The sequence below is a fragment of the Candidatus Leptovillus gracilis genome, assembly GCA_016716065.1.
In the GTDB taxonomy this organism is placed as follows: domain Bacteria; phylum Chloroflexota; class Anaerolineae; order Promineifilales; family Promineifilaceae; genus Leptovillus; species Leptovillus gracilis.
Genome location: JADJXA010000001.1, coordinates 634,385 through 692,055 on the forward strand (window position 1 = coordinate 634,385; position 57,671 = coordinate 692,055).

Below are 57,671 nucleotides of genomic sequence, written 5' to 3' on the forward strand. Positions count from 1 at the left end.
GGTTTTGCGCCAACCCCGGCACACCAGGGCTGACGACGGTTTGCGTGTCCAGCGGCAGATCGGCTCTGGCCTGCCAGATGGTGGTATAGGGAATAGGCTGCTCTTCGACGCGAAAATCTTCGGTGACGCGAATGACCTGGATGACGCCATTGGGCTGCACGGCCGTTTCCGGTCCCGGCTTTGTATAATCCATCCCCACCAGCGTGACGCCGGCAGCGGCGATGATGTCCAGCGCATTGGTGTGGCGCGCGCGTGTCTGAATCAGGCTGCCATCGGCCTGAATGGTCACGGGGAAAGAAGTGTGTACCTGGATGGTCATGCCCGGCGTCACCGGGCTGTTGGGCGGCGGTTCTACGGTGTCGGCGGCGTAAAGGGTGATGCCCGCTTCAGCCAGGGCTGCGCCAACGGTTGGCGCGGTTGTGTGCAAGGTCTGGTGGCTGCTGCCGTTGCGGATGGTGATGGTGTGCCCGGCGGTACGGCCGCTGCCCCATCTGGCCGGTATTGTAGCCAGACCAGGGGAATTGCCCGTCCCGCGCCCTAGTGTTTCCTCTCCCGGCGCTGCGACGCAGCCAGACATCAGCAGGAACAGACCCAGAACGGCCGTAAAGCCCCACATCAACCAGGTGTACCGTAGTTGGAAAAAACGACTCGTCATACAAAAAAGAGATTGGAGATTAAGCAATAATCTCCAATCTCCAAAGTCAGGATGTGCGCGTAAAACCGATGACTACCAGGTTTTCCTGGGCACCCGAAAGGTTCGCCTTAGTGCTGCTTCCTTCCAGACCTGACACGGTTCGACGGCTTTCGCCGCCAGGGACCCAGTCGTCACCGGTCTTACGGGCACATCCAACCCGATTGCCGCCTGATCCTAACAAAAACGACCTGATTGGTCAATGCGCTGTGCGGAAGAGTCAGTTCCACACCCCCAACACTTCTGGGCCGCGATCAAGCTCCCAGGGGTAAATAATATAGGCGTCGGTGACGGCCGCGTAGTAAGTGGGCGTCAGGCCAGGATAGAGGGAGGTGGTAGGCTTGTAGTGTAAGACACAGGTGTCGGGGATGCCCCCGGCGGCGTCTATGCGGTTGGCGACGGTAGTGATATTGCGCCCTTTGGTCCAGACATCGTCTACCACCAGGATGCGCCGTCCTTCTAGCAGTTCGCTGTCGGGAAACTGGATAAATTCGGGGATGGCGTATTTGCTTTGTATGTGCGATTGCAGGCCGGGGAAATCGGCCGGGAAGCGCACGGAGGCGGTTAGAATGTAGGTGATGTTCAGCGCCTCGGCCAACATGCCGCCGGGGATAATGCCGCCGCGAGTCACAATCATCATCGAATCGTAACGGCCGTGTATCTGCGGCGCTAAATAATCAATCAGTTTGTCTATGTCAGACCAGGTTAATACTTCACGACGCATGAAGAAGCTCCTCTACCTTCCTTCCAGAAGAAATCAAGACAATCGTACTGCCAATTTCGTGTCCGCAATCCTACACGTTCCCAAAGAGGGTGTCAACTGCAACGTGTTCAGTGTTTGGACTGAACACTGAACACTGGTTACTGATTACTGGCTACTTCCTCCTAACCGGAAACCGCGTCAACACTGTCGCCGCGTCGGGTATGGGCAGGCGCGCGCCCAGGCCCACTTCCGGCACGCGGATGGGGCGCTGGCCGCCGCCAAGTTGATAGATGTAGACGGCCGTTCCCACCTCGCTCATCATCACCGGCAGCACCGCCTGACCCAGCAAGTAGCCCTCGCCGTCAATGGCGCAGCTTGTCACCCGGCCAATCACCTTGCCGCGCCGGTCCAACACCGGGTCGCCGCTTTCCGGGCGGCGCACACCCTTCTCATTCATGCGGAAGCGGGTAATCACCCGGTCCCGTTTCGCCTCGTAGGCAATAAAAGCGCTGCGGCCGACAAAAAATGGCTTCCACAACTTCACGTAGCTGCCAAATCCGGCATCGGCCGGGTTCAGGCCCAGGTCGCCGGCCAGTTCGTGGCCGTAGAGCGGCAGCCCGGCCTCGGTGCGCGTGCTGTCGCGCGCCGCCAATCCACACGGTCTGATGCCAAATGGCTCACCGGCGGCGATGAGTTTCTGCCACAATTCGGGCGATTTGTCGGGATGGACAAAAATCTCGTAGGCGATACGCTCGCCGGTGTAGCCGGTGCGTGAGACCACCACATCCAGCCCGGCCAGTTGGCCGCTGGTGACGCCGGCCCAGGGCAGCGCCTTCAGCCGCCGGGCGAAAGCCGGGTCGTCAATGAGCGTCAGCAAAATATCACGCGATTGGGGGCCTTGCAGCGGCACATCCACGCGGCAGTCGGCTCCGTGCGCCGGGTCGCGCAGGTCGCGCAGGGTGATGGGATGTTGGATGCGAGCAAACGGCCGTGTCTCGTCAATGCACACCCGCCCCTCATTCACCGCGTTCAGCCACGCCCAATCCTTGTCGTTGTTGGAAGCGTTCACCACAATCATGAAACGTTCGGCGGCCACGCGGTAAATCATCAGATCGTCTACCACCGAGCCATCGGGCAGCAGGAAATAGGTGTAATGCGATTGGCCCACCGCCAGGGAGCTGGCGTCGTTGGTGGTGACGGCGTTCAGAAACTCCACCACCTGCGGCCCACTGGCGTCCAACACACCCATGTGGGTGGCGTCGAACAGCCCGGCCGCCTCGCGCACCGCCTGATGTTCCTCGCTGACCGAACTGTACCAGACCGGCATCTCATAGCCGCCAAACGGGATCATGCGCCCGCCCATCGCCACGTGGGTGTCATAGAGGTTGGTGCGTTTCATCGGCGGGTCGGCCGGTTCTTCCCAGGTGAAGGCGGGCAGCGCATCGCCGTCCGTGTGGTTTTCGCAGCCGATGAAATAGGGTTTGCTGGCAGCAACGGCCGTTGGGTCCGTTTGACCGCTGACCGCCTGGGCCAGTTCCATGATGCCGCCCATAATGGCCGACGCCCCTTTTTCCAACAGGTTTTCTGGTTCCAGCGTGCGGATGGCTACCGGACCGGGCAGTTTGGCGTACACATCCTGGAACAACACGTAACCATCAGACAAGGCAGAAAGCCAGACGGCCGTATCCTGCGCCTCTTGCTTGTTGGCAAAAATCAGGTGGTACAAATCCGCCCCATGCCGATACAACACCCCTTCCGCCGACAGGCCCGGCGCATACACATGCGTCACCTGCGATTCATTATCTTGCAGCGCCAATACGTCGCTGGAAAGGGCGTTATTCAGCAGCTCGCGCGCCGCCGCGCCGCGCACTTCCACCAGACGGCTGTTGGCCGCCGGTTTCACCGTGCCGCGAAGCTGACGCACAATCTCACGCGCCCGCTGCAAGGCGGCATAATCCACCTTCGCCCGCGCCTTCTCTTTGCCGCCCAACGCCAGATAGGTGAACGGCGTGCAGCCATTTAGCGTCGTGGTGATGGCTTCAGCCAGCAAATCCACCTCCGCGTCACCAAAACCTAGCTGGCTGATCCACACCGTACCCAGCCGCAGGCCGGTGGGATTCAGCGCCCCTTTGTCACCGGGGATGGTGTTGCGGTTGACGACAATCCCGGCCACGTCCAAAATCCGCGCCGCCATGTCACCGGAGAGATGCTCGCCGTTGGCCTGCACGCTCTTGGTGTCTACCAGCAGCAAATGGTTTTCCGATTGGCCGCCCACCAGCCGCAGGCCGTGTTCCTGCAATTTGGCCCCCAACCGCTGCGCGTTGTGGACGATGCGTTCCTGAAGTTCGTGGAATTGATCTGTTTTTGCCAGTTTCAGGGCCACGGCCAGGGCGGCCATTGTGTTCAGGTGTGGGCCGCCCTGCTCGCCGGGGAAGACGGCGCGGTCCAGCTTGCGCGCCAGGTCAACTTTGTGGGTCATCACCATCGCGCCGCGCGGCCCGCACAGGCTCTTGTGGGTCGTCGTCGTCACCACGTCGGCGATGCCGATGGGGCTGGGATGCACTCCGGCAGCCACCAGCCCGGAGATGTGGGCGATGTCGGCCATGAAGATGGCCCCGCACTGGTCGGCGATGGCCCGGAAGCGCTGCCAATCCACAATTTTGGGGTAGGCGGAATAGCCGGCGACGATGATGTGCGGCCGGCTCTCCAGCGCCAGCTTTTCGATGGCCTCGTAGTCCAGCACTTCGCTGTGTGGGTCCACGAAGTAGGGCACGCTGTTATAGATTTTGCCGGAGCGATTGACGCGGGCGCCGTGCGACAAATGGCCGCCGTCGTTCAAATTCAGCCCCATGATGGTGTCGCCAGGCTGTAACAAGGCGGTGTAGACGGCGCTGTTGGCTGGCGCGCCGCTGAGCGGCTGCACATTGACGTAAAGCTGGTCGGCGGTAATCCCGTTGGCGGCAAAGAGTTCGGCGGCACGGCGGCGGGTAAGCGCTTCCAGCATGTCGGCGTATTCGACGCCTTTGTAATAGCGGGGGTCGCTGTAGCGGCGGTAATGGGCCAGTTCCAGGTCCAGGTCCATGATGTCCGCCTGGCTTTGGCGGCGGCTCTCTTCACGCGGGTAACCTTCGGCGTAAATGTTGCCAAAATTGCTGCGCATGGCCTCGCGCACAGCCTCCGGCGAAGCGCTTTCGGAGGCGATGAGGATGATGGTGTTGTCCTGGCGTTCATCCTCGCGTTGTAACAACTGCGACAAATCGGGGTCTAAATCGGCCACCGAACCGTGAAAAAGATAGTTCTTAGACATGATGTTCTCCTGGGAATGCGGTTTCTTGGGTGGGAAACGAGGATAGCCCAAACACGGCCGTCGGGCGTGGTCAGGCGGCTTCTAATTCCCTATATTTTGCTGTATTGCTTTGTAAAGGAAGTGGGAAAACTCAACCTCTCGTCGCCTGAATTGTAACAGGAAATGGACAATTGTGGCACTGTTTGACGCCCATGTGTGTATAATCGGCGCACGATGTTGAACGCAAGGGTGACGATTGTTGGCCTGGGGTTGATGGGGGGATCGCTGGCGTTGGCGCTGCGATTGGCGCAGCGATTGGCGACGGAGCCGACCGCCACCCATCTAACGGTAGTGGACGCCAATCCGGCGACGCGGCAGGCGGCGGCGCGGCTGGCGGATGTGGTAACGGCCGATTTTGCCGCCGGTGTAGGCGACGCCGATTTGGTGATTCTGGCGACGCCGGTGCGCAGCATCATCGGGCTGCTGGCAGAGTTGGCGCGGCTGCGGCCAGAGGGCTGCATGGTGCTGGACCTGGGCAGCACGAAGGGCGATATTTGCCGGGCGATGGCGGCGCTGCCACTGGGCTTTCAGGCGATTGGCGGGCATCCGATGTGTGGTAAGGAGACGGCCGGGTTTAGCGCGGCGACACCGGATTTGTACCGGGACAAGACGTTTGTTTTGTGCCAGAATGAGCGGACGACGACGGCCGTTGAAGGGTTGGTCTTGGAGCTGTTGGCAATTGTGGGGGCACGGCCGTTATTCCTGCCGCCCGATGTGCATGATACGATTGTCGCCGGGGTGAGCCATCTGCCTTACGTGGTGGCCGCGGCGCTGATGCGCACGGCCGCTGCCCTGCGCGACGATCGGGCCTGGGCAGTCAGCGCCTCCGGCTTCCGCGACACATCGCGGGTGGCGGGCACGGACCCCAGGATGATGTTGGATATTTTGTTGACGAATAGGACGGCCGTTTTAGCCCAATTGCAGGGGTATCAGGACGAATTAAACCGGGTCGTCACCCTGCTGCAAACTGGCGATGAAGCGGCCCTGACCGCCTGGCTGACCGAAACACAACGCCAATACCGGGAATATCGAACGATGAACGAGGAGGGAAGATGAACGCCTCCATTCCTCGTTCCTTGTTATCAGGAGGATGTGATGTACATGCTGATGATGGTGCTGGACGACAGCACCCGGTTGAATGAGGTGCTGCAAGCGTGGACCAACGCCGGGGTCAAGGGGGTGACAATCATCGAAAGCACCGGCCTGAACCGCATTTTGCCGCGTGAAACGCCGCAAAAGATGTACGCCGGTTTTAGCCAGCTTTTTGGCAGCGGCCGGGTGGGGCACAATACCTTGTTTGCCGTCATTGAGGATGTGGCCCAGGCGGAAACGGCCGTTGCCGCCACCGAAACCGTCCTCGGCGACCTGCGCCAACCGCACACCGGCATCGTCTTTATGGTCCCGGTGATAAAAACCTGGGGTCTACCTGATCCGTATGCTGGAGAGCAGTAGTCAATTGACAATTGACAATTGACAATTGACAATTATCAATTGACAACAATTAGCAACTATGGTCTGGATACAATTTCTCATTACGTCGGCGATTGTGGTGTGGGCGGCGATTAAGCTGGCCGAGTATGGCGATGTGATCGCTGTGCGGACGAAGCTGGGCGGCCTGTTTGTGGGCACAATTTTTCTGGCCGGGGCAACATCACTGCCAGAAATGATTGCCTCTATCAGCTCTTTTCGTCTGGGGCAGCCGGATTTGGCCGCCGGTAATTTTTTCGGCAGCAATATGGTCAATATGGTGCTGTTGGCAATTGTGGACCTGGTGAATTACCAGGTCCCGCTGCTGCGGCGCGTTGCCGTGAGCCATGCCCTGACAGCGGCTCTGACCACGATATTGATGCTGGTGGCCGTCATTTTTATGCTGGCGAACATCAGTGTGATGATTGGCTGGGTGGGCATCGAGAGCATTTTACTTATCTTGCTGTACTTTGGCGGTATCTGGATGATTCAGCGCGAGAACCGGGGGGCGGCGGTGGTGGCAACGGCCGTTGCCCCTGAACCTGCCCCTGGTTTTCCCAGCCTGCGCCGCGGCGCTTTGGGGTTTGCGGCGGCGGCGGTGGTGTTGATGGCGGCCGTGCCATTGTTGGTTAGCAGCACCGCCGCCATCGCTGTACTCACCGGGCTGAGCGGCGGTTTTGTGGGTACGGCGCTGTTGAGCGTGGTCACGTCGCTGCCGGAACTGCTGGCGGCGCTGGCGGCTGTGCGTATCGGCGCGTTCGACATGGCGGTGGGCAACCTGATTGGTTCCAGTGTGTTTAACATGCTGGCGTTGGGATTTGCCGATTTCTTTTACGTCAACGGCCGTTTCCTGGGCGACATTGACGACAGCTTCGTTCTGGTAGCTGTCCTGGGCATCCTGCTAACCAATATGGCGCTCGTTGGCAACCTGGCCCGGGTGGAACGCAAATTCCTGTTCATCGAACTGGACGCCGTCGCCATTATCGTTGTTTATTTGTTGGCTATGTATCTCCTTTTCCTTAACGGCATTGGCATATAAGGCCACTGTTTTACCTGATTTGATGGCGCAAAACGGCCGTTTACCATGTACAAGCGCACAGAAATCGAGGAACGAGTTACACATTTAGATTGGACAAATCTCAGAAGGTTTGTCCAATCTTGCGTATAAAAGGATTGTAACCTGTGCGATGGTGGGAATGGGTTTTGTTGGGCCTGGGGCTGCTGGCCTTTGCCGCGCAGGCGGCGCTGGCTTCGCCGCTGAAGTCGGCGGCGTTTGATGAGGAGTACCATATCGCCGCCGGGTACGCCTACCTGAAAACCGGCGATTTTCGCCTGTCCACCAGCCACCCGCCGCTGGTGGACGTGTTCGGCGCGCTGCCCCTGCTGTTCTTGGAGGGCATCGTGCTGCCCACCGACCACCCTTCTTGGGCGCAAAGCGACTACTTTATCTTCTCCGACGTGTTTTTGTGGCAGGCCAATGAGAATCCACAGCAGATGTTGGTGTACGGCCGTCTCGCCATCATCAGCCTTGCCACCCTCCTGGCCGCCGTCCTGTTTGTGTGGGCGCGGCAAATGGCCGGGCCGGCCGCCGGTTGGATCGCCCTCGTCCTGGCCGCCTTCGAGCCGAACCTTATCGCCAGCGGCCGTTTGTTAACCACCGATTTGGGTCTGGCGCTGCTGCTGACGATGACCATGTGGCGGCTGTGGTTGTGGTTGGAACGGCCGTCGCGCCTCAATTTGCTGTGGGTGGGCATCCTGGCCGGTGGCGCGATGGCTGCCAAATTCACCGGGCTGATGGTCTGGCCGATGATTGTGGGCGTGGCGCTGGCGTGGCGCGTGGCGGCTGGCGAGCAGCCAATGACGGCCGGCGGCTGGTCGGCGCTTATTCGCTCGCTTTTGTCCCTGGCGGTTGTCGCTTATGCCACCCTGTGGGCCATCTACCGCTTTGACGTGGGTCTCATTCCCGGCAGCCGCTTCCCCTGGCCCATTCCCGCGCCCTTTTACCCGTACAGCCTGTGGGACACGTTTATGGTCATTGAAGAGCAGCCCAAAGCGGCCTACCTGCTGGGGGAAGTGTCCGACCGGGGTTGGTGGAGTTATTTCCCGGTGGCCCTGGCGCTGAAAACGTCGCTGCCACTGTTGGGTTTAACGGCCGTTGGCCTGTTCATCGCCGTCAAAAAAAAGGGATGGGGCAAAACGGCCGTTCTCTGGCTGCCCCCCTTGCTCTTTATGCTCCTGGCAATGACCGGTCGCATCACCATTGGCTACCGCCACATTTTGCCTGTTGTGCCCTTCCTCATCATGCTGGCGGCGCAAATTGGACAAAAACTGTCGGCAGATAACATCACCGAGGCACGGAGGCAAAAAATCAAAAAACTTCCGTGCCCTCCGTGCCTCCGTGGTGCAAACTTCTCCTTCTTCTCTCTTCTGATTGCCTTGCTGCTGGTGTGGCATATGGTCGGGTCGCTGCGTTTGTGGCCGCATCAGGAGGCGTATTTTAATGAACTGGCCGGCGGGCCGGAAAACGGCCGTACCCTGCTGGTAGATTCCAACGTGGATTGGGGCCAGGACCTCATCCTGCTGCGCCAGCTGTTGCTTGAGCAGGGCATAAACCAGGTGTACCTGGGCTATTTTGGCACGGCGCTGCCAGAGAAATACGGCATTGCCTACCAGCCCATTCCCGGCTTTATCCGTTTCACCGCCGGGGCGGAGATAGACGCCTACAACCCGTATACACCGCCGCCTGGCTGGTACGCCATCAGCGAAACGAGCAAACGCCTGGGGCTGATGCTGCAAAACACAGACATCTACGCCTATTTTCAGGGCAAAGAGCCGGTGGCCTGCGCCGGGTATTCCATTTGCCTTTACCGGGTAGATTATCCGGCGGCGACGCCATTAGACCGGCTGGTGGTGAATGACGGCCGTTCCATCGCCGACATTGCGCCAGAGGAACTGGGTGTGTCTGACGGCCGTCGTCTCATCGCCAAATGGGTGCAGGCGCCGGGGGCGATTTACCCTCTGGGCGAAGGCTTCACGCCGCCGGAAGGCTTTCAGGCATTGGGCGTTGACTTTGGCGGAGCGTTGACGTTGTTGGGCTATGTGGCGGCTGGGAAACGGCCGTTGCCCCCGGTCAACCCCTCGCTCTCACCCTCTATTGGCAGGTCGCCTCCGGGCAAGTGGCTGCGCCGCGCCCCAGCCAGGCCGCGCCGCTGGCCGCCTTCATCCACCTCTCGGCGGCCGCCAAACCCGCGCAGATTGTGGCCCAGTTTGACGGCTGGCCCACTGCCCTGACCGGCCTGGAGAGCGGCGACATCATTGCGCAGCCGGTGACGTTGATTCCCGCTTTAGACACGCCGCCGGGTGATTATGTGGTGCGTCTGGGCCTTTACTCGCCCCAATCCGGCCAGCGCCTGCCCCTGGCAGCCGCACCCGGCGACGCCGCGGACACAGCCAGCCAATCTCTGCGTATCTTCGCTGTCGCCATATCGGACTCCGTCAGGGATTAAGCTTCTGCACGGCCGCTGCCTGGAACCAGGCCGTACCCCATTCGTCGTGGCGGTAACGGCCGTCTAGCACCACCGCCACACCGACCGGCAAATCACCTCTTTCTACCCCCTGCACAACGACAAAATCGTCGCCATCATCCAGGAAGTAGCCTTTGCCGCCGGTCCAGCCCGGCAAGCGCGCCCCGGCGATGCGCACAAGCTGCCCCCGGCTCTGCGGCAGGCGGCGAATGGGCAGCGCCCGCTCGATTTGCCCGGCAAACAAATCCAACGGATGCACGCTGATGGGCAGGCCCAGCAAATGGGTCTCCCATTCTAGCCGCTGCGCCGCGCTTTCCGGCGCCGGCGTGGCGCGGGCAAAGGCAAAGGCCATCTGCCGGGCGCTGCCCGCCCACCCAATCGCCTCCGCTTCGGCCAGCAGCGCCGCCCGGCTCTCGCCCAATCCATCCAGCGCCCCGCACTGAATAAGATGGCTGACTTCTTTGGCGTGCAGCGATACCCGCTCCAACAAATCGGCCAAAGAACTGAACGGCCGTGCCGCCACAATCCCCTTCACCGACTCCCGCCGCACATCGCGCACCTGGCCCAAGCCAAGCCAGAGGATGGGGGATGGGGGATGGACGATTGAGGATTGGGGGTTAAGGATTGGCAGTTCTGTCAACGTCACCTTACGCCCACTCATGTTCACGTGCGGCGGGCGCACCGGGATGCCCAAGCGGCGCGCTTCGGCCATGTAGACGGCCGGGTGGTGGAAACCGCCATGGTCGGCCAAACGGGCGCAAAGAAATTCGGCCGGGAAATGGGTTTTCAGGTAAGCGGAGCGGTAACTGACGTCGGCGTAGGCGGTGGCATGTCCCTGGTTAAAGCCGTACCCGGCAAAGGCGGCCACCTGTTCCCAGAGCGTATTGGCCTGTTCCGGCGTAAAGTCTGGGCCATCCGGCGCTTTGCGTTGGCAGCCATGCACAAACGCCAACCGCAGCGCGGCCATTTCGCGCGCCTGGAATTTGCTCATGCCCTGGCGCAGCCGGTCGGCCTGCGCCCAACTTAGCCCGGCGATTTCCGTGGCGACGCGCAGCACCTGTTCCTGAAACAGCAGCACGCCCTGCGTTGGCCCTAAAATGGGTTCCAGCGCCGGATGCAGGTACGTGATGGCTTCCTCGCCCCGGTAACGGCGCACAAACGATTTTGCCATGCCGCCGGTGGCCGGGCCGGGTTTAAAGAAGGCATTGGCGACGGCCAAATCCCACACGGAGCGCGCCTGAAGTTGGCGCAAGGTGCGCTGCGCCCCGGTGGATTCACACTGAAAGACGCCGATGGTCGTCCCGCGAGCCAATACGTCGCCGGTGGCCTGATCGTTCAGGGAGATGGCTTCCAGGTGGAAGTTAGCGTCGTGGCGGGTGCAGACCATTTCGGCGGCGTCGGCCAGCACGGTGAGGGCGCGGATGCCCAGTAAATCTAGCTTGGGCAGGCCGATGGCTTCCACATCGTGGTGGTCGTATTGGGTGGTGAGGAAGCCTTTGGGCGCAAACTGCACCGGCACAGTGTCCGTCAGTGGACCGGGGGTGATAATGAGACCGCCAGGATGGATGCTGAGGTGATGGGGCTGCCCCACCAGTCGGAAGGCCAGGCGGAACACATTTTTGCTTTTGTCGTCGTCGAGTTGGGCGACGATGGCCTCCAGGTCTATCGGTTCGCGGCGGCGCGGGTCGGGATGCCAGCCGCGTGGGACCAGGGCGGTGAGTTTCTTGATGCCGCTTTCATCGAAGCCAAACGCTTTGGCCGTCTCGCGCACGGCCGATTTGGGCTGCATGGTGCTGATGGTGGCGACGAGGGCGACGCGGTCGGGGCCGTAGGTGCGGCGCACGTAGTGCAGCACTTCGTCGCGGCGGCGGCTGCAAAAATCGAGGTCAATGTCTGGCAGACCCTGGCGCGCCGGGTTGAGGAAGCGTTCAAACAACAGGCCGTTGGCGACCGGGTCTACGGTGGTGATGCCCAGGACGTAGGCGACCAACGAATCGGCCACGCTGCCGCGGGTGCTGACGGGCACGGCCGTTGCCCGCGCAAAGCGCACAATGTCGGCCACTACCAGGAAGAGCGGCGCAAAGCCGCAGCGGTTGATGGCGGCAAGTTCGTGGGTCAGGCGGGATGCGTAATTGTCAATTGTCAATTGCCAATTGTCAATTGTCAATTCGTGTTGGTGAATGACCAGCTTCTCTTTCAGTCCGGTGGACGCTTGCTCTTGCAACACTGCTTCGGCAGTCTGGCCTTGGGGCAGGGCGAGGGTGGGCCAGAGGGTACGGCCATCTGGCAGGCTGGGTTGGCATTGGCTGATGATGTCGTGGACGGCCGTCAGCGCTTCGGGGAAGGCGGCGAAGCGTGCGGCGATGTTGGCCGGCGAGAGCCAGTGGACGGTGCGGGCCGGGTCGAAGGGGATGGCGTCTACGTGACAGTTGGCGGCGATGGCTGCCAGCACGGGCAGCAGCGGTGCATCGTCCGGCGCCAGGCAGTAGACAGGTTGGGCGACGGCCGGCCGCAGGCCGAAACGCTGGCTGATGGCGCTGATTTCCTGGAGAACGGCCGTATCTTCCGCCCGCTGCCACTCTAACCCCACGAACCCGTTCTCTTCAAACAGGCTGCCCAACCGGCCGGCGTAGCGGGCGGCGGCCCGGGCGCTGCCCGCTTGCGCGTAGCGGTACAACCAGCCTTGCTGGCCGCCGTCCAGGCAAATCAGACCGGCGCGGTGGGCTTTAAGTTCGTCCCATTGCAGCAGAGGCTGCGCCTGCCGTTCCAGGCTGCCTTGCAGCAGCGAGGTGAGACGGCAGAGGGAGCGGTAGCCTTCTGGTCCATCGGCCAGCAGCACAATCTGGCCGGTAAGCGTTGAGAGGGAGTCTAACCCGGTGGGGTGAGGCTCGGGTGGGGGGAGAACGGCCGTCAGGCCAAGAATCGGTTGGATTCCGGCGGCATGGCAGGCGCGGTTAAAGGCGACAGCACCGTAGAGGGCATGGTTGTCCGTCAGGGCCAGGGCCTTCAGGCCGTCTTGGGCGGCGCGGGCGGCCAACTGGGCCACCGACGCCGTGCCGCCGAGCAGGGAGTAGTGGGAGTGGACGCGCAGGTGGGTGAAGCGGGCAGGATTGAGGCTGTTCATCGGTGGGGATGATAACATGGAAGGGAACGGCCGTCATGGATGGAGAGGTGGTGGGATGGGAGGAAAAGTAGTTTACTATCGTGGGTTCCGCAGGTGAATATAGTAATATGGTCATACGGCTAGGGCTACAGCAATACGATACAATGCGTTTTGCAACCTGCCTTTTATATGCTCACTTCTTTCGGCAAAGTCACTCTTGCTTGCTGTGCAAGAAATTAACATGAAGTCAATGGCAAAAGATAACACATCAAGCATTCAAAGAATCAGCATTCACAAGGTATTTCAGAACCGAGCGTTTTTGTCCGCTATTCTCTTCGTGCTATTTTTATATGCGTTAGAGGAAACCTTTCTGTCTCCACGGCACATAATATATCTGTGGATACTTAGAAGTTATCATGCTCCTATTCTTTATAGACTGCAAGGCTTCACTGAGATTATCTTCTCCTTTCTTATTGTCTTCTTGTTTCTATGGCTTTCATTTAGTTCTCAAATCAGGGTTAGGATCGTTTACTTCCTGATTTTGTCCTCAGCTACTTTGGTTCAATATAACTATTGGAATACGCTGCATCGCTTTATAACTGCTACTGATCTCAATACAGCCAGAAACTCTCCGCCTGATTTGTGGCTAGATTCAGCGGCACTTTTTTTTGATCCTTTTGCTTTTATCCCCATCACCATCTATTTACTTTTATTTCTGTGGACAAAACAATCAAAACGATATGGCTTTAAGAGCTTTCTTTTGCTTTCTCTATTTATTGTTGGCGCCAATGTCACCATCTACTACGTTGGCCAAAAAGACACACCTGCTCCAGCGATACAGAGTATGTTCAAGACGCTAACCAGTGCCGCGTTTACCGAATCGGTTGTCTATCTACGAGAGGAGGTTCCGTTTCAAAGTGATAATGCGCCGCAAAATAATATCGTATTGATTATTGATGAGAGCGTGCGGGGAGATCGTTTGGGCATCAACGGCTATCATCGTCCTACAACGCCTTATCTGGAGGAATTGGCCGTAAAAGGAAAGGTGCATAATTGGGGAACTGCCGTTTCATCAGCAACTTGTAGCATGAGTTCCAATATTGTTATTGTTGCAGGACTCTCTACTCTTCCAGATGATGAAAAACGAGCCGATCAAAATGCGACTATTTTTCAATATGCCAAAGCGATGGGTTATCAAACTTATTATTTCGATGCCCAAACAAAATACTTATGGACGGGCTTGAGGGTTGATGACTTGCAATACATAGACCATTGGGTCAATGTAAAAACGTTAGGCGAAGACCTAGATGCAGACTTTCGTGCAGCTGACGCGGTTGCCGAAGTGATACAACAAAATACCGGAAACTTTATTGTCATCAATAAAAAAGGGGTGCATTTTCATTACAATGACGTATATCCACCTGAACAAGCAATATGGACGCCTATTCCATCACGAAAAGCATATGATGATTTAGCAATGGTCTCCAACACCTATGACAATGCTATTTTTTATAATGTTGACACCTTCTTTCGCCGACTTATCCCGAAGCCGCAGGCTGTTGAGCAGACTATTTTTCTATACACGTCTGATCATGGTCAGACACTGATAGAAAATGGGGCGTCTTGGTCACACTGCGGAGAGACAAAAAACGAAGCATTAGTACCGCTTTTATTAATAGGCGACTTTGATAATAGGCTAGATGTAGAATACCGTGCAAGCCATTATAATATCTTTGCCACACTATTAGATTTGATGGATGTTCCTTCAGAAGCAAGAATCCGCGATTATCCCTCCTCGTTATTCCTCATGAAAGCCTCTGATTCCGCAGACAGGTATTATTTAGGTGGAAATGGGCAAAGCATTAATTTTGACAGACCTGATGAAGCGCCATAGTAGATACAAACTCAGGCTATGGACTCATCACCTATCAGCCGGGAGTTGGGATTGTTTGTGGGCGTGGAGGGCGGCAACGGCCGTGCGCATTTCCGCCAATTCTTCCCCACGCAGCCCATACTTCCCCAGAATAAAATAGGCCGCTGCCAGCGCCAGCGCCGGGATTACGGCGATCATGAAACGAATGCCTAATACGGCCGTGTCCGGCTGCTCTGGATACAGCACTCCTGGTGTTGGCGACACATAACGAGTCAATGTTAGCACCGTGCCGGTGATGGCCCCCTGGATGGTAAAGGCCAGGCGAATGACAAAGCCATTCATGCCAAAATACAGCCCTTCGCGCCGCGCTCCGGTCACCAATTCATCCGCGTCCACCAGGTCGGCAATGAGTAAATCGGTCAGCATCAGCAGCCCGGCCAGACTGGCCCCAAACAGCATAATCGCCAGCAGGCCGCTGTAAAAATCGTAGGCCAGGAACAACGTCAGCACAATGGCCGCCGATGTCAGGCAGCAGAGGCGCAGCGCCTGCCACGCGCCGCGCCGGTGGGTGAACCTGGCCCAAACCGGCATCGCCAACAGCGCCACAACAAAGGCCGAGGCCAGAAAAAGAGAGTTCTGCGTCGCCACGTCCAACGTTACGCCGCCGATTGTCAGGTCCGATTGCAGGCGTAGGGCGTATTTGGTGTAAAACGGCGTGGTAGAGGTGAGGGCCAGGAAGACAAACTGCACCATCAGATTGGCCCCCAAGAAGGCTAAAAAGTTGCGATTGGTCATTGTGGCGCGCAGCGATTCGCGCAGGGGCAGGGGTTCGTCGGCGGTAAATTCCGGCCGTTCCCGGCTGCCAAGCAGGGAGAGGGCGAAGAAAACGGCCGTTACCACCGCCACCAATCCCGCTACCACGCGCACCCCGCTCCAATCCTCTCCGGCCAAAATGGGCGGCAGGGCCACACCCACCATTAGTCCGATCACCGAAAAAATTTGCCGCCAGGCGGAAACGTTGGCGCGCTGCTTCTCGTCGGGAACCATTTCTGGGAACAACGCCGTCCAGTTCATCACGGCGATGGTCCACAGCAAGTCGAAGGCCAGGACAAAGAAGATGAAATAAAGCAGCAGCGATACATCCGCCTGGGCCGATAGACCGGCCGGCGGCACAAACAGCAGGTAAAAGGTGATGCTGAGGGGGATAAACGAACCGGCTATCCAGGGGATGCGCCGACCCCAACGGGTTTGGGTGCGGTCAGACAGGTAGCCAGCCAGGGGATCGTTAAAGGCGTTCCAAAGGCCATAGATGGACCAAGTTAGCCCAACCCAGGCGGCGCGTAGGCCATAGACATCAATGTAGAGGAATTGGATGTAGGTGCTGAATGCCTGGTAGGAAACGGCCGAGGCTAGCGAGCCAGAGGAATAGACAATAAGCTGCCAACGCGGAATCTGTTTCGACATGGGAACCCTCCTGGTTGGGTGAAGTGGTCGCCCGAACTCGAACACATGATGACAGTTATTATACCACAGGTAACGGCCGTTTGTTTGTACGCCTACGAAAACAGAGTTGTCAAATCTTAAAGATTTGACAACTCTAGACCTTTTCATGCGTGGTGGTGAGTGGGACACTCATCAAGTCGCCTGTTCATTTGTCAGGCGTTGTGTTTGGCGTCTGGCCCTGACGCACCTGCTCCGCAAACGCCACGAAGGCGCGTTGGATGTGCGGCCACACGGCCGTATCCGTCTTCGTCAATTCATGGCCGGTGGCAAATTCGTGGTAATGCACCTGCCCGCCCAGGCTGCGCATTAATTCGTGGGTCGCTTTGGGCGCGATGGTGATGTCCTGGCTGCCCTGAATGACCAGGGTGGGCAGGTGGATGGTCGGCGCGGCCGCTTTGGCCGCCTGCCCCAGGGCCAATATCTCGTCCACAAATCGCGCCGGGACGCGCAGCGATTGTAATGCCGCCTGCACCTGCGGATCGTCCAGGTCCAGCACGTCGCGCCAGTTTTCAAAGACGCGCTGCATTTGCGGGTTGGAGAAATCTATCCATTTGAAGAACTGGATTTCGGGGAAAAGTTGGCGGATGCCGCGCCAGACGGCGGCGATGGCCGGGCCGCCAATTTGCCAAAAGGGGGCCAGCAGAACCAGGGCGTTGGGCGGTTCCTGGGCAGCGATGTTGAGGGCGATGGCCCCGCCCAGGGAGTAACCCACCAACAGGACTGTCTCGTATTGGCTGCGCAGCTGGGTTTGGGCCTGGCGAACGGCCGTCACCCAATCTTCTTGCCCATAGGTAAACATGTCGGCAATTTGCGGGCCAAAACCGGGCAAGAGTGGGGCGTGGACCGTCCACCCCTGGGCATGGAGCGCGGCGGCCAACGGCCGTACTTCCGCTGGTGTGCCCGGAAAACCATGCACCAACAGCGCCGCCGCCGGTCCGCCCGGCCAAAAAAACGGCTGATAGACTTCCTCGCTAAATAACCCCAATTCGCTGAGATTCATATGCCCCATTCTCGAAAACGGGACGCGGATGATCGCGGAAGCGGCCGATTAGCGCGGATAAGTCATAAAAAACCGCGAAAACCGGCTGCATCCGCGTCTATCCGCGTCCCATTGAACTCCTCAAACCGTCCGGCCTTTCCAGAGAATGCCGCGCCCCAACAGACGGCGCGCCATGCCCCACGCCCCGGCCACCTGCACTACCAGCGCCCCAAGAGGAGAAAACGCCGCGTACCAACCCGGTCCAAATCGGCGCGACCAGGGCCAGAAAGCCAGGGCGACGGCCGTCCAGGTCAGCGGCAGCCAGCGCCGTGGGATGCGCCCGGTTAGCACCGCCAGCAGGACCAGCAGCGGGTTCATCGTAATGGTGATAAAAAAGACCATCCACAACGCATGGAAGCCGGAGAAACGGAGCGATTGTGACCCCAGGCGGTTCATGCCCTGCCACATTTGTCGGGTACTGTGGTACATGCGCACCTGGGCCACGTCTTCGCCGCGCATCATTTGCACGTGGTAGCCCATTTGCCGCAGGCGGCGGCCCAAAGCCAGGTCTTCCAGCGCTTCGTGGCGCACGGCCGTCATGCCGCCGCTGTCTTCATAGACCTGCCGCCGCAGCAAAATGTATTGCCCGTTCAGATGTGCCGACGCCGGCTGCCAGGCGGTAAACAGCCCGGCAAAGGCGGCTGTCAGCGCCAACCGGTCGGTTAAACCGCGACACTTCTGTTCCAAAAAGAGGCTGACGCCGTCCAGGTGATGGTCCAGGGCATACTGTACCGCCTGGGCCAGGCTGTGCGGCGTGTGAATGGTGTCGGCGTCGGTGAAGAGCAGCCAGTCCCCTCTGGCGGCCGCCGCGCCATGGCACATGGCATGGGGTTTGCCCAACCAACCTGGCGGCAGTTCACGCAGTTGAATCAGGCGCGCGCCATAAGATTGGGCGACAACGGCCGTCTCGTCTTCTGAATTGTCATCCACCACAATAATTTCCAACTTGCCCGGATAACACAGGTCGTGCAGCGATGGCAGCAGCACACGCAAATTATGCGCCTCGTTGCGCGCCGGGATGATGATGGAGAGAGAAGGTAACGGCCGTGCCGCCGGTTGGCTGGTCAGAGCGGGCAGCGCCTGATACATGCGGTTGGCGCGGTAAGCCAGCGGCGGGGCCAACAGCGACAGATAAATGGTGTGTTTCCACCGGTCGAGGGCGTTATCCAACATGGCGCGTCTCGGCAGCGGTGAGTTTCATGTGGACGCCCGGTCGGGGTTCTAATGTTGCACCCATGTAGGGCTTGATTTCTGCGCCGTTTAGCAGCTCCAGATCGAAGCGTTGGAGAATGCGCGCCAACACCACCTTGCTTTCCACCTGGGCAAAGGCCGCGCCAATGCAGTTGCGCGGGCCGCCGCCGAAGGGCACATAGGTCAATGGCGGCCGCGCGCCTTGTTCGCTTTGGGCATGGTCGAAGCGGTGCGGACAGAATTTGTCTGGCTCCTCCCAGTAGCGTTCGTCGCGGTGAGAGAGGTAGATGGAATACATCACCCGGGTGTCTTGGGGCACTTCGTAGCCGTCTACGACCATGTCTGTCCCGGCGTGGCGGTTGCCGGCGTGGATCGGCGGATAGAGGCGCAGCGCTTCTTTGATCACCATGTCCAGGTAATCCAACCGGTTGATTTGTTCCAGGGTGGGCGGTTCGGCGGCGGTGGGGAGAACGGCCGTTACCTCCGCCTTCGCCTGAGCCATCGCTTCTGGGTGGCTGCCCAACAAGTACCACACCCAGGCCAGCAGCGCCGTGCTGGTGTCGTGCCCGGCGATGAGCATGGTTAACATCTGGTCGCGGATGCGGTCATCGTCCAGGCCACTGCGGATTAGCTGCTCCAGCAGGTCGCCGGGGTCGTTGGGCGCGCCGGGCGCGCCGGCCGCGCCGGGCGCGTTTTGCGCCAGGTCGGCGCGTCGCTGGGCGATGACGCCGTACAGATAGGCGTCTATTTCGGCGATGGCCCGCCGGTACTGCGGCCGCGGCAGGTTGGGGAAGATGATCCACAAACCGGGCGAGATGTAGCTGATGGCTTTGAGGATGGGCTGCCACAGCCGTTCCAGGTCGGGGCTAAATTCCACCTTAAACATGGTTCCCATGAGGATGAGCAGGGCAACTTTGCGCATTTCGACGAGCATATCTACGGTACGGCCGTCGGCCCAGCGATCAATCACCTCATCGGTATAGCGCCAAAAAGCCGCCACATGGTTGACCACGTGGCGGCGGTGCAGCGGTGGGTCCATCACCGCCCGCAGGTCGTCGTGTTCCTGCCCATCTACCACCAACACGCCCCGGCGCAGCAGCTTGGTCACCGGGTCGCTCTCTTTGCGCCAGATAAACTGGTCGCGCTTGGTGACCATGATTTCCCGGTTGGTGTCTGGTCCGACAAACACCGCCGGTTGGAAGCGGGGCAGCGTAATCTGAAACGCCGGCCCCACATACTTGCGCATCAGCGCCAGGGAAGTCAACAACGAACGGTCGCGGATCAACTCTTTGAGAATCTTGCTGCCACTTTCCGGGTCCGCCACAGGCAGGGGGCAAGATGAATCAGGTAGGGTCATGGGGTCCTTTTTTATTGTTTGGTGTTCAGTGTTCAGTATTCAGTGTTCAGTCCAAACACTGAACACGTCTCACCGCTGCCCGCCGACCGTTTGCGGCTTACGCGCCGCTGCTGGCAGCGGCGAGCTGCTGACGATTAATTCTTCGGCAATCTTAGATGAAGACAACACGCCAGGCAAGCCCGCGCCGGGGTGAGTTCCCGCGCCAACAAAGTAAAGGTTGTCGAAATCTTCTGAGCGGTTGTGCGGCCGGAACCAGGCCGATTGGGTGAGTACCGGCTGCACGGAGAAGGCGGACCCCATGTAGCTGTTCAGCCGGTTCTGGAAGTGTAACGGATCAATGTAATGTTCGGCGACCAGGTTGGCCTGGAGGTCTGGCAGGTAGTTGTCTTCGAGGAACTGCATGATGGCGTCGCGGTACGGTTTGGCCGTGACGGTCCAGTCTATGTCCGCGCCCAGGTGGGGGACTGGCGATAAAACATAGAAGGCTTCGTGCCCGGCCGGCGCGATGGATGGATCGGTGAGGGTGGGCATGTGCAGGTAGAGCGAAAAATCTTTGGATAGGGTTTTGTTTTTGAAGATGTCGGCCAGCAGCCCCTTGTAGCGTTCGCTGAGGATGATGTTGTGGTGGGCCAGGTTGGTATCGGTATAGCGCTTTTTGGTTCCAAAGTAGATGACAAACAGCGACATGCTGTATTTGGTGAGTTTTTTGTAGCGCGTGTCGGAGTTGCGCAGGCTGCGCGCTTTGGCGGGGATCATGTTGAGGTAGGTCCAGGCCACGTCGGCGTTGGAAATGACGTGATCGGCCCGGTGGATGGTTCCATCGGCCAGGCGAATACCGGTGGCGCGACGGCCGTGTACAAATATCTCCTCTACCTCGGCATTCAGATGGAAACGGCCGCCCAATTCTTCCGTCAGCTTTGCCAGAGCGGCCACCAACGCGCCCGTGCCGCCTTTAACATAATGGACGCCCCACTCCCGCTCCAGATAATGGATCATGGCGTAAATCGAAGAGGAATCAAACGGGTTGCCGCCAATGAGCAGTGGATGGAAAGAAAAAACGCGGCGCAGGAAATCATTTTCCACGAACTGCGAGGCATAGCTGTAGACCGATTTATAGGATTGCAGTTTGATGAGGTCGGGGGCGACGCGCAGCATATCGCCGACGCTCAGGAAGGGTTTGTCGGCCAATTCGACAAAGCCTTTCTCGAAGATGGCTTTGGTGGTCGCCATAAACCGTTCATAACCGGCGACGTCGGCCGGGTTCCATTTGGCGATTTCATTGGCAATGAACTGCGGGTCGTCGTTGTAGTCGAAGGCGCGGCCCTCGTGGTTGAAGATGCGATAAAAGGGATTTAGTTGGACAAATTCAACATACTCTTCGCGGCGGCGGCCGGCGGCGGCAAAAATATCGTCGAACATGAAGGGGGCGGTGATAACGGTGGGACCGGCGTCAAATTTGAAACCGTTTTGTTCAAAGACGTAGGCGCGGCCGCCCAGTTTGTTTTGTTTTTCAAAGAGTTCGACATCGTATCCCCGCGCGGCCAGCCGCGCAGCCGCGCCCAGAGCGCCAAAACCACTACCAATGATGATTACTTTTTGTGACATGTGTTTTTCCTTTTAGTGGGGAGGATGACAGATACCGGCCGTTTGTGGCGAGGGGTATGGAAATCCTGGCTTCCCCCAAATGTGTGTTTGTGTAATTATACCGATTCGCGGGCTTCTTTGTAAGCCGCCAGGGTTTGTAAACGTGTTTGCTGCCTGTCTATGATGGGCCGGGGGTAATTCTGGCCGATGATGACGCCCAGACGCCTTTGCTCCAGCGGGGGCATGGCCGCCGGATTGTGGATGTAGGCGTTGGGCACGGCCGTTAACTCTGGAACCCATTGGCGGATGTAACGGCCGTCGGGATCAAACTTCTCGCTTTGGGTGGTGGGGTTGAAAATACGGAAGTAGGGCGCGGCGTCTGTGCCGGTTCCGGCCGTCCACTGCCAGCCGCCGTTGTTGGCTGCTGGATCGCCGTCTACCAGTTGCTTCATGAAGTGGCGTTCGCCCCAGCGCCAATCTACCAGCAAATCTTTCACCAAAAACGAGGCGACGATCATCCGGGCGCGGTTGTGCATCCAGCCGGTAGCGGCCAATTGGCGCATGGCGGCGTCTATGATGGGGAACCCGGTACGGCCGTTTTGCCAGGCGGCAAAATGGGCCGGGTTGTTGCGCCAGACGATGGCATCGTAGGCCGGATTGAAGCTGCCAGTCAGCACATGAGGGAAGTGGTACAAGATGTTGACGTAGAATTCGCGCCAGATCAGCTCGTTGAGCCAGACGTCGGCGCTGCGACGGCCGTTTTCATCGGCAGCGGTCATCCAGGCGGCGCGGGCGGCGGCCACCGCCTGCCGCGCCGAGACCATACCAAAGCGCAAATAAGGCGAAAGCTGCGATGTACCCGCCTGATCAACCTGGTTGCGCTGGTCAGCGTAGGCAAAGACAGGCGCGTTGTCGCCGCTGGTAAAGGCGCGCAGACGACGCTGTGCTTCAGCTTCACCGGGCAAAAACGGTACGGCCGTTGGCAGTTCCGGTGTGGCCGGCACGGGCAGGCTGGAAATGCCGGGTGGGGTGGTGATATGGTCTGGTTTGGGCAAGAGATCGGCTGGGCTGGGATACGGCCGTGCCCGCCACTGTTTGCTAAAGGGGGTGAATACCGTATAAGGACGGCCGTCTGCTTTCAGAATAGTTTCCGGCGGATGAACCGTCACGCCCTCAACCAGGGTCAGGGGCAGGTCGGCGGCGATGGCCTGGTCGCGACGGCGGGCGTAGGGCGAATAATCTTCCTCGGCGAACAGGACGGCGTTGGTTTGCTGGCGCAGCGCGGCTAATTCCGATGGGACACGGCCGTGACGCACCACCAGATAGCTGCCCAATTGGCGCAGGTCGTCATCCAGGCGGCGCAGCCCAGCCCACAGAAAAGCCTGCCGCACGGGGCCGCTGTTCGCCAGCGCCGGGTCAACCACAAAAACCGGGATGAGCTGCGCGCTGTGTTGCAAAGCGGCCGTTAAAGCCGGGTTATCGGTCAGGCGTAAATCGCGCCGTATCCACCAGATTCCTGTTTGGGTCATGATATGTTTCGGGCGACAACAAAGCTGCCAAAGTCTGCTAGTATCCGTAGGCCGAAGTCCGTATCCCGTTTTCCGTTGGCATTTGCCAGAGGTGGCCCCTACGGATTACCGCTTACGGGTACCAGGCTGTTGCTGCCTGGCTGCCGACCGCTAATCGCAAGGAGCTTCGCTGGTTCCGGTGACGCATTGTAGCCATTCGATGATCGGCGCGCCTTCGGACTGCATCATCACTCTGGCGGCGTCCCGGTACACGTCCAGGTAGCGGTGCAGCAAATCGGGCGGCATATCGTAGTTTAGCAGCAATGTTTCTGTCCAGGCCACTTCTGACCCCAAAAAAGAGACGCTGCCCAGCGTCAGGGCGGCGCTGATGTCCCGGGACAGGTGCATGTTGGCGTTGGTGATGTGTTCATAGGGGAAATCTTCTTGTTGTAAGACGCGCCACACTTCGGCTTCGATCGCGGCCTGACGCTGCCGGAAGTGGCGGCGGGCGATTGGGTATTTCTGGGCAATGGGTTCGTGGCCTGGGGCGGACGGCCGTTTGGACAAAATGTTGGCAATGGTGGGAACGGCCGTGTCCAACTGTTCGCCCAGAAAATGCCCAGCGATGCGCCCGCGCAGCGCCGGCGTCAGGCTAAAGATGCGTCCGCCATAGGCCAGACTAATCCCTTCCTGATGCAGAAATTCGGCTACCTGAAATAAGGAAGCGGCCGAATGCAATTGCTGCGCCGTCATTACTATCAGGTCTGGCTTCGTTGAGGCAATGGTCGTCTCCAGATATTCCCGTGGCACATTGGCGCCCAAATAAATAGTTTCCCAGCCTTTATAACGCAGCATCAGCGTCAGAAACAAAGGCGCAAATACGTGGTGTTCATCGGCCGGGCAGGCGACGATAATTTTGCCAGGGCGATTGGGTGGGGGGGCGGCCGTAACCAGGGTATTCAGACGACGCATCGCCAAAGCCGAAGCAAAATGCTCCTGTTGTACAGTCGCTTTGTTGTAAAACCACAGCTCGCCAATGTGGGCCAGCCCCTTTTGCAGAACCTCCAGACAAACCATGTCGGCCGGATAGAGGGCAAATGCCTGGGTCAGGGCGCTATCAGCGACCAATTCATCGTAGCGCAGACAGCCGTCAATCCATCGCTGCCGTAAGTCGCTAATGGTTGACCCGGCCACGCTGCCGCCGACCTCGTTGACACTTGTTGGTACTGTGATACCATTATTTTGGTTTAATTGGGTGGTCAGCGGTGGGTGCATTCCATCCAGAGGATTTTGTCCAGTTTCCTCTAAGTTGCGCCACAGCCGTATCGCTCTACTAATACTCATGCCCTCCTGTTGACGCACGATTAACCATTTGATGACGGCAATATCATGCTCAGAATAAAGGCGATGTCTACCCTGGGTGCGTTTGGGTTTGGGCAAACCATAGCGACGCTCCCAGGCGCGCAATGTGTCTGGTTTGATGTTGGTTTCTTGTAACACCACTTTTAGATTATATGTTGGTACTTTGCTCAAGCTCATAATATAGGAATCCCTTATTACCTTTCCAATCGGTATTGTGAGATTAGCATGAAAAAGAGAAATTGTCAACAATTTGCACATATTATATGTTGACAAAAGCGTTACATCATGTTAAGATAAAATTCAATTGGCACTGAGTATGCAACCAGGCAACCATTTAGAAAGGTAATACGTAGAAGGTATAACGGCCGTTCATATTTCCAGGTTTCTATTACAATAGAAACTAAACCGCCAAGTTGATTGCCCCCGTCTACAGCTGCCAGGGGCAACTAACTTGACCAAATAAACAAGACCTGCGGGATTGACAAAATTTCAGAGGTCGCCAGTTAGTTAGAGAGGAGAAGGATTAATGGTTGTACAGACGCGAACCTGGGAGAACCGGTTGTTGATGTTGGCAGATGAGGCATGGCACGTGGGATCTGTTAGTTCCAACGCTCCAGTTGCTGACGAAAATTTGCTCAGCGAAGCCTACGCCCAATGTGATGCCATTACTGCCAAACACAGCCGTTCTTTCCATATGGCGTCTAGCCTGCTGCCGTTGGAAAAGCGACGCGCCGTGCGCGCGTTGTACGCCTTTTGTCGCATTACCGATGACATTGTAGACTGCCAGCAGGTGGACGTATCCGCAACATTAGCGCAGTGGCGGCAACAGGCTTTTTCTAACCATCCATCCAGTGATAATCTGCCGGCCGTCGCCTGGGCCGATGCGCGTTTGCGCTACCAGATTCCCCTACGTTATGCCGAACAACTTTTGGAAGGCGTCTCGCGGGATATGGTGCAAAACCGGTATGAAACCTTTGAAGATTTAGCCACTTATAGCTACGGAGTTGCTTCCACTGTAGGGTTGATGAGTATGCACGTCATCGGCTTCTCTGGTGTAAATGCTATCCCTTACGCCATCAAGTTAGGGCTGGCGCTGCAAATGACCAACATTTTGCGCGATGTGGGCGAAGACTGGCGGCGCGGCCGTTTGTATCTGCCGCGCGAAGAAATGGTAGAGTTTGGTCTGTCTGAAGAAAACATTGCCGCCGGCGTGGTGGACGATAAATGGCGGTCGTTCATGCGCTTTCAGATCGAGCGCAACCACCAACTGTATGAAGAGGCAGCGCCGGGCATTGCGATGCTGCATGAAGACGGCCGTTTCGCCATTGCCGCCGCCGCCGGTTTGTATCGTGGTATCCTGGACAATATCGAAGCCAATAGCTACGATGTGTTTCATCGGCGCGCCTTCGTTAGTACGTGGGGCAAACTGCGCCGTATGCCTGGTCTTTGGTGGCGCAGTCGCCATTAGCAGCAGTATCCAGTAGTCGGTATTCAGTTTTCAGTGCGCGTACTCCATAGGCTTCCCCCTACGGAATACGGGACACGGATTACCGAATATGGGATACGTGATACGGGTGCTAGAGTCCTCCCTTTCCCTGAGCATCTGATGAACGGGTAAGCAAACGATTCCTCAAAACGTCTAAGACAATGCAAAATATTCTTGCGCCACGCTGCCAGCATCCTAACTGCGCGTCTGCTTCATGATGCGCGTTTACTTTTATTACACAAACAAATTCTCGACACAACACTCACTGAACCCACAAGATAAGGAGATATTCATGTACAAAGCAATCAATGGTCATACGCCAACTGCGAATGGAAACGGCCGTGTCTATACCAATGGCAACAACTACCGCACCAAAACGGCCGTGCCAGCCACCCCAGAAGCCAACACCGACAGCAAAGCCGATACCCGCCTGGTCAAAGACCTGCAGCAGCGCTACGACCTCAGCTTCATGGTCACGCCGGCTTACAAGGCCACCTTGCCCGACCTGCAAAACACCGACGGCAACCGCGGCGCCAACGTCGCCATTCAACACGTGGGCATACACAACTTCAAAGTGCCCATGACCATCATCACCCGCGAAGGACAGCCGCTGCAAATCCACGCCTCGATCACCGGCACAGTTTCGCTGGATGCCTATAAAAAGGGCATCAACATGAGCCGCATTATGCGCACGTTCTATGAATACGACGAGAGCGAGCTGAATCCACACACCTTGCAGCAGGTGGTCTACAGCTATCTAGAAAGTCTGGAAAGCTCCAACGCCCGTATCGCCGTCGCCTTCGACTACCCCCTAAAGCAGCAAAGTTTGCGCAGTGGTCTGGCCGGTTATCAATACTATCCGGTGGTCCTGGAGACAGTTGTCACACCGGACCGGGGCCTGCGCCAATTTGTCCACCTGGACTTTGTCTATTCCTCGGCCTGCCCGTGCAGCTATGAACTGAGCGTTCATGCCAACCTGTTCCGCGGCGTAGCGGCCGTGCCCCACAGCCAGCGCTCCGTCGCCAAGATTTCGGTGGAGTACACCGAAGACTTTGTGATAGAAGACCTGGTAGACATCGCCCGCGAGACGCTGCAAACAGAAACGCAGGTGATGGTGAAGCGCGAAGATGAGCAGGCCTTTGCCGAACTCAACGCCGCCAACCTGAAATTTGTGGAAGACGCCGTACGCTTGCTGTATGAAGGGTTAGACAGTGACGAGCGTATCCTAGACTTCCGCGTCTTCGCTGCGCACAAAGAATCGCTGCACTCTCACGATGCCATCAGCGTCATCGTCAAAGGCGTCGCCGGCGGTTATGACGCTTATCTGGAGCCATTCACCTACCGGGCCGCGGCGACCTGATGAATAGTAACGTCAGGCGTCCGGCGTCACCGGAAAGTGACGCCGGACGCCTCTGACAGAATCTCCTCTGCCTGCTATTGTTGCAAAGGTCACAATCTGCCATTTTTGTCACCTGGTCAGATGTCACCCTGTCAAGCATAGTTTCCCCCAACTGGTTTTTATGATGATAAAATGGCTTTTGCGCGCGGCCGATACGCTGCTCGATCAACTGATTTTGCCCAGTTACACCTGGCCTGGCTATGCCCTGCGCGCGCTTACCTGGAACAGCGCCAACGTGGAGCAGGATATGACCGGGCAGGTGTGCCTGATCACCGGCGCCAATGCCGGTCTGGGGCTGGCCACGGCCGAACGCCTGGCACGCCTGGGGGCAACGGTTTACATGGTGGCCCGCAGCCTGGAACGAGGCAGCCGGGCACGGGACCAGGTGATTGCCAAAACGGGCAATGACCGGGTGCATCTGGCTGTGCTGGATGTGAGCGATTTAACGGCCGTCACCCAATTCGTCGCCCAATTCCGCCAACAAGAAAACCGCCTGGACGTCCTCATCAACAACGCCAGCGTCTTGCTGCCCCAACGCCAAACCTCGGTAGATGGCCTGGAGCAAACGCTGGCGACCAATCTCATCGGTCCATTCCTGCTGACCAACCTGCTGGTCCCCTTGCTGCAAGCCAGCGCCCCGGCGCGCATCATCTGGGTGTCGTCTGGCGGCATGTATACGCAAAAATTAGACATAGATATGTTCCACACCGCCAACGAACCATACAACGGAACCACCGCCTACGCCCAGACCAAACGCGCCCAAATTGTCCTGACGGAACTCATGGCCGAACGGCTGGCCGGTTCCGGCGTCACCGTCAACGCCATGCACCCCGGCTGGGTAGACACGCCCGGCGTGCAAAGCTCGCTGCCCACGTTCCGCAAAGTGATGCGCCTCGGTTTGCGTTCCGCCCATCAAGGCGCAGACACCATTGTCTGGCTGGCCGCCGCGCCGCAGCCTGCCCATATCAGCGGCCAATTCTGGTTCGACCGGCGCGCGCGTGGAACCCACAAGTTTTACCTGAACACCCGCAGCTCTGACGCCGAACGGCGGCAGTTATGGGCTGAGTGCCAGCGGCTGAGTGCCAGCGACGGACTTCGGCCTATGGATACTAAACCTGCCAGGTCTTCGCCGTTACAAGGAACATCATGAAATTACTCGTTACCGGGGCAACCGGTTATATCGGCGGCCGATTGGTCCACGTCTGTTAGAGGCGGGGCATGAAGTACGGGTGCTGGCCCGCGATCCGGCGCGGCTGCAAGGACGGCCGTGGTCGGCCGCCGTGCAGCTCATTCAGGGCGACGTTCTTGTCCCCGACTCGCTGCCGACGGCTATGGCCCACATAGACGTGGCTTATTACCTCATTCACAGCATGAGCGGCAGCCACGATTTCCACGAACGTGATCTAACGGCGGCGCGCAATTTTGGCCAGGCGGCGCAGGCGGCCGGTGTGCAGCGCATTATCTATCTGGGTGGATTGGGCGACGAGCAGGCGCAGTTATCGCCGCATTTGCGTTCGCGCCAGGAAACCGGGCTGGCGCTGCAAGAATCGGGCGTACCGGTGACTGAATTTCGCGCGGCCGTCATCGTCGGTTCGGGCAGCGTCTCGTTTGAGATGATCCGCTATCTGACGGAGCGTGTGCCGGTGATGGTTTGTCCCAGTTGGGTCTATACCAGGGTCCAGCCGATTGCCATTCGCAGCGTCTTGGCCTACCTGATGGCGGCGCTGACCGCCCCGGCCAGCGTTGGCGAAATCATCGAAATCGGCGGCGCAGATGTATTAAATTATGGTGGGATGATGTTAGGATATGCCAAAGTGCGCGGCTTGCGCCGCTGGCTGCTCCCTGTGCCGGTGCTGACGCCCTGGCTGTCATCTTATTGGGTGCATTGGGTGACGCCCATCCCGGCAGCCATTGCCCGGCCGTTGATTGAGGGGCTGCGCAATGAAGTGGTAGTGCGCGACAACAAAGCCCGCGACTTGTTTCCGCAGATTGAACCGGTGGGCTATGAGACGGCCGTTTCCCTGGCCCTGTCTCGGCTAGAAGCTGGTCAGGTAGAAACAACCTGGAGCGACGCCCTATACACCAGCCAGGGGGATGCTGTGCCGGTGGCGTTAACCATCCAAGACGGCATGATCATCGAACGGCGTCAGCGCATTGTCAATGCGCCGCCGGATCATGCTTTTCGCGTGTTTTCGCAGCTGGGCGGCGACAAGGGCTGGCCGTATATGAATTGGGCCTGGTGGCTGCGGGGTATTGCCGACCGGTTGGTGGGTGGCGTGGGCTTTCGCCGCGGGCGGCGTGACCCGATTGAAGTGCGGGTGGGCGATGCGCTGGATTTTTGGCGGGTGGAGGCGGTGGAAAACGGCCGTTCCCTGCGTTTACGGGCAGAAATGAAAGTGCCCGGCCGCGCCTGGCTCCAGTTTGAAGCCGAACCCCTGGCCGAGCAGCGCAGCCGTCTGACACAAACCGCATTTTTGCCCCCAAAGGATTGTCCGGGCTGCTCTATTGGTATGTGCTGTACCCTATTCATGGCCTTATTTTCTCCGGCATGATTGCACGTCTGGCAAGAGACAGCGAAAGATATGCCTGACAAGGTGACAGGGTGACATTTGACGAGGTGACAACAGTGTCAGATTATAACCTTTGCGGTAACTAACAGGTCGTTGGTTGGTTTGATGGCTAGAAACCAACCATCAAACCAACCAATCATCAAACCTATGACCTGGTCCAGTCTAAAGCGGTGTTTTCCCGCGCCGGGTACTTTTTTCCTCCCCAACGGCTGACTTTGCGGTATAGTTTGGGTTACACGACAGCAACGGGCCGACTGCCACAAGCAACGGCCGTTGTCCATCTACTCGCTTTTACCGCAAAGGAGACGGCATGAACACGACCCCCTCTTATAAAACCCTGGCCGAACATCAGCGCGTGGTAGACCTGATCTGGTCACAATTGGCCCACAGGCAAAAGCCCACATCTTCCTCCTGGTGGTTCTTTCTTCTCTTTCCCCAAGAAGCGGAAGGGTACGGTCGGCGGCAGTTGATGTTTTCTATTGCCACCCGCGTCGGGCGGCAGATTCGTGTCTGTGGGCATTGGCAGCCCGGCCTGGAGCTAAATCGCCCCATTCAAAATGGCCTGGACCGCTTTTCGGCGATGGTTAATGGTTGGTATGGGGATGGGCAGCAGGTACACGAAGGTTTTGTGAAGGGCACGGCCGTTACCACCCTTTCCACCACCGGCCACTCTATCCACAGTTGGGCCGCCCGCCCCGATGACGCGCCGGTGGGCATGTCTATCGGCCGCGCAGCCGACCATCCACTGGCCCTGGAAACCCACGTCCGCGGCCAGAAGGGTTCGGCCCACTTCACCGCCTGGGGCGACCTGGACTGCCTGCATTCATCGCCGCAAATTTCGATAGATGCGGCTACGGCCGTTGGCGGCGTCCACTTCATCGCCTGGCGGCGCATGAACTTCAAAGGGGAATTTGACCTGCCCAGCGGCCGGGAAACCCTGAGCGGCATCGGCTATTTCCAGCGCGTGTGCCTGAACGTGCCCACTTTCCCCTGGAAATGGATTTGGGCTGTCTTCCCCGATGGCTCGTTGTTTTCGGCCTATGTGCCTTATGTGGGGCTAAATCTGCTGCGGCGCGGCTACCGATTTTTTAAGAATAACCGGAAAGAGCAGACGGCCGTTTCCCTTTTTCCCAGCGCCTTTTGGGATTGGGCCGGCCCGTCGGCCGAAATCCGCTTCAACCAGGCGCGCATCATGCCCATTTTAAGCCCACACAGCGGCCATCCCTACTTTGATGTGCAGGTTGGCAACAAACAAGGCGACTATATTTCCTTCCAGGCGGTCCCCCACGGCCACGCCAATTTAGATATAGACCGCCCGGTGTTGGGCGGCTGGCTGCGCACGCATTGGAATTACAACGAGTATATGTTCAGGATAGAGGGGTTAAACTGCGTGTGGGGGCAAACCCATCACCTATGAGACGATGGGGCAGGGTTCGGCAGCCTGGAATACGCCTGGGGATTGGGGTTGTGAGGGGAAAACGGAAAGATTGAAGATCAAAGATCAAAAATTTGTAATGGTCAAGGGTTAGTAGGAATCGTTGTCATTCTGAGCGGAGTCTTCGGAGCGAAGAATCCCTATCGGTTGGCGGGAAAGGGATTCTTCCTCGAAGACTCGTCAGAATGACAATGCGACGCAATGTCATTCACTTGATGAGTTTGACTAATCTTTGACCATTACACAAAGATCGAAAATTGGCGAGTACCCCAATCTTTAATCTTTGGCCTTATCCGCTAAACACTTGCTCCGCCCGCTCGCCGGCCATCATCAAGCCCAACTGGGCCACCGTCACCGCGTCGTTATCCACGATTCCCATCACCTCGCCGCCAAACAGCACCATAATCCGGTCAGACAGCGCCTTCACCTCATCCAGGTCTTCGGAGATGAGCAGCGTCGCCAATCCTTCGGCGCGTTGGCGCAAAAGCTGGCTGTGAATGTACTCGGTGGCCCCAATGTCCACGCCGCGCGTCGGCTGGGCGGCAATGAGGACTCGCGGCTGCCGCGCCAATTCCCGCGCCAGGATGAGCTTCTGAATGTTGCCGCCGGAAAGATTTTTGATCAGGGTTTCCCGGCTGGGCGTTTTGACGTTGAAGGATTCAATCAGCTCTTGAGCATGGTTGGCGATTTCTTTGAAGTTGAGGAAGATGCCTTTGCTAAACGGCGGCCTGATATGGTCCTGCAAAATCGCATTTTCGGCCACCGAAAAATTTTTGATCACGCCGTCGTGCATCCGCTCTTCGGGAATGTAGGAAAGGCCGGCGTTAAACATTTGCGCTGGCGACAGGTTGGTGACGTTTTGCCCCTCCAGCAAAACCTGCCCATGGGCCACAAATTGCAGGCCGGCGATGGCTTCGGCCAACGGCCGTTGCCCATTGCCAGACACCCCCGCCACCCCCAAAATCTCGCCGCTGCGAATTTCAAAACTGACGTTTTTCAGCACCGGCTTACCGTCGTCGTTGGTGGCGCTTACATTTTCCAGTCGCAGCCGCGCATCCCCTACGGCCACCGGTGGGCGGTGGCGCGTCAGCAGCACTTCTCGCCCGACCATCATGTTGGCCAGGTCGGCTTTGGTTACATCGGCTGTGTTCACTGTACCGATCATCCGGCCGTCGCGCAGCACGCTGACCCGGTCGGTCAGGGCAAAAATCTCGTGCAGTTTATGCGAGATAAAAATCAGTGCGTGGCCGTCGGCGGCCATTTGTTTGAAGATGAGAAAGAGGTCATCTACTTCTTGGGGGGTTAATACGGCCGTTGGCTCATCCAATACCAACAGCGCCGCCCCACGGTAGAGCGCCTTCACAATTTCCACCCGCTGCCGTTCGCCCACCGCCAACTTGGAAATGATGGCCTGCGGGTCCACTTGCAGCCCATATTTCTCCGCCAGGTCGCGGATGCGCGCCGATACCACGTCCAGGTCCAGCCGCGCCCCTCTAGACGATTTCAGCCCCAGAGCGACATTTTCGGCGACGGTCACATTCTCTACCAGCATAAAATGCTGATGGATCATGCCGATGCCGTGGGCAATGGAATCGGTGGGCGAGTGGATGGCGATGGGACGGCCGTTCAGCAAAATCTCCCCTTCTTCTGGTTGATACAAGCCATACAAAATCTTCATCAAGGTGCTTTTTCCGGCGCCATTTTCGCCCAACAGGGCATGAATCTCGCCCGCTTTCACGTCGAAATCCACGTGGTCGTTGGCTAACACGCCGGGGAACTTCTTGACAATGCCGCGCATTGCCAATGATTCAATTCGTGGCAAACCAGAGGGAAGAAGGTTGTTTTCTTGAGCCATCACAAAGACCTATAGGAAATTGTGAATGATGAATGGTGAATTGTGAACGGTACTCATTCACAATTCACCATTCCTACTTCACAATTCACAATTCATTAGTTTCTGGGGATAGGAACGATTTCGATACTCCCATCAATAAGCCCGGCTTCGGCGGCCTTAGCGGCAGCCACGGCGTCTTCGGGCAGATTGTCGTTGTAAATCATTGTCTGGCCGCCATTTTCCAATGTCAATTGGAAAACCCGACCGCCATATTCACCCGCCTGATTGGCCTGAATCATAGCTAACAAGGTAGCGCGCCAATCATAAAGGACCGTCGCCACCACGATGTCTGGGGCGAGCGGCGTTTGATTGGATTGTACGCCCATCCAGGGTACGCCCGCTTCTTTAGCGACGCCAATAGCCCCCACCACCTGCTGCGCCGAACCGGTTAGAATGTCCGCGCCGGCGGCGATTTGTGTATTGGCGGCTTCGGCGGCCAGGGCGGTATCGCCAAAGGAACCGGTGAAGGAGACATTCACCTGGACGTCAGGATTTGTGTCGCGCACGCCAGCGACAAAGCCATCTACATGCAGTTTGGCGTCGCCGGCATCCACCGGCCCCACCAGGCCGATGATGCCGGATTCGGTTAGTTTTGCGGCCAATACACCGCTGACATAACCACCCTGTTCCAGGCGTGGATCGTAAGCGAAGACATTGGTTACGCCTTCATCAGCGCCGTAGTTGGTGCTTGTTCCCCAGGCAAAGCTGGTTTCCGGGAAGTCGGGGGCAATCTCGAACAACGATGTGCCGTACTGCGCGCCGTGCGCCAGGATCAGGTTGTAACCACTGTCGGCGTAATCGCGGATTGCAGCGGCGGCGTCGGTAACATTAAACATGTTTTCGGTATAGACGATTTCAATTACGTCTTCGCCGTAATGTTCTTGCAGCAGAAGCAGCGAATCGTAGATGGATTGGCTCCAGGCCAGGTCTGTGGTGGTCGAGGGCATCACCAGGGCGATGCGTACTGGCTCGATTTCCGGGTATTCAAATTCGGCCACCATTTCTTCTTCGACCTGAGTCGCTTCTTCGGCCAGGGCCATCGCATCCAGGCTGCCGGCGACAATTTGGGCGCTGGCGGCGTCGGCCGCGGCAACGGCCGTTGTCTCCAGCCCATCGGCAAATTGCATCACCAGACCGCCATTAGCCAGCGTCAGGGCATACGCCGTGCCGCCATAAACGCCGGACTGGTGCTTTTTGATCATGTCGGTTACAACGCCATCCCAGTTGAACAACTGCGAGGCGACCACAATGTCTGGGGCCAACGCGCTTTGGTCGGACTGTGTGCCCATCCACAACGCGCCTTTGTCTTTGGCTACGCCAATCGCGCCCACCACCTGCTGCGCCGAACCGGTCAGCACGTCGGCGCCGGCGGCGATGTGGGTGTTGGCCGCTTCGGCCGCCAGGGCGGTATCGCCAAAGGAGCCGGTGTAGGAGACGTTGACTTTGATGTCGGGATTGGCCGATTTGGCTCCGGCGACAAAGCCGTCAATGTACAGCTTGGCGTCGCCCGCTTCCACCGGACCAACCACGCCCAGCACCCCAGATTTGCTCAGGTTGGCGGCCAATACGCCGTTCACAAAGCCGCCTTCTTCAGCGCGGGCTTCGTAGGCAAAGACGTTGGTCAGACCTTGCGCCGCGCCGTAGTCTACGGCCGTGCCCCAGGCAAAACTGGTCTCCGGGAAATCGGGGGCCAGTTCAAAGAGCGATGTGCCATACTGCGTGCCGTGGGCGATGACCAGGTTGAAGCCATCGGCGGCGTAATCGCGGATAGCGGCGGCGGCGTCGGTGACGTTGAACATGTTTTCTGTGTAGGCAATATCCACCACATCTGGACCGCCGGCCTGCGCCTGAATGCGCAGCAGCGAATCATACATCGCCTGGCTCCAGGCCAGGTCGGTGATGGTGCTGGGCATGACGATGGCAATGCGAATTGGCTCAATGCCGGACGTATCTGCCTCGGCGGAAACGTCGGCGACGGCCGCTTCTGTTGGTGCGGCGGTGGGGGGAACGGCCGTTGGCGCACTCACTTCTGCCGGAGGGGCTGTCGGGGCTGGGTCGCTTGCCCCACCGCCACAGGCGGCCAGCGCCAGAACCATCACCAATGCTGCTAACAATAACCACAATTTTTTGTTCATCTTCTTCTCCTTTTTAGTTGAAAGTTGGTCGTTGGTCGTTGGTCGTCATTTAACGACCAACGACCAACGACCAACTATTTCTCAATTTTCGCCGCGTGAGAACGGCTTGGTCAGGGCTGCCGGCTGCAAAGAGCGGCGGAAAGGAATCGCCAGGGCGATGATGGTGAGCAGGTAAGGCAGCATAACGGCCACGTCTGAAGGGATCGGCAGGCTGAGGACCTGTACCCACAATTGCAGCGCGTTGACGGAGCTAAACAGCAGTGCGCCGATCATCACCCCCAGCGGCGTCCAACTGCCAAAATAAACCAGGGCAACCGCGATAAAGCCAATACCATTGGTCATATTTTCCTGGAAGATGTTGAGCAGCGAGATGGACAGCGACGCGCCGGCAATGCCCGCCAGGGCGGCTCCCAGAATCACCGAGGCATAGCGCACCCGGATGACGCTGACGCCCAAAGAGTCGGCCGCTTCCGGGTTTTGCCCCACTGAGCGAATCTTTAGGCCCCAGGTGGTTTTGTTGAGGATGTAGGTAGCGATGGGAACCAGGGCGACCCTTTCGCCCCCCCGCCGCCGCCCCCGCGGGCGCCGCCCCGCCCGGCCCCCCCTTCCGCCGCCCCGCCCCCGGCCCCGGGGGCGGGGCCCCCGCCGCCAGGGGCCCCCGCCGGGCGGCCGCCCCCCCCCACGGGCGCCCCGGGAAAAGGGAAAGGCCGCCCGCCCCCGCCCCCCCCCCCGGGGGCCCCCCCCTCCATGCGCCATAAGTCACCAGGCTGTGGCTGAAGAACACATCGCCTAAAACCGGGATGTTCGCCAGGCAAAAGCTGTCGGTGACGCAGAAGCGCAACTCGCGGAAGCCGCGCACGCCTTCAACAGTCCCCAGCATGGTCTTGAAGAGCAGGCTGGAAATGCCCAGGCCAAACATATACAGCCCGATGCCGCTGATGCCTTGCTGCGCCTGAAAGGTGATGCTGATCACGGCCATAAACAGCCCCATCAGGCTGCCGATCAGCGCGGCGGCGACCAGGCCAAGCCAGGGATTGCCGGTTTTGAAGGTGGCGTAAAAGCCGAAGAAAGCGCCCATCAGCATAATGCCTTCGACGCCCAGATTGAGGACGCCGGAGCGTTGGGCGAAGGTTTCGCCGATGGCCGCGAAGAGGTAGGGGGTGGCCAAACGGATGCCCGAATGTAAGATGCCCAGGATGATAGCCAGCAAGGTCAGGTTCTCGTTCATGCGTTGATCTCCGGGGTGGTGGACGCCGTTTCGACCACAGCTTCATCTTTGTCACCGATTACATCTACTCGCCGGTTTTGCCGCCGCCGCACGATATATTCGGTGCTGACGACAAACAAGACCACCAGGCCCAGAATGGCGGTGATCAATACCTGGGGCACTTGCATCGCCCGCTGCATCTTGTCGCCGCCGACCAGCAGGCCACCGAAGAGGATGGACGAGGGGATGATGCCCAGTGGATGCAGTTTGCCGAACAGCGCGGCCACAATGCCAGAGAAACCATAGCCGGCAGATACGGCCGTTGGCTCGAACATGCGGTGGTGCAGCCCCAAAATCTCTACCGCCCCGGCCAGCCCGGCGAACGCGCCGCTGAGAGTCATCGAAAGCACCATCGTGCGCTTGACGTTCATGCCGGCGTAACGCGAGGCGTGGCGGTTCAGCCCCACGGCGCGGATGCGGTAGCCAATGGTTGTGCGCCAGAGGAAAATGTATACCAGCACGGCCATGACGATGGCAAAAATGAAGCCGCTGTGCAGCCGCGTCGGTTCCACCAACACGCCATACACCTCGCTGGCAAAGCCTTGCAAATTTAAATCTTTTGCCGATTGGGTTAGCCCCAACGATTGGGCGATGTCGGTAAAGCGGGGCATGTCTATGGCTCTGGCCAGGCGGGCCGAATGGGGGATGTTGGTCCCGGCGGCCAGTTCGGCGGGGTCCATCATCGGGCCACGCAGCAAAAAATAGCCAATCTGGATGGCAATCTGATTAAGCATGATGGTGCTGAGGATTTCGTTCACGCCCAACTGTGCTTTCAGGTAGCCAGGGATGGCCCCCCAAATACCGCCCATCAGCGTGCCGGCCAGCAGCCCAATGGTGATAACGATGACGCCCGGAACCTGTTCGCCTAATTGCAGTCCCACCCAGGTGGTAAACAAGGAACCCATGATGAGCTGCCCTTCCGCGCCGATGTTGATGACGCCGCCGCGAAAGGCAATGGCAATGCCCAGCCCCACCAGCAGCAGCGGGGTGGCCTTAACCAGGGTGTCGGCCAGGCCGTTTTTACTGCCAAAGGCGCCGACAATCATCGCTTGATAGGCTTCCAGGGGGTTGACACCTTGTATGAGGAGAATAACTGCGCCGACGGCGAAGGCCGCCAGCACGGCGAAAACAGGCATAAGCGCATCTATGAATCGCTCAAAAAATTGACGGTTCAAATTTGTTTTTTGCACATATGCCTCGTTGAGGACAACGCCGCGCTGCGCCGGTGTTGATCTCATATCTGGTTGACAAGGTGAGAAGATTGTGTGTTAAATCTGCTCGCTTATCAGGGGACTCTTAACTCTTCTTCTCTCGTTGCGCCAGCTTACCCAACAAGTTGAGCGGCAGGCAAGGGTAACTATACGCTATGAAAGCCCAGATGCTGTTAGAAGAATGTCATGAATTGCAGGTGACAAATGTGCTATTTGGGTCAAAAACGGTCGTTTCCCTCTACTTTCTCTTTTCCCTTATGCTATTATAGGGTCAATGCGGTAGGAAACGGCCGTATGCACTTCAACAAACAGTATTTGCCACCTGATGGCAAACATACCTCCGCTAATTGATAGTCACGCCGGAATTTGTGGACTTGTTTTGGCTGACGTACTTGGCGAGTCGAATGGAATAATCAATAGTTGATAGTTGGCTATTGATTGTTAACACTCCCCGTGCCATCCGGCTGTCAGCCACTTCCTGGGGAACATGACGTCAATGGAGGATTCGCATGGAATTTTGGCTCAACGGGCAGCTTCGGCAGTATGAGGGCGACCCCGAACTACCACTCCTCACCTATTTACGCGAACACGAAGGCATCACCACAGCCAAAGATGGCTGCGCGCCGCAGGCGGCTTGCGGCTGCTGCGCCGTAGACCTGAATGGCAAAGCTGTGCTTTCCTGCGTCACGACGATGCAAAAAGCGGCCAACGGCCGTGTCACCACCACCGATGGCCTGGGCGAGTACCGGCAAAAGGTATACGCCAACGCTTTTGTCGAGAAGGGTGGCGTGCAGTGCGGCTTTTGCATCCCCGGCATCGTCATGCAGTCCAACGCCCTCATCAACAAAAACCCCGACCCCAGCCGCGATGAAATCACCAAAGCGCTCACGCCCCACTTGTGCCGCTGCACCGGCTACAAAAAGATCATAGACGCCGTGCAGTATGCCGCCGCCGCCATCCGTAAGGAAGAAGAGATAGCCACGCCAAATGGCAACGGCCGTGTCGGAACCCGCCTGCCCAAATACAAAGCCCAAGACCTGGTCCTCGGCTTCCACAACTACGTGGACGATATTAAGCTGGATGGTATGTTACACGGCGCGCTGCGCTTCAGCGACCATCCCCGCGCCAGGGTGTTGGCTCTGGATACCAGCGAGGCGGAGAAGATGCCAGGGGTGATGAAGGTGGTAACGGCCGGAGACGTTCCCGGCAGCCGCGCCATCGGCCTCATCCGCCAGGATTGGCCGCTGATGATCGCCGTCGGCGAAACCACCCGCTACATCGGCGACGTATTGGCCGGCGTTGTCGCCGAATCGGAGCAAATTGCCCGGCAGGCGGCCGCCCTCATCAAAGTAGAATACGACGTGCTGGAACCCCTCATTGACATGCACAAAGCCCTGGAACCGGACGCCCCCCTCATCCACGAGAGCGGCAACAAACTGTCGCGCAGCTACACCAGCCGCGGCAGCGTGGACGAAGCGCGGGCTAAATCTGCCTATGTCGCCAGGAAGGTATTTGAAACCCAGTGGATTGAACATGCCTTCATGGAAACCGAAGCAGCCATCGCCTATCCCACCGCCGATGGCCTGGAAATGTTGTCTCAAGGCCAGGGCGTTTACGACGACCGCATCCAGGTCGCTAAATTATTGGGCTTGCCGCTGGACAAAGTGCGCGTGATTATGGTCCCCAACGGCGGCGGCTTTGGCGGCAAAGAGGATTTGACCGTGCAAGGCCACGCCGCCCTGATGGCCCACTTGCTAAACGCGCCGGTCAAAGTGCGGCTTACCCGCGACGAATCCATCATCATGCACCCCAAGCGCCACCCCATCTGGATGGATTATGAAGTTGGCTGCGACAGCAATGGCCTGTTGACCTTTGTCAAAGTGAAGTTCCTGGGCGATACCGGCGCTTATGCGTCCGTGGGCATGAAGGTGTTGGAGCGTTCGGCCGGCCACGCCACCGGGGCCTACAACGTGCCCGTCACCGATGTGGAGGCCATCGCCGTCTACACCAACAATGTGCCCTGCGGCGCCATGCGCGGCTTCGGTGTGAACCAGGCCATCTTCGGCCTGGAGAGCCTGGTGGATGATTTGTGTGAGCAAGGCGGTTTCGACCGCTGGCAGTTCCGCTATGACAATGCCCTGCAAGATGGCAACATGACGGCCACCGGCCAGGTCATTGAAGCCGGCGCGGGGGCGCGGGCTACGCTGTTGGCGGTGAAAGATGAATTTTACGCCGCCAAATACGCCGGGCTGGCTTGCGGCCTGAAAAACACCGGCATCGGCAATGGGATGCCCGACGCCGCTTCGGCCCTGGTAACAATCGCCGCGCCGGACAAGGTGCTGGTGGATCATGGCTGGACGGAAATGGGGCAGGGGGTGAACACGGTGGCGCAGCAGGTTGTGGCCACGGAAACAGGCATTGACCCCCGCCTGATTGAAGTGCGTATAGACACGATAGCCGAACAAGAAGCGGGCATGACGACGGCGTCGCGGGCCACGTCGCTGGTGGGCAACGCGCTCATTGACGCCTGCAAACAGCTCAAAGAGGATCTGCAAAGCCACACTCTGGCCGAACTGGTGGGCCGCTCTTATCGCGGTGAGTGGGTGGTGGATTGGACCACCAAGCCGGGGGCGATGGTGGAAAAGGTGTACACCCATTACTCCTACAGTTACGCGACGCAGTTGGTGATTTTAGACGACGAGGGTCAGATCAAGAAGATTACGGCCGCCCACGATGCTGGCAAAATCTTTAACCCGACCTTGTTTGAAGGGCAGTTGGAAGGTTCGCTGCACATGGGGTTGGGCTATGCCATTAGCGAGGAGTTGGTGATGGAAAACGGCCGTCCTAAATCCACCCGCCTGCGCCAGATGGGCATCCTGCGCGCCAAAGAAATGCCCGAAATGGAAATCATCGGCGTGGAAGTGCCCGATCCCTACGGACCTTACGGGGCCAAGGGTGTGGGCGAGATTGGTCTCGTCCCCACGGCCGGCGCTGTCGCCAACGCCCTCTATCAATTCGATGGCCTGCGCCGCACCAAACTACCGCTGCAACTGCCTCAGAAAAAACGTACCGTTGTCCGCACGGGCTAGGGTAGAATTGGGTAAGCCGTAATCCGTGACCCATAATCCGTAATCCGAGACCCTTGCCTGGCCTGGGGGGTGTTGGCAAAACATGAGAAGTAGTGGAAGGTGCGTGCGAATGCTACGCGAATAGGGGATAATAAAAATGAATCATGTGTGACGCCTAAAATAGATGTCCCACCTGTAAATCATCTTTTTCGGACAATTTCGTTATGAATGAACCCAGTCAAAATCGGCCTGGAATCCCCGTGTGGGTGTGGGTTATTGGTATTTTAGCCCTTGTTGTGGGTATGCAGTTCTGGTTAAGCGGCCGCTTTCAAGGCCCGGAACAGATCAGCCTGCCCGAAGCCATGAGCCTCATCACTACCGGCAAAGTCGAAGCGATTAACGTTACCAATGACCAACTGCGCCTGACAATGACCAACGGCCGTGAAGTAGCCACTACCCTGGACCCCGGCGGCAGCCTGGAAGAGACATTGCTTTTCTTTGGCGTCACCAATGAAATTCTGGCCGCGAACAAGGTTAAACTGGTTGTGGTGGATCGCTCCATGTGGAACAGTTTGTTCAACCTGGTCATCATTGTTGGCCCACTGCTGCTGCTTATCTGGTTCTTCACGCGCGGCTTTCGCCAGTCGCAAGGGGCTGGGGGCAATAATGTGTTTGGTTTCGGACGCAGCCGCGCCAAAAATCTCAGCGACGCCGAACGCCCGACCGTGACCTTTGAAGATGTGGCCGGCGCCGATGAAGCCAAACAAGACCTGGTAGAGGTCATCAAATTCCTGCGCGAACCGGAGAACTTCATCCAGGTGGGGGCGCGTATCCCCAAAGGGGTGTTGATGGTTGGCCCTCCCGGAACCGGTAAAACGCTGCTGGCGCGGGCGGTGGCCGGTGAGGCGGGCGTGCCCTTTTTCCACATCTCCGGCTCGGAATTTGTGGAAATGTTCGTCGGCGTCGGCGCCAGCCGGGTGCGCGATCTGTTCGACAAAGCCAAACAAGTCGCCCCTTCTATTGTGTTTGTGGATGAAATTGACGCGGTTGGCCGGCAGCGCGGCGCGGGTTTGGGCGGTGGCAACGATGAACGGGAACAGACCCTCAACCAGATTTTGGTGGAGATGGACGGCTTTGACAACCAGACCAACATCATTGTCATTGCGGCAACCAATCGGGCGGACATTCTCGACCCGGCGCTGATGCGCCCTGGCCGGTTTGACCGTAAGGTGTATGTGGATTTGCCGGATCTGACGGGCCGTGAAGCGATTTTGCATGTTCATGCCCGTGGCAAACCCATTGCGCCGGAAGTCTCTTTTGCCGATCTGGCCCGGCTGACGGCCGGTTTCTCTGGCGCCGACCTGGCGAATTTGATCAACGAAGCAGCCATTTTTACTGCCCGGCGTAATAAGAAAGTCCTAGGGCTGTTAGAGTTTCAGGATGCGTTCGACAGGGTGGTCATGGGGCCGGAGCGCAAAAGCCGGGTGATGAGCGAAGACGACAAAAAGACTGTTGCCTATCACGAAGCCGGCCATGCCGTGGTCAGTTTTAATCTGGCGTATACCGACCCGGTGCAGAAGATTACCATTGTGCCGCGCGGGAGGGCTGGCGGTTATGTGATGCCGCTGCCAGAAGACCGTATGGTCCACAGCCGGGAATTTTTGGAAGACCAGATTACCTTTGCCCTGGGCGGGCGGGCATCTGAAGAGGTGTTTTTTGGCCGGATTACGACCGGCGCTTCTAATGACTTGCAGCAGGCTACCCGTCTGGCGCGGGCGATGGTGACGCAGTATGGCATGTCGGATTCGTTGGGGCTGCCCACTTATGGCAGCCAGCGCAACAATCCCTTTTTAGGCCAGGAGTGGGGCATGGGCGGCGACCGTGATTACAGCGAAAACGCGGCTAAGACGATTGATTCTGAGGTGCGCGGAATTTTGCAGAAGAATTACGAGCGCGCTCTGGCTATTGTGCGCAAGAATCGAGACAGCCTGGTGGCGCTGGCGAACACCTTGCTGGATGTGGAAACTTTGGACCGCGAGATGTTTGAGCAGTTGATGAACAATCCACCACCGCTGCCGGAAACGGCCGTATAAACACCACCGACCTGACAGATTCTTTAAGAGCTGTCAGGTCTTTTTTTTGCCAGGGCGGGTGCAAATCCAGACGAGTTTTTATGAATATCCATATAAATTTGCATTTAATAAAGAATATGGTAGAATGTATTTGGCTCCCCCCCGAGAGATGCACTTGTAGGCTCCCGCTTACAAGGCATCTCATTTTTTTTTGCCTGTTTGCCGGAATGGTTGGTTTGATCGTTTGTTCCCCAGCTCACCAACAACCTGACAAACTCAACCGCGCCTGCTCGACTCCTCAATTCACCCGTTACTTTTACGTTCCACCAGCGACTTACCGTCTAAATCGCTCAAAACACGTAGGCTAATGACCTTCTGCAAGATTGCGAAATGAGGCCGATTCTGTTCAGGCCATCTTGTCGTCTATCGCCACGTGTGTTAACATCCAAACATTATTGTGTATTCATTTCCTGGCCTCATATGTAGTTGGTAAAACGGAGCATCTCAGTCATTAAAGCAGGGCAGACCCGTGTGTTTGTCCTACTTCATGAAATGCTACGGTAAAGCCCAAATTCGCTTCACGACAAACTGTAATTCCACGCTGTTCGACAGCTTTTATTACCTTTACCATAGAACGGCCGTCAATTTAAAGCCCAAAGCAGGTGAATATGCAATAATGTGTATTCACCTTTTTGTTTTCAGACACACCACTGGGCTATTTTGCGTTCACACGGCGCATCGCATACCATCTGCGCCAGTTGATTTATCGAGACGAGAATCAGGCAAACAAACATGGGTTTTATCAGTTTCGAATTTATTTTTCGCTTGATCGGGGCCATTTTAGGTGCGATTGGCGGCGGTATGTTGGGCAGCTGGCTTTCCACCTCTCTGGAAACGTCTGTCGAAGGTACTGTCGTCCTACTTGGTTTAGTTGGGTTTCTGGCTGGACTAATCCTCACACCTTTCCTCACCACCCGTCCGCTGCGCTTTATTGCCCATCGCCTTTCGGTGATGTCGCCAGATAAGTTAACGGCCGTCCTGGCCGGTCTCTTCACCGGGCTGGTCGCCGCCGCCCTGCTCACCTTACCGCTTTCTCTGCTGCCCTCTCCCTTTGGTCAAATTGCGCCTTTGGTGGCCGCTATCGCCTTTTGTTACCTCAGCATTGTTATCTTCATTGCCCGGCGTGAAGACCTGCAAACCTTTATCAGCAACTTTCGTTCTGGCGATGCCAACGGCGGCGGCCCCGCGGGGCCTATACCCAAAGAGGACAGCTACATCTTGCTAGACACCAGTGTGATTATAGACGGCCGTATCGCCGACATCAGCCGCACCGGATTTATCCGCGACACCTTTTTGGTCCCCAACTTCATCCTCTTTGAACTGCAACACATCGCCGACAGCGCCGATCCGCTGCGGCGCAATCGCGGCCGACGCGGCCTGGAAATCCTGGCCGAACTGCAAAACGAAACCATCGCCCGCACCGAAATCCGCGACATAGACGTCAGCGAAGCCCGCGAAGCCGATACCAAACTGGTGGCCCTGGCTCGCCACCTGCGCTGTCCCATCATGACCAACGATTACAACCTCAACCGCGTTTCCGAAATCCAGGGCGTCGCTGTGCTCAATGTCAACGATCTGGCAAATGCCGTCAAATCCATTTTCCTGCCCGGCGAGACGCTGAGTGTCAAAATCATCCAACAAGGGCGCGAGATGGACCAGGGCGTTGGTTATCTGCCCGATGGGACGATGGTGGTGGTAGAAAACGGCAGCCAATTGATGGACAACAACACTCAGGTCACCGTGACAAAGGTACTGCAAACCTCGGCCGGCCGTATGATTTTTGCCAAAACATAGCCGGTTATACTGGTCCCTCGCTTTCGTTTTGGTCCCGTCCTACCGGCGATCCCGTTGATAGTCAGGGATTGATAATTCAGAGCTGGCAGTTGATAGTTTTCAGTGACCACCATGCCCTGATCGGCTACAATTACTCCCAACTAACAGCTATCAACTAACAACGAACAACTGGAGCAATCATGACTCTTAAACTCTACAACGTTCTCAGCCGCAAAAAAGAAGACTTTGTGCCGCTCACCCCCGGCAAAGTAAACATGTACGTCTGCGGACCGACCGTCTACGACTATTCCCACATCGGCCACGCCAAAACCTACGTCGGCTTCGACGTGATTGCCCGCTATCTGCGCTACAGCGGTTACGACGTGCTGTATGTGCAAAACATCACCGACGTTGGCCATATGCTAGACACCGGCGAAGACCGCATCCTCAAGAAGGCGCGCCAGCTTTCCGCCGGACCGATGCAGGTGGTGGAAACCTACATGCGTGAATACTTCGCCGACATGGACGCTCTCGGCGTCGGCCGACCAGACATCAGCCCGCGCGCCAGCGGCCACGTGCCAGAACAAATCGCCATGATCGAAGAACTCATCGCCAAAGGCCATGCCTACGAGGTCAATGGCTCCGTCTATTTCGACGTACTCTCCTTCCCGGAATATGGCAAACTGAGCGGCCGGATTATCGAAGACCTGGAAGAAGGGGCGCGTGTAGGAATTCGCAGCGAAAAGCGCCACCCGGCCGACTTCGCCCTATGGAAAAAGGCCGACCCAGAACACATTTTGCGCTGGTCTAGCCCCTGGGGCGAGGGCTTCCCCGGCTGGCACGTAGAATGCTCGGCCATGGCCAACAAATACCTGGGCATCACCTTCGATATTCACGGCGGTGGCATAGACAACATCTTCCCCCACAACGAATGTGAAATCGCCCAGAGCGAAGCGGCTCATGGCGAACCGTTTGCCCGCTATTGGCTGCTCACCGGCTCGCTAACCCTGGAAGGGGTGAAAATGTCCAAGAGCCTGGGCAATACGCTTACCATCAAAGAAGCGTTGGCCCGCTGGCGGGCCGAAGCCATCCGCGCCTTCATTCTGTCCAGCCATTATGGCAGCCCCATAGATTTTTCCGATGAGGCGGTGGACGCGGCATTTAAGGGATGGCAGCGTATTTGGGGGGCGGTAACATTGACACGGGAGCAGATGCGCACGGCCGTTTCCGGCGACCCCAATCCCCACATTCTCACCATGCTGGCTGAGTACAAAGCCAGTTTCATCGAAAAGATGGACGACGATTTCAACGCCCCAGCCGCTCTGGCCGTGCTGCAAGAACTCACTCGCCAGGTGAACATCTTGCTCAACGAGCAGGGGCCACACAGCCAGGGTACGCTGACCGCCATAGACCAGCTTTACCGCGAACTCGGCGGCGATGTGTTGGGCATTGTCCCGGAACAGGCCGAAGCCAGCGCCAACGCCGAACGAGAAGATGGCCTCATTCGCCTGCTGATTGATCTGCGCGCCGCTGCCCGTGCCCAAAAAGATTGGGCCACCTCAGACAAAATCCGCAACCAACTCCGCGACCTGGGCGTGGTCCTCGAAGACCGCGCCGATGGGACGATTTGGAAGCTGGAATAGTTTCAGTGTTCAGTGGTCAGAACTGAACACTGAACACTTCCCTCTCCCCCATGACCGAACTCCTCACCCGCCGTAACACAGTATTAGAGGCTCTGCACGGCCGTCGGCGGGAAATCGTCCGGCTGTGGCTGCAAACCGGGCTGGACCGCAAATTCACCCAACCCATTTACGACGCCGCCAAGATGCGCGGCATCCCCATCCAGACGGCCGATAAAGCCAGACTCAGCCAGCTTGCCCAGGATGGCAGCCACCAGGGGGTGGTGCTGGAAGTTGGCCCTTACCTTTACGCCGACGTGGACGAGATGCTGACCCTGGCCGCCGAACGCGGCGAAAAGCCTTTCCTGCTGCTGTTAGATTTATTACATGGGCCACAAAACATCGGCGCGCTGCTGCGCACGGCCGAAATCTGCGGCGTGCATGGCATTATCTTGCAAGACCGGCGCGCCCCAGACATCACCCCGGCGGTAGCCGAATACGCCGTCGGCGCGACGGAACATCTGTTCATCGCCCAGGTGGTCAACCTGGTCCATACCATGAAGCAGCTACAGGCCAAAGGGGTCTGGCTGGTGGGTCTGGACCTGGCCGAAGACGCCCAACGCCTGGGCGACGTGGACCTGAACCTGCCAATTGGCCTGGTGGTCGGCCACGAAGGTCAGGGCTTACGCCGCCTGGTCGGCGAAACGTGCGACATTATTTTGCAGCTTCCCATGCGCGGCCACGTGGCTTCGCTCAACGCGGCCGTGGCCGGTTCCATCGCCCTCTACGCCGCCTGGGCCGCCCGCGGCTACGAAGGCAGCTAGAGTTTAGAGCGAGAGGGAAGAGAGATGTCTCGCTCTCGCTTGAAGGAGGCAGCATCATGACGATGACGACCGCCGAAGAACGATTTGCCGGCTGCCTGCTGGGGTTGGCCTGCGGCGACGCCGTCGGTACGACGGTGGAATTTAAGCCGCGCGGCTCCTTCCCCCCGGTCACAGACATGGTTGGCGGCGGGCCATTTGGCCTGCCGGTTGGGGCCTGGACCGATGATACCTCAATGGCTCTCTGTCTGGGTTACAGTCTGGTGGAAACCGGCGGGTTCGACGCCGCCGACCAGATGAAGCGCTACTGCGACTGGCATGATCACGGGTACATGAGCAGCACCGGCCGCTGCTTCGACATTGGCAATGCTACGGCCGCTGCCTTGTGGCGTTACCAGCGCAGCAGCGACCCGTACAGCGGTTCGACCGACCCGCATTCGGCCGGCAATGGCTCCATCATGCGGCTGGCGCCGGTGGTGATGGCTTACACGCCGGACGAGGCGCAGGTCCTCCATTACGCCGGGGAAAGCTCTAAAACCACCCACAGCGCCGCCGAATGTGTGGATGCCTGCTGCTTGTTTGGCGGGATGCTGCACGCGGCTTTGCAAGGCGGCAGTAAGGCAGATATTTTGGCCTACCAGGGCTATACGCCGATAACGCCCAACATCCAGGCCATCGCCCAGGGCGCGTATCGGGGCAAATCGCTGGCGCAAATCAAAGGGTCTGGCTACGTGGTGGATTCGTTGGCGGCGGCGTTGTGGTGTTTTGCGACCACCGACAGCTATGAAACGGCCGTTCTCCAGGCGGTGAATCTGGGCGACGACGCCGACACGACAGCGGCGGTGTGTGGGCAAATTGCCGGGGCGTTTTACGGCCGTGCCGCCATCCCCGCGTCCTGGCGCAGCCGCCTGATCATGGGCGCGGAAATTGAGCAGTTGGCCCTTCGGCTGCAATCCCGACACCGTGATTTAAATAATTCACACGTTTAGATTGGACAAATCTCAGAAGATTTGTCCAATCTTCCGTATGTTATTTAATTTTCATTCCTCAGGGTCTAAATAAAATGCACAGCGTATCAAAGGGAAGCTGTGTCGCCACGTACTCTTTGCCGCCCACCACGCCTTTGACGGCGTAAGGCTGCGCCAGCAGCGGGTTGGGATATTCGGCGGTGCAAAGCAAACGGCCGTCTGTCACCTGACACACTCCAGACTGCCACTCCCCATCCAACCAGTACAACAAGGCCACGTCGGCCAGCGGTGTGCCCGCCGGAACCGTTATCGCAAAATCCACCGGCGTGCGCACCGGCCGCGCCCGGCATTCGGCCGCCCCCAGGTCGGTCATCGTCAGGCCGCCCTGGTGGTTGACGCTAACTGGTGGATATGGTTCACCGGTGGTCAGATCGGGGGAGATGACGGCCGTCAGCCCGCGTAAATCAGGCAATGGGCAGCCCACTTCGTCTGACTCCACGTTCAGCGCCAGATTCAGCCGATTGGCCGCTTCGCCGGCCAGGCGGCGCATTTGCTGGCCGTAGCCCAATTCGACCACATACGGCTGCCAGGCATAGCCGATGACGCCATCGGTGACGGATAGTGCGCCAAGACTGGGCAGCCCATCCAAAACAAGTTGGTACGCGCCGGGCGCGTTTAGCGGCAGGGTGAAGCGCTGGCAGCCACCTTCGTCTGGCTGGCAGGCGAGGGTCTGGCGTTGGCCGCCCGGCATAACGGCCGTTAAGACCAGCTTTTGCACCCCGGTTGGCTCGATGACTTGCACGGTCAGCGGGTCGGGCGTGGTGGGGCAAACGGCCGTCGCCAGTTGCAGGCTGACGCGCTGGCTGGTGACCTGACAGGTGGTCGGGATGGCGGCCGGCACGATGACGGCCGCTTGCCCCGTTTCATACCCCGGTTTGGCGGCGCGAATGTCGTAACCGCCGCCGCCGCCGGGAATTTGCGCCCGGCCGTTGACCCGCTCTGGCAGTTCCTGCCAGGGGCCGCCGTTCACGCGGTAGCTCACCTGCACCCGGTCCAGGGGGCGGTTTTTATCGTCCAGGAGGGTCAGGGTGACGGCCGTTTGCCCGGCATCGTCGCAGGGCAAAGGCGTCGGCGTTGCTTCGGCCGCGGCACAACCTATCAACCACACCCCAAGCCCTAAACAACACAACCAGACCCACCATCGTTGTTTCATCACGCCATCCTCGTTTTGTCAGGTTTAGCCGCCAATTGTAATCAACTCCGCGGCGCAGCCCAAACAGTGAACGGCCGCCAGGTCCAGGCTGGTTACTCTCTAATCGTCAACTGGGGAAAGGCGACCACGGCCGTTTCCCGGCCATAGTTCTCCCCTACCAACCCCACCTGCCCAACCAACTCGCCAACCTCACCGGCCCATAACAGCTCCCGGTTGATGCGCACGGCCGCACGGCCGCTGCCTTCCACCCCGCCCACGTTCAGCCAGATTTCGTTGGGTTCCGCGCCAGCATGAACGTGGGGCCAGGGCTGCCAGGGCAATACGGCCGTTTCTCCCAGCCGCACCGTCACATACCCCAACGGCGAGACCAACACCGTCAAGGCGGCCTGTTCATCGCCAACAATCAGGCCATAACCCACATCCGGCTCACCGGATTGATGGACGGCCGTTAACCACAGCGTGTAGTTCGCCGCCAGTAAAGGTTCGTCTAGCCAGCCAAGTGATTGGTTTTCGGGAAGGAGGATGGAGGGAGTTAACGGCCGCTGCCGCACGGCCGTGCCATTCAGGGCCGGGTCAAACAACCCAGCGCTGACCAGGGCCACGCCCAGGGACAGGGCGGCCAACAGCCCCAGCACCAACCAGGGCAGCGCGCGCCGCCGCTCAGGCAAAACGCGCCTCAAACAGCGCCCGGTCAAACGTCAGCGACCAGCCGCCGGTTTGCATCAGATTGGCCGCCAGCCAGCCCAATGTGTCTGAGCATTTGGCCGAGGTTCCATTACCGCCCGTCGCCACGTAGACGCGCTCCGTCAACTGGTCCACGTAGGGCTTGCCATGCGCGGTATAGGCCACCAGGCAGCGGTGCGTGTGGTATGCCTCGGCTTCCAGGCCAGGGATCATGCTTTGCAGCGCGGCGCGCATCGGTTCCAGCATCACGTCGCTGTCGCCGCCAATCATCCAGTCGCGCATCGCCTCCAGATCGGGCAGCCAGCGGTCGGCGGCTGTGTTACAGCCCATTTTCAGGTAGATACGGCCGTCTGGGTATTCAATGGGCGGCAGCAAATAAATGCCGTCCAGGTGCGGCGATTCAATCTGGTACAGCACTGTGGGCAGGCCACGCAGCCGCGCCGCCTCCGCTTCCGGCAGCCGCGCCAGCAAAATCGTCTCGCTTTTCACGCGCAAGTCCAGCTTTTGCGGCAGCAGATCGTAGCAGTTGGCAAAAGCCCCGGCGGCAATGAGTACTTTATGCGCCCACAGCACGCGCCCAACGTCGGTGGTGATGGCGACGGCGTGGGGATGGTGGGTAACGGCCGTCACCGTCTCGGCCACCACCCGCGCCCCCTGCTGTGCGGCGATGGTCAACTGCGCCCGCAGCAGCCCGCGTGGGTTAATGTAACCGGCCGGCGGCGGCTCCAACAATCCATGACAATGGGTCGGAAAGTGCAGCCGCGCATCCGCCTGTTTTAATTCCGCTGGCGTGGCATAGAGGGTGAAATCCAGGCTAAAGCGTTGGCCGATGGCGGCTACGGCCGTCAGGTAGGCCGCGTCGGACCCGTGCGGCGCGACATACAGCCCGCCTACCGGCCAGTAAAACGATAGGCCGCTGGCTTTTTCCAGGTAGGCATACTGCCCAATGGCCCGCTGCGCCAGCGCCGACCAGACGGCGTCATCGCTCAGGCGGCGGGTGATGCGCCCCTGGTCATAATGGCTGGCGAAGACGCCAGGAGGGCTGGCGAAGACGCCAGGAGGGCTGGCGAAGACGCCAGGAGGGCTGGCCCAATCGCCTGGATAGTTGGCCCACTCGGCTGGTTCGTCGGGACCGACGACAGCCACGTTGGGGGTAAGCTGGCTGAGGTAGCGCACCGCCGCCGCGCCCATCAGCCCTTTGCCGATGACGATGTAATCAAAAATATGGGAGTTGGACCGGTTGTGCATGATGCTGTCTCCGTGAACGGCCGTATTGTTAGCAGGCTTATCAGTCTTTATGGTAACACGACAATCGGCCAATTGTGACGGCCGTCCTCTTTTTTTACGGTTGTTTCACTCTACCGTTATTTTTGTTACACTCCGGTGGGATAAACAGGCTCAACAAATATCACGAGACATGTACGACAAAATTGCCCATTACTACGATTTAACCCATGATCAATTGACCGAAGATGTCGCTTTTATACTGGCGCTGGCGCAAGAAGGCGGCGGGCCAGTATTGGAATTGGGCTGCGGCAGCGGACGGCTGCTGCGGCCGCTGGCGCGGGCCGGGTTCCGCGTCACTGGCGTAGACAATTCTGCGGCGATGTTGGACCGGGCGCGGGTCAGGTTTGCCGGCGAGGATACGGCCGTTCAGCAGCGCCTCAGCCTCATCCCCGGCGACATGACCGCCCTGTCCCTACCCCACCAGACCCGCTTTGCCCTGGTCATCATCCCGTACAACACCCTGCTGCACCTGGATTCTGACCAGGCGGCGGCGGCGCTGCGGGGGATACGGCCGGTGTTGGGGGCAAACGGCCGTCTCTTCATAGACCTCATCAACCCCCTGGCCGTCGCCAACACGCCCAACGACGCCACACTGAGCCTGGAAGCCGTCTTCACCGACCCAGCCAACGGGTACACCGTGCTGCAACTGGCCGCCAACCGGTTGGACGATGGCGCGCAAACGCTGCACATCACCTGGATTTACGATGCCTCGCCGCCCGACGGCGGCCCCGTCCACCGTACCATCGCCCAGGCCACTTACCATTACCTCTATCCCCACCAGCTAGAACTGCTGCTGCGCGAAGCCGGTTTTCGCCTGCGCAGCCTGACAGGCGGCTACAATGGCGAGCCGTTCAACGAAGAGAGCGAGCGACTGCTGATTGTGGCCGAGCAGGCGTGAAGCGTCTGTCATGACGCCTGACGGACCCTTCGTCACCAACGCAAACAGGATCGGGCTGTTCCGTTACCCGGCGTGGCGCAGCACACCGCGCTGGGGGGCGAAGAGAAACACGAGGATAAAGATGAAGGTCGCCACCAGCACCACGGCCGGGCCAGAGGCGATGTTCAGATAATACGAGGCATACAAACCAGCCACGCCAGAAAACGCGCCGATGAACGCCGATACGCCCATCATCGTCGGCAGTCGCCGGGTGAGCAGCGAAGCCGCCGCCGCCGGGGTGACAAACATCGCCAGCATCAGGGCGATGCCCACCACCTGCAACGCCACGACAATGGTCACGGCAATCAGGATGAGCAGCAGGTAACGCAAAAAGTTCGTCGGCAGGCGTAAGGTGACGGCCAAAATTGTATCGAAGGAGATGACCAGAAATTCTTTATAGAACAGGAAGATTGTCAGCAAGACGATGGCCCCGAGAACGGCCGTTGTCCACAAATCCGCCACCGTCACCCCCAGCAAATTGCCAAACAAAAAGTGCGCCAGGTCCAGGGTGTAATTACCCGACGCCGACAACAAGGCCACGCCCAGAGCAAAAAGCCCGGCAAACACCACGCCGATGGCCGTATCCTCTTTTAGCAGGCCGCGATCCGTCAAAGCGCCAATGCCCAAAGCTGTCAACACGCCAAAAATCAGCGCGCCAACCGCCAGCGGCCAGCCCAGCAAAAAGGCGATGACCACGCCGGGCAAAATGGTATGCGCCAGCGCATCGCCAAAAAAGGCCATGCCACGCAGCACCACATATGTGCCCAGCACCGAGCAAACCACGCCGACGATAACCGCAGCCACCAGGGCGCGGACGATAAAACTAAATTGTAGGGGTTCGAGGAGCCAGTTCATAAGAAGTTGGGAGTTGGGAGTTGTTGGTTGGGAGTTGGGAGTTGTTGGTTGGGAGTTGCTTTGCTATCAACTATCAACTATCAACTATCCGTCATGATCGCAGCAGGTGTCGGCCAGGAGCAGGTCGCCGTCGTTGAGGACGGTCATGTGGCCGCCATAGGCTGCCAGGAGGTGATCGGTGGTGAGAACGGCCGTTGCCCTGCCCAACGCCACAATCCGCCGGTTCAACAGCATCACCCGGTCAAACCGCTCGGCCGCCAGATTCAGATCATGGGTCGCCACCAGCACCGTCACCCCGTCAGGCCGCAGCCCGTCTAAAATCTCAAAGATCGCTTCCTGGCTGGGCGAATCCAGGCCAGTCAGCGGCTCGTCCAACAGCAGCAGTTCTGCCTCTTGCGCCAGCGCGCGGGCAATGAACACCCGCTGCTGCTGCCCGCCAGACAATTCGCCAATCTGCTTATGGGCCAGATGGGTGGCCCCCACCCGCTCCAGACTGCGCCGTGCCACCGCCCAATCCTGGCGGCGCGGCCAGCGGAAGAAGCCAATTTGCCCCACCCGCCCCATCATCACCACGTCTTCCACCGTCACCGGGAAAGACCAATCAATCTGGCTGCGTTGGGGCACGTAGGCGATGCAAATATGACCATCCGGCCCATGCCCAAAGATGTTTACCTCGCCCTGACCGGGCTTCAAGGTTCCCACAATCAGCTTAAACAGTGTGCTTTTGCCGGCGCCATTTGGACCCACCACGGCAATGCGCTCACCGGCTTCCACCCGGAATGAAACGTTTTCCAGGGCGTAATCCACGCCGCGCTGCGTCGTGACGCCATTGACGCCGGCCGCATAGGCCACCGTGACGCCCTTCATTTCCAGGGTCGGTTTGTCTTGCTCGTGGGCCACGCCACGATGGGTCATTTGTCGGACTAATTCAGCCATATTCGGTTTATACCACGCTTATTGCAGACCGGCGACGATTGTCGCGACGTTGGCGCGGAACATGCCGATGAAGCTGTCTGCGCCACTGCCAGCCGGACCAATCGAGCCAGTATACAGCGTCATGACTTTGACTGTATCACAGTTTTTTAGCTCGGCGGCGACGGTTTGGGCCAGTTTGTCGTTGGCTGTCGTTTCGGCGAAGATGGTGCAGATGTTGTGTTCGTTCATCACAGCAATCAGGTTCGATAGATCGCTGGCGGAGGGTTCGGCCAGAGTGCTGATGGCCGGGATAACCGTTCCCAGCATTTCAAAGCCATAGGCGTCGGCGAAATAGCCAAATGCCTCGTGGTTGGTCACTAAAGCTCGTTTTTCGGCCGGGATGGCCGCCAGCTGCGCGATGGCGTCGGTTTGTAGTTGGTCTAATTCGGCCAGATAGTTTTCCGCGTTGGCGGCGTACACTGCGGCCTGATTGGGGTCTAGTTGGCTTAAAACCTGGGCGATATTGCGCGTCCATTGGGCCACATTGGGCGCCGACAGCCAGGTGTGGGGGTCCGCGCCGCTGTGGTGATGGTCAGCTTCGGCTTCGTCGGCGTGGTCCGCCTCGTCGGCGTGGTCCGCTTCGCCAGCGTGGTCCGCTTCGTCGGCGTGGTCCGCTTCGTCGGCGTGGTCCGCCTCGTCGGCGTGGTCTTCGCCGCCAAACGGCCGTGGCGCAATTCCGGCCGAAACAGGCACAATCGGAGCATTCTCGCTGATAGTTGCCAGATTTTGCAAGAGGGCTTCTTCTAAATCCCAGCCATTGACCAGAATAACATCGGCCTGGGCCACTTGGGTGAAATCGCTGGCTGATGGCTCGTAGCTGTGTGGGTCCTGGCCGGGTCCCATCAGAGTGGTTAATTCAATGGCCTCGCCGCCAATCTGGCCGACCACGTCGCCGATGATGCTGGTAGTGGCGACAACACGTAGGGGACGGCCGTCCAGGGCGACGGCCGTTAACTCCGGCAAAACCAACATCGTCAAGCCGGCTTCGCTTTCCTGGTTGGCTTGCACGGCCGTTGCCGCCGCTTGTGGCTCGGCAGCCGTCTGGCCACAACCCACCAATACCGCCAACAGTATCGTGCTGATCCACAGTATAATTGCCCGCCGGGGCAGATAAAACTCAGGCATAAAATTGTCTCCTCATGTCATTAATGATACTAAATATCAACACAATGATAACGCACGGCCGTTGACTGTCAAGTTTTTGTTAAAATCACGGCAAGATGGGGAAACGGCCGTAACGTACCAGAGTCATTGTTGGCCCGTAGGTTAAAATGCAAGTTACTCAGCCTAAAATCAGCCAGAATATCTAAGGGTTCGTTTGCAATTAACTTTGGAGTTTCCAGATTGGACCAATCTTGGAGATTGGTCCAATCTCACCAGGTTAAAAACATATGAACCCTAAGCAGGTGCGGCGCAAGTTGTTTGGTTGGCTCTAAAATAAACCAACCATCAAACTAACCAACTGCCTGGCAGTTACCAAAATCATCCAAAAAAGGGGTTTTCGCGTGAAAAATATCTTAGTCACCGGCGGGGCCGGTTTCATTGGTTCCAATTTCGTCATCCATATGTTGGCGACCTATCCAGAGTACAACATCATCGTATACGACAAACTGACCTATGCCGGGAATTTGGACAACCTGCTGGAAGTTTCCGACGATCCGCGCTATCACTTTGTCAAAGGGGACATTTGCGACCCGCTGACGGTGGCCGAAACCATCACCCGTTACAACATTGACACCATCGTCAATTTTGCCGCCGAAACCCACGTGGACCGCTCCATCATGTCGCCAGACGCTTTTATTCAGACGGGCGTGTATGGCACTTACGTGCTGCTGGAAGCGGCCAAGCAGTTTGGCCTGGAGCGGTATCATCAAATTTCCACCGATGAGGTATACGGCCACATCCCGGCCGGTTATTCCAGCGTAGAAACGGACAAACTGGACCCGCGCAGCCCTTATGCCGCCAGCAAAGCCGGCGGCGACTTGCTGGTGAACGCCTATTTCATCACCTACGGCCTGCCGGTAACAATGACGCGCGGCTCCAACAACATTGGGCCGTTCCAGTACCCGGAGAAGGTGGTGCCGCTGTTCGCCACCAATGCCCTCGATGGGCTGCCGCTGCCGCTGTATGGCGACGGCCGTCAGATGCGCGAATACCAATACGTGGTCGACCACTGCGAAGCCATCGACCTGGTGCTGCACAAAGGCGAATTGGGCCAGGCGTACAACATCGGCACCGGCGTGGAGATGGAAAACGTGACGATGGTGGAGATTTTGCTGGAAACGCTGGACCGCCCCCACGACCTGATTCGCCACGTAGCCGACCGGCCGGGCCACGACCGACGTTACAGCCTGAACATTAACAAGATCAGGGCGTTGGGTTGGGAACCGCGTCACAGCGCCGCCGACGCTATCCGCAAAACGGCCGTCTGGTACCGCGACAACGAATGGTGGTGGCGCAAAATCAAAAGCGGCGAGTTCCGCCAATATTACGAAGCCCAATACGGCGAACGCCTGCGGGCTACCCAGGCATGACCGGCATGTCCTGGCAGCCACTTCAATGGGAGCCGCGTTTCCTGGCTTTTCTGCAACAACAGATGACTCTGGGCGGCGCGACCGACGCCGCCCACGACCTGGCCCATGTGCGCCGGGTGGTGGCTGCGGCCACCCGACTGGCGGCCAGCGAAGGGGCAGACATGGCCGTCGTCGGGCCGGCCGCCTGGCTGCACGACTGTGTGATTGTGCCCAAAAATTCACCACAGCGGTCGCAGGCGTCCCGATGGGCGGCGGAAACGGCCGTCACGTTCCTCCGCGCCAGCCAATACCCCGCTCAACACCTGGAGGCCATCGCCCACGCCATCGTCGCCCACAGCTTTTCCGCCGCCATCCCACCGCAGACAATTGAGGCCAAAGTGGTGCAAGACGCCGACCGGTTGGACGCGCTGGGGGCCATCGGCATGGCCCGCGCGTTCATGGTCGGCGGCGCGTTGGCCCGCCCGTTGTACGACGAAGCCGATCCCTTCTGCCGCCAACGCCCGCCCGACGACGCCACAGCCACTCTGGACCACTTCTACACAAAGCTCTTTAAGCTGCCCGGTACGATGCAAACGGCCGCCGGCCGCGCCGAAGCGGAGCGCCGCGCCGCTTTTATGCAGACGTTTTTGGCGCAGTTGGCCGCCGAAATTGGCGGCTAGCACACCCAAACCTCCCCAACGGTATCTCTACGCTTGCCTGAGTTTCTAATTAAGAACGGCCGTCACCCTTGCCGCGCGTGTTATAATCCCGACCGGATGGGTTTCCAAAACCTGTCAGGTCTTATGAGGGAATTATGCAAGTTGCTTTACCAGAACGGCCGTCACCGAGTAACGGCCGATTTACCCGCAATCTCACCTACTTTCTGATAGCGCCGCTGACGGCCCTGGTCATTGCCACACTGGTGCTGGCTGTCAACGTTGCCGCCTACCAGAGCCAACACCACAACCGCATCTACACCGGCGTCTCGGTGATGGGCGTAGACCTCAGCCAGATGACGCTTGAGGAAGCCCAGGCCGCGTTGGCTCAGGCTCTGCCGTATGCCCAGGCCGAGAACATCACGTTTACCGATCCAATCAGCAACCAGACGTGGACCAAATCGCCCACGGCGTTGGGTGTGTCGGTGAACGCCGCCGATATGGCCGCCGAGGCGTATGCCA

Annotated in this window: 41 protein-coding genes, 1 other RNA gene and 3 pseudogenes (2 of these 45 running past the window's edge); 21 read left to right on the forward strand and 24 right to left on the reverse strand. The window is 58.5% G+C overall.

The features are described 5' to 3' along the window. The 4 genes from IPM39_02665 to gcvT form a co-directional block, all read right to left on the reverse strand. Nucleotides 1-655: the 5' portion of a G5 domain-containing protein gene (locus IPM39_02665; protein MBK8984976.1), read on the reverse strand. Its footprint begins 491 nt before the window's first position; the window shows 655 of its 1,146 coding nt (coding positions 1-655); it begins with the start codon at nt 653-655; the stop codon falls past the left edge of the window. A gap of 70 nt (nt 656-725) precedes the next feature. Continuing rightward, an RNA gene (gene ffs / locus IPM39_02670) (signal recognition particle sRNA small type) lies at nt 726-824 on the reverse strand. 87 nt (nt 825-911) lie between these two features. Then, the gene (locus tag IPM39_02675) at nt 912-1,415 is read right to left on the reverse strand and encodes a phosphoribosyltransferase (protein MBK8984977.1); all 504 of its coding nucleotides are present in this window, start codon (nt 1,413-1,415) and stop codon (nt 912-914) included. Between the two features lie 151 nt (nt 1,416-1,566). Continuing rightward, nucleotides 1,567-4,701, reverse strand: coding sequence for a glycine cleavage system aminomethyltransferase GcvT (gcvT, locus tag IPM39_02680; GenBank protein MBK8984978.1), 3,135 nt, complete (start codon nt 4,699-4,701; stop codon nt 1,567-1,569). A gap of 213 nt (nt 4,702-4,914) precedes the next feature. Between gcvT and IPM39_02685 the strand changes: the two genes are divergently transcribed. From IPM39_02685 to IPM39_02705, 5 genes are all read left to right on the forward strand, one after another. After that, nucleotides 4,915-5,796: a prephenate dehydrogenase gene (locus tag IPM39_02685; protein ID MBK8984979.1), complete on the forward strand. Its 882-nt coding sequence runs from the start codon at nt 4,915-4,917 to the stop codon at nt 5,794-5,796. A gap of 39 nt (nt 5,797-5,835) precedes the next feature. Continuing rightward, nucleotides 5,836-6,192, forward strand: coding sequence for a hypothetical protein (locus IPM39_02690; protein ID MBK8984980.1), 357 nt, complete (start codon nt 5,836-5,838; stop codon nt 6,190-6,192). Nucleotides 6,193-6,250: 58 nt separating this feature from the next. Continuing rightward, nucleotides 6,251-7,246 (forward strand): sodium:calcium antiporter, encoded by a 996-nt coding sequence (locus IPM39_02695; protein ID MBK8984981.1) that lies wholly within the window; start codon nt 6,251-6,253, stop codon nt 7,244-7,246. A gap of 143 nt (nt 7,247-7,389) precedes the next feature. Further along, on the forward strand, nt 7,390-9,498 hold the full coding sequence (locus tag IPM39_02700; GenBank protein MBK8984982.1) for a glycosyltransferase family 39 protein: 2,109 nt from the start codon (nt 7,390-7,392) through the stop codon (nt 9,496-9,498). Further along, a complete protein-coding gene (locus IPM39_02705) occupies nt 9,465-9,713 on the forward strand; it encodes a hypothetical protein (protein MBK8984983.1) in 249 nt (82 codons plus the stop codon). The genes IPM39_02700 and IPM39_02705 overlap by 34 nt, the downstream gene beginning before the upstream one ends. Here IPM39_02705 and IPM39_02710 read toward each other — a convergent pair. Next, nucleotides 9,703-12,873, reverse strand: a complete 3,171-nt coding sequence (locus tag IPM39_02710; protein ID MBK8984984.1) for a DNA polymerase III subunit alpha — start codon at nt 12,871-12,873, stop codon at nt 9,703-9,705. The two genes, IPM39_02705 and IPM39_02710, sit on opposite strands and share 11 nt — an antisense overlap. A 202-nt stretch (nt 12,874-13,075) precedes the next feature. On the opposite strand from IPM39_02710, the gene IPM39_02715 reads away from it, so the two are divergent. Further along, nucleotides 13,076-14,728 (forward strand): sulfatase-like hydrolase/transferase, encoded by a 1,653-nt coding sequence (locus IPM39_02715; protein MBK8984985.1) that lies wholly within the window; start codon nt 13,076-13,078, stop codon nt 14,726-14,728. Nucleotides 14,729-14,755: 27 nt separating this feature from the next. On the opposite strand, the gene IPM39_02720 is transcribed toward IPM39_02715, so the two are convergent. The 7 genes from IPM39_02720 to IPM39_02750 all read right to left on the reverse strand — a co-directional run bounded on the left by IPM39_02720 (nt 14,756) and on the right by IPM39_02750 (nt 24,428). Continuing rightward, on the reverse strand, nt 14,756-16,171 hold the full coding sequence (locus IPM39_02720; GenBank protein MBK8984986.1) for an MFS transporter: 1,416 nt from the start codon (nt 16,169-16,171) through the stop codon (nt 14,756-14,758). Nucleotides 16,172-16,355: 184 nt separating this feature from the next. Beyond that, nucleotides 16,356-17,210, reverse strand: coding sequence for an alpha/beta fold hydrolase (locus IPM39_02725; GenBank protein MBK8984987.1), 855 nt, complete (start codon nt 17,208-17,210; stop codon nt 16,356-16,358). 120 nt (nt 17,211-17,330) lie between these two features. Next, a complete protein-coding gene (locus IPM39_02730; GenBank protein ID MBK8984988.1) occupies nt 17,331-18,422 on the reverse strand; it encodes a glycosyltransferase in 1,092 nt (363 codons plus the stop codon). After that, a complete protein-coding gene (locus IPM39_02735; GenBank protein ID MBK8984989.1) occupies nt 18,412-19,797 on the reverse strand; it encodes a cytochrome P450 in 1,386 nt (461 codons plus the stop codon). Before IPM39_02735 ends, IPM39_02730 begins: the two co-directional genes overlap by 11 nt. A gap of 69 nt (nt 19,798-19,866) precedes the next feature. Next, a complete protein-coding gene (crtI, locus tag IPM39_02740) occupies nt 19,867-21,402 on the reverse strand; it encodes a phytoene desaturase (GenBank protein ID MBK8984990.1) in 1,536 nt (511 codons plus the stop codon). Between the two features lie 95 nt (nt 21,403-21,497). Continuing rightward, nucleotides 21,498-22,910 (reverse strand): deoxyribodipyrimidine photo-lyase, encoded by a 1,413-nt coding sequence (locus tag IPM39_02745; protein MBK8984991.1) that lies wholly within the window; start codon nt 22,908-22,910, stop codon nt 21,498-21,500. A 150-nt stretch (nt 22,911-23,060) separates the two neighbouring features. Next, on the reverse strand, nt 23,061-24,428 hold the full coding sequence (locus IPM39_02750) for a MerR family transcriptional regulator (GenBank protein ID MBK8984992.1): 1,368 nt from the start codon (nt 24,426-24,428) through the stop codon (nt 23,061-23,063). Nucleotides 24,429-24,777: 349 nt separating this feature from the next. Here IPM39_02750 and IPM39_02755 point away from each other — a divergent pair, with 349 nt between their 5' ends. The 5 genes and pseudogenes from IPM39_02755 to IPM39_02775 all read left to right on the forward strand — a co-directional run bounded on the left by IPM39_02755 (nt 24,778) and on the right by IPM39_02775 (nt 31,123). Further along, nucleotides 24,778-25,719, forward strand: a complete 942-nt coding sequence (locus IPM39_02755; GenBank protein MBK8984993.1) for a squalene/phytoene synthase family protein — start codon at nt 24,778-24,780, stop codon at nt 25,717-25,719. Nucleotides 25,720-26,029: 310 nt separating this feature from the next. Continuing rightward, nucleotides 26,030-27,097, forward strand: a complete 1,068-nt coding sequence (locus IPM39_02760; protein ID MBK8984994.1) for a GTP cyclohydrolase I FolE2 — start codon at nt 26,030-26,032, stop codon at nt 27,095-27,097. 160 nt (nt 27,098-27,257) lie between these two features. Beyond that, a complete protein-coding gene (locus IPM39_02765) occupies nt 27,258-28,286 on the forward strand; it encodes an SDR family oxidoreductase (GenBank protein MBK8984995.1) in 1,029 nt (342 codons plus the stop codon). Then, nucleotides 28,283-29,726 (forward strand): annotated as a pseudogene (locus IPM39_02770) (SDR family oxidoreductase). Before IPM39_02765 ends, IPM39_02770 begins: the two are co-directional and overlap by 4 nt. Nucleotides 29,727-30,016: 290 nt before the next feature. Further along, nucleotides 30,017-31,123: a hypothetical protein gene (locus IPM39_02775; GenBank protein MBK8984996.1), complete on the forward strand. Its 1,107-nt coding sequence runs from the start codon at nt 30,017-30,019 to the stop codon at nt 31,121-31,123. 307 nt (nt 31,124-31,430) lie between these two features. Here IPM39_02775 and IPM39_02780 read toward each other — a convergent pair whose 3' ends face one another. The 6 genes and pseudogenes from IPM39_02780 to IPM39_02805 form a co-directional block, all read right to left on the reverse strand. Beyond that, complete coding sequence (locus IPM39_02780) at nt 31,431-32,996, reverse strand: ABC transporter ATP-binding protein (protein ID MBK8984997.1); 1,566 nt, start codon at nt 32,994-32,996, stop codon at nt 31,431-31,433. A 95-nt stretch (nt 32,997-33,091) separates the two neighbouring features. After that, entirely contained in the window at nt 33,092-34,075 is a 984-nt protein-coding gene (locus tag IPM39_02785) for a BMP family protein (GenBank protein MBK8984998.1), read from the reverse strand. 90 nt (nt 34,076-34,165) lie between these two features. Further along, a pseudogene (locus tag IPM39_02790) lies at nt 34,166-35,131 on the reverse strand (BMP family protein). Nucleotides 35,132-35,251: 120 nt separating this feature from the next. Next, nucleotides 35,252-35,926, reverse strand: coding sequence for an ABC transporter permease (locus tag IPM39_02795; GenBank protein MBK8984999.1), 675 nt, complete (start codon nt 35,924-35,926; stop codon nt 35,252-35,254). After that, nucleotides 35,916-36,380: pseudogene (locus tag IPM39_02800) on the reverse strand (ABC transporter permease). The gene IPM39_02795 and the pseudogene IPM39_02800 overlap by 11 nt, the downstream one beginning before the upstream one ends. 14 nt (nt 36,381-36,394) lie before the next feature. Next, nucleotides 36,395-37,675 carry an ABC transporter permease gene (locus IPM39_02805; protein ID MBK8985000.1) on the reverse strand — a complete coding sequence of 427 codons (1,281 nt, stop codon included), beginning with the start codon at nt 37,673-37,675 and terminating at the stop codon, nt 36,395-36,397. 482 nt (nt 37,676-38,157) lie between these two features. Between IPM39_02805 and xdh the strand changes: the two genes are divergently transcribed. From xdh to IPM39_02835, 6 genes are all read left to right on the forward strand, one after another. Continuing rightward, nucleotides 38,158-40,737, forward strand: coding sequence for a selenium-dependent xanthine dehydrogenase (gene xdh, locus IPM39_02810; GenBank protein MBK8985001.1), 2,580 nt, complete (start codon nt 38,158-38,160; stop codon nt 40,735-40,737). A 281-nt stretch (nt 40,738-41,018) separates the two neighbouring features. Beyond that, nucleotides 41,019-42,809, forward strand: a complete 1,791-nt coding sequence (gene ftsH, locus IPM39_02815; GenBank protein ID MBK8985002.1) for an ATP-dependent zinc metalloprotease FtsH — start codon at nt 41,019-41,021, stop codon at nt 42,807-42,809. A gap of 780 nt (nt 42,810-43,589) precedes the next feature. Next, complete coding sequence (locus tag IPM39_02820) at nt 43,590-44,642, forward strand: PIN domain nuclease (GenBank protein MBK8985003.1); 1,053 nt, start codon at nt 43,590-43,592, stop codon at nt 44,640-44,642. A gap of 179 nt (nt 44,643-44,821) precedes the next feature. Further along, entirely contained in the window at nt 44,822-46,264 is a 1,443-nt protein-coding gene (locus IPM39_02825) for a cysteine--tRNA ligase (protein ID MBK8985004.1), read from the forward strand. Between the two features lie 50 nt (nt 46,265-46,314). Then, a complete protein-coding gene (gene rlmB, locus IPM39_02830; GenBank protein ID MBK8985005.1) occupies nt 46,315-47,064 on the forward strand; it encodes a 23S rRNA (guanosine(2251)-2'-O)-methyltransferase RlmB in 750 nt (249 codons plus the stop codon). Between the two features lie 62 nt (nt 47,065-47,126). Continuing rightward, on the forward strand, nt 47,127-48,050 hold the full coding sequence (locus IPM39_02835; protein ID MBK8985006.1) for an ADP-ribosylglycohydrolase family protein: 924 nt from the start codon (nt 47,127-47,129) through the stop codon (nt 48,048-48,050). Nucleotides 48,051-48,108: 58 nt separating this feature from the next. On the opposite strand, the gene IPM39_02840 is transcribed toward IPM39_02835, so the two are convergent. The 3 genes from IPM39_02840 to IPM39_02850 all read right to left on the reverse strand — a co-directional run bounded on the left by IPM39_02840 (nt 48,109) and on the right by IPM39_02850 (nt 51,174). Then, entirely contained in the window at nt 48,109-49,242 is a 1,134-nt protein-coding gene (locus IPM39_02840) for a hypothetical protein (GenBank protein MBK8985007.1), read from the reverse strand. Between the two features lie 92 nt (nt 49,243-49,334). Beyond that, the gene (locus IPM39_02845; protein ID MBK8985008.1) at nt 49,335-49,910 is read right to left on the reverse strand and encodes a hypothetical protein; all 576 of its coding nucleotides are present in this window, start codon (nt 49,908-49,910) and stop codon (nt 49,335-49,337) included. After that, complete coding sequence (locus tag IPM39_02850; GenBank protein ID MBK8985009.1) at nt 49,903-51,174, reverse strand: FAD-binding oxidoreductase; 1,272 nt, start codon at nt 51,172-51,174, stop codon at nt 49,903-49,905. The genes IPM39_02845 and IPM39_02850 overlap by 8 nt, the downstream gene beginning before the upstream one ends. Nucleotides 51,175-51,343: 169 nt before the next feature. Here IPM39_02850 and IPM39_02855 point away from each other — a divergent pair, with 169 nt between their 5' ends. Then, nucleotides 51,344-52,111: a methyltransferase domain-containing protein gene (locus tag IPM39_02855; protein MBK8985010.1), complete on the forward strand. Its 768-nt coding sequence runs from the start codon at nt 51,344-51,346 to the stop codon at nt 52,109-52,111. Nucleotides 52,112-52,174: 63 nt separating this feature from the next. On the opposite strand, the gene IPM39_02860 is transcribed toward IPM39_02855, so the two are convergent. The 3 genes from IPM39_02860 to IPM39_02870 form a co-directional block, all read right to left on the reverse strand. Continuing rightward, on the reverse strand, nt 52,175-53,005 hold the full coding sequence (locus IPM39_02860; GenBank protein MBK8985011.1) for a metal ABC transporter permease: 831 nt from the start codon (nt 53,003-53,005) through the stop codon (nt 52,175-52,177). A gap of 84 nt (nt 53,006-53,089) precedes the next feature. Next, nucleotides 53,090-53,941, reverse strand: coding sequence for a metal ABC transporter ATP-binding protein (locus IPM39_02865; GenBank protein ID MBK8985012.1), 852 nt, complete (start codon nt 53,939-53,941; stop codon nt 53,090-53,092). Nucleotides 53,942-53,959: 18 nt separating this feature from the next. Further along, the gene (locus IPM39_02870; protein MBK8985013.1) at nt 53,960-55,105 is read right to left on the reverse strand and encodes a zinc ABC transporter substrate-binding protein; all 1,146 of its coding nucleotides are present in this window, start codon (nt 55,103-55,105) and stop codon (nt 53,960-53,962) included. A 380-nt stretch (nt 55,106-55,485) separates the two neighbouring features. Between IPM39_02870 and rfbB the strand changes: the two genes are divergently transcribed. The 3 genes from rfbB to IPM39_02885 form a co-directional block, all read left to right on the forward strand. Further along, complete coding sequence (rfbB, locus tag IPM39_02875; GenBank protein MBK8985014.1) at nt 55,486-56,514, forward strand: dTDP-glucose 4,6-dehydratase; 1,029 nt, start codon at nt 55,486-55,488, stop codon at nt 56,512-56,514. 5 nt (nt 56,515-56,519) lie between these two features. Next, the gene (locus tag IPM39_02880; protein ID MBK8985015.1) at nt 56,520-57,173 is read left to right on the forward strand and encodes an HD domain-containing protein; all 654 of its coding nucleotides are present in this window, start codon (nt 56,520-56,522) and stop codon (nt 57,171-57,173) included. Nucleotides 57,174-57,307: 134 nt separating this feature from the next. Next, nucleotides 57,308-57,671 carry the 5' end (the start) of a VanW family protein gene (locus IPM39_02885; protein MBK8985016.1) on the forward strand. Its footprint extends 1,532 nt past the window's final position, so 364 of the gene's 1,896 nt are visible here — the first part of the coding sequence; the start codon lies at nt 57,308-57,310; its stop codon lies off the right edge, out of view.

Coding starts and splice junctions, on each gene's coding strand:
- IPM39_02720 (MBK8984986.1), bottom strand. CDS start 16,171: ATGTCGAAACAGATTCCGCGTTGGCAGCTTATTGTCTATTCCTCTGGC.
- IPM39_02835 (MBK8985006.1), top strand. CDS start 47,127: ATGACGACCGCCGAAGAACGATTTGCCGGCTGCCTGCTGGGGTTGGCC.
- IPM39_02730 (MBK8984988.1), bottom strand. CDS start 18,422: ATGTTGGATAACGCCCTCGACCGGTGGAAACACACCATTTATCTGTCG.
- IPM39_02690 (MBK8984980.1), top strand. CDS start 5,836: ATGTACATGCTGATGATGGTGCTGGACGACAGCACCCGGTTGAATGAG.
- IPM39_02710 (MBK8984984.1), bottom strand. CDS start 12,873: ATGTTATCATCCCCACCGATGAACAGCCTCAATCCTGCCCGCTTCACC.
- gcvT (MBK8984978.1), bottom strand. CDS start 4,701: ATGTCTAAGAACTATCTTTTTCACGGTTCGGTGGCCGATTTAGACCCC.
- IPM39_02860 (MBK8985011.1), bottom strand. CDS start 53,005: ATGAACTGGCTCCTCGAACCCCTACAATTTAGTTTTATCGTCCGCGCC.
- IPM39_02765 (MBK8984995.1), top strand. CDS start 27,258: ATGATGATAAAATGGCTTTTGCGCGCGGCCGATACGCTGCTCGATCAA.
- IPM39_02870 (MBK8985013.1), bottom strand. CDS start 55,105: ATGCCTGAGTTTTATCTGCCCCGGCGGGCAATTATACTGTGGATCAGC.
- IPM39_02760 (MBK8984994.1), top strand. CDS start 26,030: ATGTACAAAGCAATCAATGGTCATACGCCAACTGCGAATGGAAACGGC.
- IPM39_02745 (MBK8984991.1), bottom strand. CDS start 22,910: ATGACCCAAACAGGAATCTGGTGGATACGGCGCGATTTACGCCTGACC.
- IPM39_02780 (MBK8984997.1), bottom strand. CDS start 32,996: ATGGCTCAAGAAAACAACCTTCTTCCCTCTGGTTTGCCACGAATTGAA.
- IPM39_02750 (MBK8984992.1), bottom strand. CDS start 24,428: ATGAGCTTGAGCAAAGTACCAACATATAATCTAAAAGTGGTGTTACAA.
- IPM39_02725 (MBK8984987.1), bottom strand. CDS start 17,210: ATGAATCTCAGCGAATTGGGGTTATTTAGCGAGGAAGTCTATCAGCCG.
- IPM39_02775 (MBK8984996.1), top strand. CDS start 30,017: ATGAACACGACCCCCTCTTATAAAACCCTGGCCGAACATCAGCGCGTG.
- xdh (MBK8985001.1), top strand. CDS start 38,158: ATGGAATTTTGGCTCAACGGGCAGCTTCGGCAGTATGAGGGCGACCCC.
- IPM39_02695 (MBK8984981.1), top strand. CDS start 6,251: ATGGTCTGGATACAATTTCTCATTACGTCGGCGATTGTGGTGTGGGCG.
- IPM39_02855 (MBK8985010.1), top strand. CDS start 51,344: ATGTACGACAAAATTGCCCATTACTACGATTTAACCCATGATCAATTG.
- IPM39_02685 (MBK8984979.1), top strand. CDS start 4,915: ATGTTGAACGCAAGGGTGACGATTGTTGGCCTGGGGTTGATGGGGGGA.
- rlmB (MBK8985005.1), top strand. CDS start 46,315: ATGACCGAACTCCTCACCCGCCGTAACACAGTATTAGAGGCTCTGCAC.
- IPM39_02840 (MBK8985007.1), bottom strand. CDS start 49,242: ATGAAACAACGATGGTGGGTCTGGTTGTGTTGTTTAGGGCTTGGGGTG.
- IPM39_02805 (MBK8985000.1), bottom strand. CDS start 37,675: ATGAGATCAACACCGGCGCAGCGCGGCGTTGTCCTCAACGAGGCATAT.
- IPM39_02865 (MBK8985012.1), bottom strand. CDS start 53,941: ATGGCTGAATTAGTCCGACAAATGACCCATCGTGGCGTGGCCCACGAG.
- IPM39_02880 (MBK8985015.1), top strand. CDS start 56,520: ATGTCCTGGCAGCCACTTCAATGGGAGCCGCGTTTCCTGGCTTTTCTG.
- IPM39_02825 (MBK8985004.1), top strand. CDS start 44,822: ATGACTCTTAAACTCTACAACGTTCTCAGCCGCAAAAAAGAAGACTTT.
- IPM39_02735 (MBK8984989.1), bottom strand. CDS start 19,797: ATGACCCTACCTGATTCATCTTGCCCCCTGCCTGTGGCGGACCCGGAA.
- IPM39_02715 (MBK8984985.1), top strand. CDS start 13,076: ATGAAGTCAATGGCAAAAGATAACACATCAAGCATTCAAAGAATCAGC.
- IPM39_02850 (MBK8985009.1), bottom strand. CDS start 51,174: ATGCACAACCGGTCCAACTCCCATATTTTTGATTACATCGTCATCGGC.
- IPM39_02785 (MBK8984998.1), bottom strand. CDS start 34,075: ATGGCCCTGGCCGAAGAAGCGACTCAGGTCGAAGAAGAAATGGTGGCC.
- IPM39_02755 (MBK8984993.1), top strand. CDS start 24,778: ATGGTTGTACAGACGCGAACCTGGGAGAACCGGTTGTTGATGTTGGCA.
- IPM39_02795 (MBK8984999.1), bottom strand. CDS start 35,926: ATGGCGCATGGAGGGGGGGGCCCCCGGGGGGGGGGGCGGGGGCGGGCG.
- ftsH (MBK8985002.1), top strand. CDS start 41,019: ATGCAGTTCTGGTTAAGCGGCCGCTTTCAAGGCCCGGAACAGATCAGC.
- crtI (MBK8984990.1), bottom strand. CDS start 21,402: ATGTCACAAAAAGTAATCATCATTGGTAGTGGTTTTGGCGCTCTGGGC.
- IPM39_02675 (MBK8984977.1), bottom strand. CDS start 1,415: ATGCGTCGTGAAGTATTAACCTGGTCTGACATAGACAAACTGATTGAT.